This is a genomic window from Pseudomonas petrae (assembly GCF_021728295.1).
Taxonomy (GTDB): domain Bacteria; phylum Pseudomonadota; class Gammaproteobacteria; order Pseudomonadales; family Pseudomonadaceae; genus Aquipseudomonas; species Aquipseudomonas petrae.
In genome coordinates this window covers 1-56,074 of sequence record NZ_JAKJXE010000018.1, presented here as the reverse complement: position 1 = coordinate 56,074, position 56,074 = coordinate 1, and the positions used below count along the sequence as shown (strand labels likewise).

56 protein-coding genes, 1 tRNA gene and 1 pseudogene are annotated in these 56,074 nt (G+C 60.9%); 23 read left to right on the top strand and 35 right to left on the bottom strand.

What is annotated here, in order from left to right:
- Window positions 1-169: 169 nt before the first annotated feature.
- The 3 genes from L4G42_RS23615 to rbsK form a co-directional block, all read right to left on the bottom strand.
- Entirely contained in the window at window positions 170-1,255 is a 1,086-nt protein-coding gene (locus L4G42_RS23615) for an aldose 1-epimerase family protein (protein WP_419789403.1), read from the bottom strand.
- Window positions 1,252-2,583 (bottom strand): L-fucose:H+ symporter permease, encoded by a 1,332-nt coding sequence (gene fucP, locus L4G42_RS23610; RefSeq protein ID WP_237253832.1) that lies wholly within the window; start codon window positions 2,581-2,583, stop codon window positions 1,252-1,254. Before fucP ends, L4G42_RS23615 begins: the two co-directional genes overlap by 4 nt.
- Before the next feature lie 68 nt (window positions 2,584-2,651).
- The gene (gene rbsK / locus L4G42_RS23605) at window positions 2,652-3,572 is read right to left on the bottom strand and encodes a ribokinase (protein ID WP_237253833.1); all 921 of its coding nucleotides are present in this window, start codon (window positions 3,570-3,572) and stop codon (window positions 2,652-2,654) included.
- A 285-nt stretch (window positions 3,573-3,857) separates the two neighbouring features.
- Here rbsK and L4G42_RS23600 point away from each other — a divergent pair, with 285 nt between their 5' ends.
- Window positions 3,858-4,004 (top strand): hypothetical protein, encoded by a 147-nt coding sequence (locus L4G42_RS23600; RefSeq protein ID WP_237259973.1) that lies wholly within the window; start codon window positions 3,858-3,860, stop codon window positions 4,002-4,004.
- Window positions 4,005-4,082: 78 nt separating this feature from the next.
- On the opposite strand, the gene L4G42_RS23595 is transcribed toward L4G42_RS23600, so the two are convergent.
- Complete coding sequence (locus L4G42_RS23595) at window positions 4,083-5,033, bottom strand: DUF979 domain-containing protein (protein ID WP_237253834.1); 951 nt, start codon at window positions 5,031-5,033, stop codon at window positions 4,083-4,085.
- Window positions 5,030-5,758, bottom strand: coding sequence for a DUF969 domain-containing protein (locus L4G42_RS23590; RefSeq protein WP_237253835.1), 729 nt, complete (start codon window positions 5,756-5,758; stop codon window positions 5,030-5,032). Before L4G42_RS23590 ends, L4G42_RS23595 begins: the two co-directional genes overlap by 4 nt.
- Window positions 5,759-6,081: 323 nt before the next feature.
- Between L4G42_RS23590 and L4G42_RS23585 the strand changes: the two genes are divergently transcribed.
- On the top strand, window positions 6,082-7,026 hold the full coding sequence (locus L4G42_RS23585; protein WP_237253836.1) for a LysR family transcriptional regulator: 945 nt from the start codon (window positions 6,082-6,084) through the stop codon (window positions 7,024-7,026).
- 178 nt (window positions 7,027-7,204) lie between these two features.
- Here L4G42_RS23585 and L4G42_RS23580 read toward each other — a convergent pair whose 3' ends face one another.
- Window positions 7,205-8,092, bottom strand: coding sequence for a LysR family transcriptional regulator (locus L4G42_RS23580; RefSeq protein ID WP_237253837.1), 888 nt, complete (start codon window positions 8,090-8,092; stop codon window positions 7,205-7,207).
- A gap of 120 nt (window positions 8,093-8,212) precedes the next feature.
- Here L4G42_RS23580 and L4G42_RS23575 point away from each other — a divergent pair, with 120 nt between their 5' ends.
- A complete protein-coding gene (locus L4G42_RS23575) occupies window positions 8,213-8,701 on the top strand; it encodes a multidrug/biocide efflux PACE transporter (RefSeq protein ID WP_237253838.1) in 489 nt (162 codons plus the stop codon).
- 118 nt (window positions 8,702-8,819) lie between these two features.
- Entirely contained in the window at window positions 8,820-9,257 is a 438-nt protein-coding gene (locus tag L4G42_RS23570; protein ID WP_237253839.1) for a carboxymuconolactone decarboxylase family protein, read from the top strand.
- Window positions 9,258-9,272: 15 nt separating this feature from the next.
- Here the strand turns inward: L4G42_RS23570 and L4G42_RS23565 are convergent, their stop codons facing one another.
- Window positions 9,273-10,424, bottom strand: coding sequence for an MFS transporter (locus L4G42_RS23565; protein ID WP_237253840.1), 1,152 nt, complete (start codon window positions 10,422-10,424; stop codon window positions 9,273-9,275).
- A 673-nt stretch (window positions 10,425-11,097) separates the two neighbouring features.
- Window positions 11,098-11,739, bottom strand: coding sequence for an HD domain-containing protein (locus tag L4G42_RS23560; RefSeq protein WP_237253841.1), 642 nt, complete (start codon window positions 11,737-11,739; stop codon window positions 11,098-11,100).
- Window positions 11,740-12,019: 280 nt separating this feature from the next.
- Here L4G42_RS23560 and rarD point away from each other — a divergent pair, with 280 nt between their 5' ends.
- Window positions 12,020-12,904 carry an EamA family transporter RarD gene (gene rarD / locus L4G42_RS23555; RefSeq protein ID WP_237253842.1) on the top strand — a complete coding sequence of 295 codons (885 nt, stop codon included), beginning with the start codon at window positions 12,020-12,022 and terminating at the stop codon, window positions 12,902-12,904.
- A gap of 23 nt (window positions 12,905-12,927) precedes the next feature.
- Here rarD and zapE read toward each other — a convergent pair whose 3' ends face one another.
- Together zapE and L4G42_RS23545 are read right to left on the bottom strand one after the other, a co-directional pair.
- On the bottom strand, window positions 12,928-14,049 hold the full coding sequence (zapE, locus tag L4G42_RS23550) for a cell division protein ZapE (protein WP_237253843.1): 1,122 nt from the start codon (window positions 14,047-14,049) through the stop codon (window positions 12,928-12,930).
- Between the two features lie 9 nt (window positions 14,050-14,058).
- Complete coding sequence (locus L4G42_RS23545; RefSeq protein ID WP_237253844.1) at window positions 14,059-15,267, bottom strand: MFS transporter; 1,209 nt, start codon at window positions 15,265-15,267, stop codon at window positions 14,059-14,061.
- Between the two features lie 205 nt (window positions 15,268-15,472).
- Here L4G42_RS23545 and L4G42_RS23540 point away from each other — a divergent pair, with 205 nt between their 5' ends.
- Window positions 15,473-16,918: a SulP family inorganic anion transporter gene (locus L4G42_RS23540; RefSeq protein ID WP_237253845.1), complete on the top strand. Its 1,446-nt coding sequence runs from the start codon at window positions 15,473-15,475 to the stop codon at window positions 16,916-16,918.
- Between the two features lie 27 nt (window positions 16,919-16,945).
- Here L4G42_RS23540 and L4G42_RS23535 read toward each other — a convergent pair whose 3' ends face one another.
- Together L4G42_RS23535 and L4G42_RS23530 are read right to left on the bottom strand one after the other, a co-directional pair.
- Window positions 16,946-17,506: a cysteine hydrolase family protein gene (locus L4G42_RS23535; RefSeq protein ID WP_237261249.1), complete on the bottom strand. Its 561-nt coding sequence runs from the start codon at window positions 17,504-17,506 to the stop codon at window positions 16,946-16,948.
- 123 nt (window positions 17,507-17,629) lie between these two features.
- Entirely contained in the window at window positions 17,630-18,553 is a 924-nt protein-coding gene (locus L4G42_RS23530; RefSeq protein WP_237253847.1) for a LysR family transcriptional regulator, read from the bottom strand.
- Window positions 18,554-18,700: 147 nt separating this feature from the next.
- Between L4G42_RS23530 and L4G42_RS23525 the strand changes: the two genes are divergently transcribed.
- Together L4G42_RS23525 and L4G42_RS23520 are read left to right on the top strand one after the other, a co-directional pair.
- Window positions 18,701-19,450: a 3-oxoacyl-ACP reductase family protein gene (locus tag L4G42_RS23525; protein ID WP_237253848.1), complete on the top strand. Its 750-nt coding sequence runs from the start codon at window positions 18,701-18,703 to the stop codon at window positions 19,448-19,450.
- A gap of 164 nt (window positions 19,451-19,614) precedes the next feature.
- A tRNA-Ser gene (locus L4G42_RS23520) sits at window positions 19,615-19,704 on the top strand.
- Window positions 19,705-19,845: 141 nt separating this feature from the next.
- Here the strand turns inward: L4G42_RS23520 and L4G42_RS23515 are convergent.
- Window positions 19,846-20,304 carry a hypothetical protein gene (locus tag L4G42_RS23515; protein WP_237253849.1) on the bottom strand — a complete coding sequence of 153 codons (459 nt, stop codon included), beginning with the start codon at window positions 20,302-20,304 and terminating at the stop codon, window positions 19,846-19,848.
- A 674-nt stretch (window positions 20,305-20,978) separates the two neighbouring features.
- On the opposite strand from L4G42_RS23515, the gene L4G42_RS23510 reads away from it, so the two are divergent.
- The 9 genes and pseudogenes from L4G42_RS23510 to L4G42_RS26475 all read left to right on the top strand — a co-directional run.
- The gene (locus tag L4G42_RS23510; protein WP_237253850.1) at window positions 20,979-21,473 is read left to right on the top strand and encodes a helix-turn-helix domain-containing protein; all 495 of its coding nucleotides are present in this window, start codon (window positions 20,979-20,981) and stop codon (window positions 21,471-21,473) included.
- A gap of 66 nt (window positions 21,474-21,539) precedes the next feature.
- A complete protein-coding gene (locus tag L4G42_RS23505) occupies window positions 21,540-21,974 on the top strand; it encodes a DUF4124 domain-containing protein (RefSeq protein ID WP_237253851.1) in 435 nt (144 codons plus the stop codon).
- A gap of 155 nt (window positions 21,975-22,129) precedes the next feature.
- Window positions 22,130-22,528, top strand: a complete 399-nt coding sequence (locus tag L4G42_RS23500) for a YybH family protein (RefSeq protein WP_237253852.1) — start codon at window positions 22,130-22,132, stop codon at window positions 22,526-22,528.
- A gap of 184 nt (window positions 22,529-22,712) precedes the next feature.
- A complete protein-coding gene (locus L4G42_RS23495; RefSeq protein ID WP_237253853.1) occupies window positions 22,713-24,215 on the top strand; it encodes a purine-cytosine permease family protein in 1,503 nt (500 codons plus the stop codon).
- A 227-nt stretch (window positions 24,216-24,442) separates the two neighbouring features.
- Entirely contained in the window at window positions 24,443-24,736 is a 294-nt protein-coding gene (locus L4G42_RS23490; protein WP_237253854.1) for a DUF6388 family protein, read from the top strand.
- 133 nt (window positions 24,737-24,869) lie between these two features.
- On the top strand, window positions 24,870-25,559 hold the full coding sequence (locus L4G42_RS23485; RefSeq protein WP_237253855.1) for a crotonase/enoyl-CoA hydratase family protein: 690 nt from the start codon (window positions 24,870-24,872) through the stop codon (window positions 25,557-25,559).
- Window positions 25,560-25,710: 151 nt separating this feature from the next.
- On the top strand, window positions 25,711-26,466 hold the full coding sequence (locus L4G42_RS23480) for a lysophospholipid acyltransferase family protein (protein WP_237253856.1): 756 nt from the start codon (window positions 25,711-25,713) through the stop codon (window positions 26,464-26,466).
- 92 nt (window positions 26,467-26,558) lie between these two features.
- Complete coding sequence (locus L4G42_RS23475; RefSeq protein ID WP_237253857.1) at window positions 26,559-27,530, top strand: magnesium and cobalt transport protein CorA; 972 nt, start codon at window positions 26,559-26,561, stop codon at window positions 27,528-27,530.
- Between the two features lie 345 nt (window positions 27,531-27,875).
- A pseudogene (locus L4G42_RS26475) lies at window positions 27,876-28,184 on the top strand ((2Fe-2S)-binding protein); the annotation flags it as partial.
- A gap of 76 nt (window positions 28,185-28,260) precedes the next feature.
- Here L4G42_RS26475 and L4G42_RS23470 read toward each other — a convergent pair.
- From L4G42_RS23470 to L4G42_RS23400, 15 genes are all read right to left on the bottom strand, one after another.
- On the bottom strand, window positions 28,261-28,983 hold the full coding sequence (locus L4G42_RS23470; RefSeq protein ID WP_237253858.1) for an amidotransferase: 723 nt from the start codon (window positions 28,981-28,983) through the stop codon (window positions 28,261-28,263).
- A 162-nt stretch (window positions 28,984-29,145) separates the two neighbouring features.
- A complete protein-coding gene (locus L4G42_RS23465) occupies window positions 29,146-31,290 on the bottom strand; it encodes a 3-hydroxyacyl-CoA dehydrogenase NAD-binding domain-containing protein (RefSeq protein WP_237261246.1) in 2,145 nt (714 codons plus the stop codon).
- Between the two features lie 66 nt (window positions 31,291-31,356).
- Entirely contained in the window at window positions 31,357-32,562 is a 1,206-nt protein-coding gene (locus L4G42_RS23460) for an acetyl-CoA C-acetyltransferase (RefSeq protein WP_237253860.1), read from the bottom strand.
- Window positions 32,563-33,379: 817 nt separating this feature from the next.
- A complete protein-coding gene (locus tag L4G42_RS23455; RefSeq protein WP_237253861.1) occupies window positions 33,380-34,231 on the bottom strand; it encodes a transglutaminase family protein in 852 nt (283 codons plus the stop codon).
- On the bottom strand, window positions 34,228-35,187 hold the full coding sequence (locus L4G42_RS23450) for an alpha-E domain-containing protein (protein WP_065989404.1): 960 nt from the start codon (window positions 35,185-35,187) through the stop codon (window positions 34,228-34,230). The genes L4G42_RS23455 and L4G42_RS23450 overlap by 4 nt, the downstream gene beginning before the upstream one ends.
- Window positions 35,188-35,199: 12 nt before the next feature.
- Window positions 35,200-36,609 carry a circularly permuted type 2 ATP-grasp protein gene (locus tag L4G42_RS23445; protein WP_074891898.1) on the bottom strand — a complete coding sequence of 470 codons (1,410 nt, stop codon included), beginning with the start codon at window positions 36,607-36,609 and terminating at the stop codon, window positions 35,200-35,202.
- A gap of 459 nt (window positions 36,610-37,068) precedes the next feature.
- The gene (locus L4G42_RS23440; protein ID WP_065989401.1) at window positions 37,069-37,407 is read right to left on the bottom strand and encodes a ribonuclease E inhibitor RraB; all 339 of its coding nucleotides are present in this window, start codon (window positions 37,405-37,407) and stop codon (window positions 37,069-37,071) included.
- Window positions 37,408-37,656: 249 nt separating this feature from the next.
- Window positions 37,657-37,893 carry a hypothetical protein gene (locus L4G42_RS23435; RefSeq protein WP_237253862.1) on the bottom strand — a complete coding sequence of 79 codons (237 nt, stop codon included), beginning with the start codon at window positions 37,891-37,893 and terminating at the stop codon, window positions 37,657-37,659.
- 168 nt (window positions 37,894-38,061) lie between these two features.
- Complete coding sequence (locus L4G42_RS23430; RefSeq protein WP_237259978.1) at window positions 38,062-40,134, bottom strand: LTA synthase family protein; 2,073 nt, start codon at window positions 40,132-40,134, stop codon at window positions 38,062-38,064.
- A gap of 286 nt (window positions 40,135-40,420) precedes the next feature.
- Entirely contained in the window at window positions 40,421-41,632 is a 1,212-nt protein-coding gene (locus L4G42_RS23425) for a type II toxin-antitoxin system HipA family toxin (protein WP_237253864.1), read from the bottom strand.
- A complete protein-coding gene (locus L4G42_RS23420; protein WP_237253865.1) occupies window positions 41,629-41,880 on the bottom strand; it encodes a helix-turn-helix domain-containing protein in 252 nt (83 codons plus the stop codon). Before L4G42_RS23420 ends, L4G42_RS23425 begins: the two co-directional genes overlap by 4 nt.
- A gap of 126 nt (window positions 41,881-42,006) precedes the next feature.
- Window positions 42,007-42,867 (bottom strand): polyamine aminopropyltransferase, encoded by an 861-nt coding sequence (speE, locus tag L4G42_RS23415; RefSeq protein ID WP_192134408.1) that lies wholly within the window; start codon window positions 42,865-42,867, stop codon window positions 42,007-42,009.
- A 183-nt stretch (window positions 42,868-43,050) separates the two neighbouring features.
- A complete protein-coding gene (locus L4G42_RS23410) occupies window positions 43,051-43,242 on the bottom strand; it encodes a PLDc N-terminal domain-containing protein (RefSeq protein ID WP_037009073.1) in 192 nt (63 codons plus the stop codon).
- 109 nt (window positions 43,243-43,351) lie between these two features.
- Window positions 43,352-43,876: a hypothetical protein gene (locus L4G42_RS23405; RefSeq protein ID WP_237253866.1), complete on the bottom strand. Its 525-nt coding sequence runs from the start codon at window positions 43,874-43,876 to the stop codon at window positions 43,352-43,354.
- Window positions 43,877-43,943: 67 nt separating this feature from the next.
- A complete protein-coding gene (locus L4G42_RS23400) occupies window positions 43,944-44,480 on the bottom strand; it encodes an ankyrin repeat domain-containing protein (RefSeq protein ID WP_237253867.1) in 537 nt (178 codons plus the stop codon).
- Window positions 44,481-44,992: 512 nt separating this feature from the next.
- Between L4G42_RS23400 and L4G42_RS23395 the strand changes: the two genes are divergently transcribed.
- On the top strand, window positions 44,993-45,271 hold the full coding sequence (locus L4G42_RS23395; protein ID WP_037009057.1) for a DUF3509 domain-containing protein: 279 nt from the start codon (window positions 44,993-44,995) through the stop codon (window positions 45,269-45,271).
- Window positions 45,272-45,440: 169 nt separating this feature from the next.
- Here L4G42_RS23395 and L4G42_RS23390 read toward each other — a convergent pair whose 3' ends face one another.
- From L4G42_RS23390 to aroC, 6 genes are all read right to left on the bottom strand, one after another.
- Entirely contained in the window at window positions 45,441-46,157 is a 717-nt protein-coding gene (locus L4G42_RS23390; RefSeq protein WP_237259980.1) for a helix-turn-helix transcriptional regulator, read from the bottom strand.
- Between the two features lie 322 nt (window positions 46,158-46,479).
- On the bottom strand, window positions 46,480-47,163 hold the full coding sequence (gene mtnC / locus L4G42_RS23385; RefSeq protein ID WP_237261244.1) for an acireductone synthase: 684 nt from the start codon (window positions 47,161-47,163) through the stop codon (window positions 46,480-46,482).
- 6 nt (window positions 47,164-47,169) lie between these two features.
- The gene (locus tag L4G42_RS23380) at window positions 47,170-47,715 is read right to left on the bottom strand and encodes a 1,2-dihydroxy-3-keto-5-methylthiopentene dioxygenase (RefSeq protein WP_074891918.1); all 546 of its coding nucleotides are present in this window, start codon (window positions 47,713-47,715) and stop codon (window positions 47,170-47,172) included.
- Between the two features lie 110 nt (window positions 47,716-47,825).
- A complete protein-coding gene (locus L4G42_RS23375; RefSeq protein WP_237253870.1) occupies window positions 47,826-48,440 on the bottom strand; it encodes a methylthioribulose 1-phosphate dehydratase in 615 nt (204 codons plus the stop codon).
- On the bottom strand, window positions 48,437-49,591 hold the full coding sequence (locus tag L4G42_RS23370) for an MFS transporter (protein WP_237253879.1): 1,155 nt from the start codon (window positions 49,589-49,591) through the stop codon (window positions 48,437-48,439). The genes L4G42_RS23375 and L4G42_RS23370 overlap by 4 nt, the downstream gene beginning before the upstream one ends.
- 31 nt (window positions 49,592-49,622) lie before the next feature.
- Window positions 49,623-50,714 carry a chorismate synthase gene (gene aroC, locus L4G42_RS23365; RefSeq protein ID WP_237253871.1) on the bottom strand — a complete coding sequence of 364 codons (1,092 nt, stop codon included), beginning with the start codon at window positions 50,712-50,714 and terminating at the stop codon, window positions 49,623-49,625.
- A 127-nt stretch (window positions 50,715-50,841) separates the two neighbouring features.
- Here aroC and L4G42_RS23360 point away from each other — a divergent pair, with 127 nt between their 5' ends.
- On the top strand, window positions 50,842-51,837 hold the full coding sequence (locus tag L4G42_RS23360) for an alpha/beta hydrolase (protein WP_237253872.1): 996 nt from the start codon (window positions 50,842-50,844) through the stop codon (window positions 51,835-51,837).
- 134 nt (window positions 51,838-51,971) lie between these two features.
- Window positions 51,972-52,772, top strand: a complete 801-nt coding sequence (locus tag L4G42_RS23355; RefSeq protein ID WP_237253873.1) for a hypothetical protein — start codon at window positions 51,972-51,974, stop codon at window positions 52,770-52,772.
- A gap of 249 nt (window positions 52,773-53,021) precedes the next feature.
- Here L4G42_RS23355 and prmB read toward each other — a convergent pair whose 3' ends face one another.
- Complete coding sequence (gene prmB, locus L4G42_RS23350; RefSeq protein ID WP_237253874.1) at window positions 53,022-53,930, bottom strand: 50S ribosomal protein L3 N(5)-glutamine methyltransferase; 909 nt, start codon at window positions 53,928-53,930, stop codon at window positions 53,022-53,024.
- Window positions 53,931-54,183: 253 nt separating this feature from the next.
- Here prmB and L4G42_RS23345 point away from each other — a divergent pair, with 253 nt between their 5' ends.
- The 3 genes from L4G42_RS23345 (at window position 54,184) to L4G42_RS23335 (ending at window position 56,012) form a co-directional block, all read left to right on the top strand.
- Entirely contained in the window at window positions 54,184-54,807 is a 624-nt protein-coding gene (locus tag L4G42_RS23345; protein ID WP_237253875.1) for a cysteine hydrolase family protein, read from the top strand.
- A gap of 233 nt (window positions 54,808-55,040) precedes the next feature.
- Entirely contained in the window at window positions 55,041-55,361 is a 321-nt protein-coding gene (locus L4G42_RS23340; protein ID WP_133776635.1) for a hypothetical protein, read from the top strand.
- Between the two features lie 90 nt (window positions 55,362-55,451).
- A complete protein-coding gene (locus L4G42_RS23335) occupies window positions 55,452-56,012 on the top strand; it encodes a Smr/MutS family protein (RefSeq protein WP_237253876.1) in 561 nt (186 codons plus the stop codon).
- Window positions 56,013-56,074 lie beyond the last annotated feature (62 nt).

The following is a 56,074-nucleotide window of genomic DNA, read 5'->3' as shown; positions in this document are numbered from 1 at the left end:
ACACGCCTGATCCGTAGGAGCCGCCGGGGTGGCGATCCACCTTGCTGGCGAACGCGATCTGCCTGCAAGCGGGTGCGCAACCGACCCACCGCGTTCGCCACTGTCGTAACCTCCAGCAGCTCCTACAGTGACCGCGCTCCCATTTGACGTTTGGGCGTCAAAAAGGCCTTCAGCGTTTCAAATCCCCTTCCAGCTGCCGTACTTCTTCAGCCCCCAGATACCCCGTCGTCACGCTGAACGATGCGCTCTCCCCCGCGCCCAACTGGCGCACATTCCCTTTGGCCTTTTCCGCCAGATAACCCTCGGGCTCACACGTTGCGGGCAGCACAAACGCGGCGACCTGCTGATCAGCGTTGTGCAGGATCCAGCGCGCCGCATGATCGAACTGCGCCGGCTGATAACGCGTGTAGAACGCCGGGCCTTCAGGGTGCTTGAGCAGAAAATGCGCGTTGCCCTCTGCATCCGCGTGCACGCCGTCGAAGAAGCAGACGATCTCCGGATCGTACAACTCAGGCGTGTTCAGGCTCTCCAGCCGCGAAGGATCTTCCGTCAGTTCGGCCATGTACGCCGACCACGCCGGCGTCGGCTTGACGTGGGCGGGCACACTGCTGCGAACCCGCGTATGCGCCATGCCCATTGGCTCCGCGAAACGTCCGCCGTCGACGTAGGCGTAATTCATGTGCGCCATGTACATCAGCTCCATCGGCTTGCCGGCCAGGTTGCGCACGTCCATGCCGATGTCGAACAGCGCCGAACCCGGGCGCAAGGTCACGCTGGGCCTGGCGCGATAGTGGTCGCCAAAGCCCATCACGTATTCGTACTCGCCGCCGATGCGCAGAAACGCGCCGCCAGCGTCCTCGCCGATTTCCAGCCAGGCGCTGTCCATCGGCGCGCAGGGCATTTCGCCGTGCAGCGGATGGTCATCTTCCGGCGTCGGGCAGCCGTTGCGCAGAAGGCCGCTGTGGAACATGAAGCAGCCGTAGGTGCCGATCACTGTCGAGCTCGGGCGCGGTTGTTCGAACATGTTGCGCATGGTCAGGTCGCAGCCATCGAACGCCGCCGACCAGACCATCTGCCCCTGATAAGGCAGCACCACGACCCGGCCGCGATCGTTCTCCAGCGCCAGGGCTTTCACGCCGCTGGGATAGGTCCAGGCCAGCACCCGAAAGTCCGCGGATGACAGCAAGGTCTTTTCATCGCCACTGAACAGCTCCGGGTGCAACGAGATCGTCGTGCGCTTTTCGGTCGCCATCATGATGCCGTCACCGCACCCACCGGGGCCTGGGCTGGCAGCGGATCACGCATGCATTTGATGGCGTAGGCGACGATCACCACGAAGCACAGCAGCGGCACGGTGTAGGCAATCTGCATGTTGCCGTTGGTGGCGTCGGAAAGCAGGCCCTGGAAGATCGGCATCACGCCGCCGCCCACAATACTCATGACCAGCAGCGAACCGCCGACGCCGGTGTCTTCACCCAGACCGTCGATGGTCAGGCCATAAATGGTCGGCCAGCATGGGCCGAGGAAAATACTCACACCCACCGCCGCATACACCGCGCTGATGTTCGGCACCAGAATCGTGTAGGCCAGCAGCACGATGGTCAGCACGCCGTAAATCGCCAGCACCTTGGCCGGGGACATTTTGCGCATCAGCAGGTTGGCGACCATCTTGCCGACGAAGTACGCGGCGAAGGTGGTCAGCAGGAACCACGAGGCGCTGCGCTCGTTCATCCCGCCCATCTGCATCGCCAGGCGGATGGTGAAACTCCACACGCCGACTTGGGCGCCAACGTACAGAAACTGCGCCAGCACGCCGAAGGTGAAGCGCGGGTTGCGCCACAGCCGCGACAGGCTCTGGCCGATACTGCTCGATTTGACGTTGGCCGTGACCTTGCCCTTGCATGCCGGAAACTTGGTGAACGCGATCAACACAAACATCAGGACCAGCACCGCGATCATCCATTTGTACGGCAGCAGCGTGGACTGGATCATCTGCAATTGCTGGATCGCCGCGTCCGACGCGCTCATCTGCGTCAACTGTTCGCGGGTGGCGTCGGTGTCCTTGAACATCACGAAGCTGCCCACGTACACGCCGGCCATGGCGCCGAACGGGTGGAAGGTCTGGGAAATGTTCAGGCGGCGGGTGCCGGTTTCACGCGGTCCCATCAGCGTCGAGTAGGTGTTGCAGGCGGTTTCCAGGAAGGCCAAGCCGGCCGCAATGACGAACAGCGCCATCAGGAACATGCCGTATTTGGCCATCGACGCGGCGGGGAAGAACAGCGAGCAGCCCGCCATGTACAGCACCAGGCCAATGAGGATGGTGGTCTTGTAGCTGAAACGTCTGACGACCATCGCCGCCGGAATCGCCACGAAGAAGTAACCGAGGTAAAACGCCGACTGCACGAAGGCAGTCTGGAAATCGCTGAGCAGGAAGGCTTTCTTGAAGTGCGCGATCAGCACGTCGTTCATGCTCGCGGCAGCTGCCCACAGCGCGAAGCAGCAGCACAGCAGCAGGAAGGCGAACCACGGCGTGCGGTTCAGGTAGAACCCGTCCGGTGATTGTTGGAGCGCGGGCTTTGTCATTGTTGTTCTCCGGGAAGTACAGGAAATACCCCGCCCCGCCGATCAAGGGATCGGCAGGGCGCGGCGGCTCAAAGGGTGTCGAGAAAGTGGCTGAACGCGGCAGCGTCCGGGTAGGAACTCTGGGTGCCGAGGCCGGTGACCGAGCAGGCGGAATAGGCCACTGCGCGGGTCATGGCGTTGCGCATGTCGCCGTCTTCGCTCCAGTGGCGGGCGAAGCAACCAATGAATGCGTCGCCGGCGCCGGTGGTGTCGCGGGCATCGACCTTGATCCCTTCGACGCGAAATTCGCCTTCTTCGCCGACGTACAGCGCGCCCTTTTCGCCCAGGGTGACGATGACGTGACGAATCCCGTCCTGCACCAGTTGCAGGGCGGCCGCGCGGGCCGACTCCACCGAGTTGATAACACGCCCGGTGACCAGCGCCAGTTCGGTTTCGTTGGGAATGAAAAAGTCCAGCTGCGACAGGTGCTCGCGGCTCAAGCCCTGCACGGCGGGCGCAGGATTGAGCAGCACCGGAATGCCATTGGCCTTGGCGAAATCGATGGCGTGATAAACCGTTTCAAGTTCGATTTCCAGCTGCAGCACGATCAGCGTGCAGTCGCGCAACGCGGCCTGGGCAGCGTCGATGTCCGCAGGTTTGAGGTGCGCATTGGCGCCTTTGACGATCAGGATGCTGTTGTGCGAGTCGCTTTGCACGAAGATCGGCGCCACGCCGCTGGAAACACCGGGAACACGCTGGACGAACTGGGTATCGATGCCATAACGCTTGAAATTGGCCAGGGTGTTGTCGGCGAACATGTCGTCGCCGACCTTGCTCAGCATCAACACGTCAGCGCCCAGCTTGGCCGCCGCAACGGCCTGATTGGCACCCTTGCCGCCGCAGCCCATGGCGAAATTTGGCGCTTCGAGGGTCTCGCCCTGCGCCGGCATCCGGTCGATGTAGGTGATCAAATCCACCATGTTGCTGCCGATGACTGCGATCTTGTTCATGTGTGTGAGTACCTTGTTCACGCGCTGGGCCCGAAGAATGAGCCGCTGTCGCGGTTTTATTTTTGTTATTTAAATAACATTTTGTGTGAGTATTCAACCTATTTCTTCGGGGCTGGACGCGCGGCTTGATGCTTGCGTCCTGGAGCGTTGCCCGAAAGGGAGTTGTAAGCACTGAGGCAGAGGGTTTGCAGCCACTGGTCGTACAGACCACGGATTCGCGCAAACGTTTGCGATGGAGAGATTTATTGCGGGGCGAAGGGGGTGGGTGGGGCGTACGAACAGAGAATGCGCTGTGAACAGGGCGCGTATTTTGCTGCCGCTTCGCGCCAGATCGCGGGCAAGCGCGCTCCTACAGAGGACCGCGATGCCGAAATTTTCATTCTGGCCGAGGGTCGTGAATTGGCCGTGATGAAGCGAGGGGGCGGCTTTTGATTCTGGCCGAAGGCCGTAGGAGCGCGCTTGCCCGCGAACGCGTCAGTCCAGGCGCTGCAGCTACATCAGGCGCCGCAACTACATCAGGAAATACAGGAGGAGAATATTCGCCACCAGCATCGCCAGCGCGGTGGGGATTTGCGCTTTGATCACGGCGTACTTGTCGGGCAATTCCAGCAACGCTGCGGGAATCAGGTTGTAGTTGGCCGCCATGGGCGTCATCAGCGTGCCGCAGTAGCCCGAGAACATGCCGATCGCGGCCATGACCGCCGGGTTGGCGCCGTACATGCCCACCAGCACCGGCACGCCGATCCCGCCGGTCATCACCGGAAACGCCGCGAAACCGTTGCCCATGACGATGGTGAACAGCGCCATGCCGAGCACGTAAACCATCACCGCGACGAGGCGGAAATCCAGATTGATGTACGCCGTCGCCAGGTGCGCCACCGCCTTGCCGACGCCCGCGTCGTTGAACACCAGGCCGAGCATCGCCAGCATCTGCGGCAGCACCAGGGCCCAACCCAGCGCTTCGGTCAAGCGCCGCGATTCACGCATGGCCTGCACGGGCGTGTCGCGGGTCAGCCAGCAGGCCAGGGCCAGCGCCACCAGACTGCCAATGCCCAGCGACACGAACGTGCTGTTGGCCGGGTCCAGCAAAAAGACGTCGTCAAATTTGATGTTCTTCAGCAGCACCGCGCCAATCACGGTGACCAGTGGAATCGCCAGCGCCGGAATAAACAGTTTGTTCTTCAAGCGCCCTGCACTCTCCCGCCGCGCCCGGTCATTGAGGTTTTCATGCTGGCCAAAACCCACGCCACCGAACCCGGCGATCACCGCCATGACGATCACCCCGACGCCCACCCACACCGGTGGCAGCTTCTCGCCGACCAGAAACGCGATGGCGAACAGGCCCCAGAACAGCCCCGTGGTCCAGCGCTTGGGATTGCTGCGATCCGTCGCGGTCATGAACGCTGTGATCGCCAGGATCACGCCCGCCAGCCAGTAAAGGTATTGAATGGAAATGATCATCGCGCCAGCTCCTTGTCGACAGCGGAGGCCGCCGGCAGAACCGTTAGCTCACGGTTCAGGCGCTGATCGAAACGGTGCAGACGGATGGCGTGGATGACGAACGCGCAGATCGCTGTCGGTATCCCCCAGAAGGCGATGTGCATCGGGTCGACATCAATGCCGGAGCCGAGCAGGAAGGTGTGCATCAGCGCAATCGCACCGAACGCGACGAAGATGTCTTCACCGAAAAACAGCCCGACGTTGTCGGTCGCCGCGCACAACGCCAGCAGCTTGATGCGCAACGCCTCGGGCAGCTTGCCGAAACGCGATTCAGCGGCGCCTTCGGCCATGGGCGCGAGCAACGGCCGCACCATCTGCGGATGGCCGCCGAGGCTGGTCAGCCCAAGAGCTGCAGTGGTTTCACGCACGAAGAGATACGCGATCAACAGGCGTCCGGCCGTGGCACCGGTGAACCGGGCGATCCAGTTCTGCGCGTGCAAACGCAAGCCGTGGCGTTCGAGTAAACCGATCACCGCCAGGGGCAAGAGGATGATCAACGGCAGCGTGCGCGTTTTGATGAAGCCCGTGCCGATGGTCGCCAGAATGGTTTCCAGCGGCATGCTCGCGGCAAGGCCGGTGGCCAGGGCGGCGAGCGCCACGACCAGCATCGGGTTGAAACGCAGGACGAAGCCCAGAACGATGACCAGCACGCCAAGCAGCGGCCAGAGGTTGATAGCGGTTTGCATGATGGGGTTCTCGTTGGCAGTTGCGGTACCTTGCTGGGCACGAATGAGGAACATGTTCGAGAAACGAGCGGATGGCAGCACTTATGCTCAGGGCTCAGCCCAGGCTCAACGAAGTCACAGCGCCGCTGCCCCATGGCACCGCAGTCACGCCGGGGCGTCCAACGGGAAAAACCCGCTATGGCCCATAAGATTTTCTGTTGCCGGGGTGGCATGCAACCTGCTGTTCCAGTGCTCAGTTTGCACAGGTCGTGCTGGCCACGGTGTGTCGGTCGCAGGTCATGCTGGATGTAAGCCGGCGCCCAATTGCTCAAGGAAATCCCTCGGTGAATCTCAAGTTTCTGGAAACCTTCGTCTGGGTCGCGCGGCTGAAAAGCTTTCGTCTGACGGCGGAAAAACTGTTCAGCACCCAGGCCTCTATCTCCAGCCGCATCGCCGCGCTGGAGGACGAAATGGGCGTGCGGCTGTTCGTCCGGGATTCCAGGGGCGTGTCGCTGACGCAAGAGGGTGTGCGCGTGCTCGAATACGCCGAGCACATCATGGACACGATGCAAAGCATGAAAGCGGCGATCAAGGACCCCAGCCAGGTGCGCGGCCGAATCCGCATCGGCGCCATGGATACGGTGATACACACCTGGCTCAGCCCCTTGGTAACACGCCTGATGAAGTGTTACCCGAATCTGGAAATCGAGCTCACCGCCGAGACCGCCAGCAACCTCTGCTCGCAGCTGGAAAAGGGTTATCAGGACATCATTTTCCAGACCGACGTGCTGCGTTTCGACAGCGTGCGCAACGCGGTACTGGCGCGCTACCCCCTGCGCTGGGTGGTGCCGACGGGCTCGGCGTTCGACCGCCCGGACGTGACCCTGGAAGAGATCGCCGAGGCGCGCATCGTCACGTTTTCGCGCAACTCGCGGCCGCACCAGGACATCCTCAACATGCTGCACACCGCCAACATCGTCACGCCACGGATCAACTGCGTGAACTCGGCGTCAGCCATTACCCGGCTGGTGCGCGACGGCTTTGGCATCGGCGCGCTGCCGGTGACGCTGGTGCATGGCGAACTGGCCCAGGGCGCGTTGACACTGATCGAGAACGTCCCGCTGCCGCCGCTGATGGACATCGTCGCCAGTTGGCGCACCGGCGCGGGAATGGAGTTGGTGGAAGACATCGTCGGCCTGACCCGCGAGGTGGTGAACGTGTTCGCTCAGGAGATGCCGGAGGGGCTTGTCTTGGAGGGCGGATCAGATTCGCCAGTTTCCTCGCACTGATGGCAAACACAAATCCTGTGGGAGCGCGCTTGCCCGCGAAAGGGATTGGCCTGTCACATCTGTGCCGTCTGATCTGACACATCGCGGGCAAGCGCGCTCCTACAAGGGACTGCAGGGGCCCATCAGCGCGCGCTCTGCCAGGCCGACGGGCAAAAACAGTGCATTTAGACCGCCAGGCTTAATAGCCACCCCGCCCCTCCAGCAACGTATCCAGCAACCACGTCCCCGCCGGGCCCAGGCTTTTTTGCCGGGACCAGATCACGTCGACTGCCGAGCTGCGCGGCCAGCCCGGCACCTTGAGTTCCTTCAACCGGCCCTGACCGCAGGTGCTGACCAGCCAGCGAGGCAGCGCGGACCAGCCGAATCCGAAGATCGCCATGTCCATCAACAGCAGGTAATTGGGCGCTGACCAGCTACGTCGCGCGCCGCTGGGCAGGTCGTCGGTGGGCACGCTCTCGTCGACGATGGTGTTCAGGCGCAACGCCCGATGCTGCGCCAGATGGCGGTAATCGACGGCCTCTTCCGCGGCGAGCGGGTGGTTGTGGGAAACGAAAATGCCAAAGTCGGCGCGCTCGACGATGGTCGCGTAGCCCACTTCCGGCGGGTACGAGGCCTGGGCCGACAGCAGACCCAGGGACGCCCGGCCCGTCTGGATCAGGTTGATCGCGTCGCCGTGTTCGGCAAACACGCACTCCAGTTCCAGCTCCGGAAAGCGCTGATCGAGCTCGGTCATGCGCGCCTGAAATTCAGCGAACTGGTTGGCGTCGGACAGCACCAGCGTCAGGCGCGGCTCCATGCCCTCCGCCAAACGTCCCGCCGCGCGGCGCAACGTGTCGGAGGCGGCGAGCACGTCCTCGATGCGCCCTTCCAGCGCCCTGCCCGCTTCGGTCAACGCCGGATGGCGGGTCGAGCGGTCGAACAGTTCCAGGCCCAGGTCGATCTCCAGCCGCGAAATCGCCTCGCTGATGGTCGACTGGCTTTTGCCCAGGCGCCGTGCGGCGGCGCTGAACGAACCCAGCGCGATGGTCTGGGCAAACGCTTCGAGTGCTTCGGGGGAATAGCTCACAGGTGGACACCTCAGAGGAGCATGTGGCGTCGCCATCGGTTTTTCCGATGGGACCGATTTTCACTCTAGCCCATCGCGCCCCGACAATGCACACCTGCCCGCGACAAAGTGATCACCGACATGCCTCTGCACATTCTCACGCCCCACAAGACCGCGAAGCCGGTCGTTGCGACCAAGTCCCTCAGGGAGCGCGCCTTCCATGCGCTATTGTTCGAGCTCATCGGCGTGCTGATGTTTGCGCCCGGGCTGGCCTGGGTGCTCGGCCAGTCCATCGGCAAGATGGGCGCGATGACTGTAATGATTTCCACGGTCGCCATGCTCTGGAACATGGTCTTCAACGCCGGGTTCGACCGTCTGCGCGCCCGGTTGGGTTTCGCCCTGAATCTCAAGGCGCGGGCGCTGCATGCCATCAGCTTTGAAGTAGGGCTGGTGTTCATGGTGGTGCCGATGGTGGCGTGGTGGCTGTCGATCAGCCTGCTGGAAGCCTTTGTGCTGGACATCGGCCTGTTGCTGCTGTTTCTGCCGTACACGATGCTGTTCAACCTGGCTTATGACCGGATTCGCGAGCGTCTGCTCGCCCGTCCCCAGCCATGCACCGCTGATCGATAGCGGCGCAATTGGTCTCCCCTAAACCTCCTTCATTGGCTATTCGACGGGTCGCAGCGCGGGCGTACCATTTCGCCACGTCCAGCGGCTTCCGCCGGCCACTTTGAAGAGAGCACCCACCATGAACAACCGAATCAACTGGGCCCAGAAATCGCCGGAAGCCTACAAAGCCATGGTCGGCCTGGAGACCGCACTGAGCAAATCCGGCCTGGATCATTCACTGCTGGAGCTGATCCGTCTGCGGGCCTCGCAGCTCAACGGCTGTGCGTATTGCGTCAACATGCACGCCAATGACGCACGCAAGGCCGGCGAAACCGAGGCCCGTCTGCAGACCCTCAGCGTGTGGGAAGAAACCGAATTCTTCACCGAGAAGGAAAAAGTCGTACTCGCCTGGGTTGAAAGCCTGACCCTGCTGCCCGTGCACCGCGCGCCGCAGCATCAGTACGAAGCGCTGCTCACGCATTACAGCGAAGCCGAAGTGGTCAACATCACCCTGGCCGTCGCCACCATCAACGCCTGGAACCGTTTTGGTGTGGGCTTTGCGATGATGCCGAGCTGATTCCCATTATTGGCCTCACACCCGCAAGAACCGCCCGCTGACCGCCACACCCAGCAGCATCACGGCGATGATCATGAACGCCGCGCCGAGGCTGCTGAGGTGGGCGACAAAACCGATGCCGGCCGGTCCCATCAGAATGCCGATGTAGCCCAGTGTGGTAATCGCTGGCACTGCCACGTTCTCCGGCATGGTTTTCTGCCGACCGACCGCGCTGTAAAACACCGGCACGATGTTGGAACAACCGATTCCCACCAGCGCGTACCCGCACAGCGCCGCTTGCCAGACCGGGATCAGCGTCGCGACGATCATCCCGGCGGCCGCGCACAGCCCGCCAAACAGGATGATTTTGTGCACACCGAGGCGCCGGACAATCGGATCGCCGCACAGACGCCCGATTGCCATGAACAGCGCGAACACCGCATAACCGAACCCTGCGTAAGACGGCTCGACACCGCGCTGAGCGCTGAGGAACACCGCACTCCAGTCGAGCATCGCGCCTTCGGTGAGGAACACCGTGAAGCACATCAAACCGATGAACAGCACCACGCCTCGGGGAATCGCAAATGCCGGGCCTCCCGGTTCGCTGCCGTACGGCAACAAGTGGGGCGCGGCTTTGTACAGCGCGAGGGCGATGAACAGCGCAACGACGGCCATCGCCAACCACGGCCAGACGCCGACGCTCAACAACGCCGACACCCCCGCCGCGCCCAGAATCCCGCCGCAACTGAACAGCCCGTGAAACCCGGACATCATGGTCTTGCCGCTCGCCCGCTCGACGATGATCGCCTGAATGTTGGTCACGCACCCCAGCGCGCCCATGCTCGCGCCATAGACAAAAAGCGTGGCGACCATCAGCGGAACCGAGCTGAGGGTGGCCAATAAAGGCAGGCACACACAGGCGATGACGCCCGTCATCACGATCAAACGCCGACAGCCATAACGCACCGTCATTGCTCCGGCCAGCGGCATGGAAACGATCGAGCCAATGCCCAGACACAACAGCAACAACCCGAGGCCGGCGTCGTCCAGACCCAGACGGCTTTTCGCATAAGGCACCAGCGGCGCCCAGGCCGACATGCTGAACCCGGTGACAAAAAAAGCGATCCGCGTCGAAAACTGCTCCAGCCGCCCCGGTACCACGGGCGCTGCGGTGCTGATGGAAGTCATTGCCGCTCCCTGAAAACAGCGGCCCGTCATGGCCCGCTTCGGGACCAGCCTAACAAAGCTTGAAACAATGCCGAAGAAGGTATGTTGAAGGGAGTGGCCTCAGGAACGCCTCAATCGATCTTCAAAAAGACACGGACGCGGAGCGTCAAAGGATGCATTCCCACGTGGAGCGTGGGAACGATCAACATGTTTCAGTGGGACCGGCTTCAGCCGGGAAGAGGCCTGTGTGGTCGACATCCATTCTGCGGCGTGACGCTCGACGCCTTCCCGGCTAAAGCCGGTCCTACCTGAAAACCGGGTGCAGTCAGTAGAACCTGCGGCGCCCCCGTAGGACCGGCTTCAGCCGGGAAGCCTTTGATCTGCTCTTGATCCGCTTTTGATCCTGATCTTCAAACACAAAAAGCCCAGACGACACCAATCGCGACTTGGGTGCAGGCTGAACGCAGGTCTCGCGCAGTGGGCCGAGCGGCATGGATGCCGCGAGAGCCGCCCCCCGCCATGGATGGCGGATGGCGGCGGGCCCACGGAGCGAGACCGGAGTGAAGGTACTCCGACGAAGGAGGAGCCCAACCAGGAGCAAGCACCCTTGGTTACTTGGGGTGCTTTTTCCAAGTAACTCGCCGAAGGCGAAACCCGAGGCCGTTAGGCCGACGCCCTTGATCTTGATGAAGGATCACGCCTTCCAAGGCGACTTCCGAATGATCTGCACGAAATTCAGCGGCTTGAACGTCGGGTCTTCATCCACCAACACATCCGCATTCACCGTACCAAACGTCGTGTCAGGCTTATGCCGAAAACCATTGGCAAACGCGCACAGAATGCATTCCTTGAAGTCTTCACCGCGTGGGTGAGCATGGGTCACGACCTCACGCTGCTCATCACTGAACTGCCCGTAATTGATGCCCAGCACGTCCATCTCGACGCCCGCCGTGACCAGCGCCACGTTCGGCCGCAAATGCTCAGGCACGCCCGGCGTAGTGTGCAGCGCGATGGACAACCAGACCTGCTCGATATCGCCCTCGGACAACCCAAACGGCTGCATGAACGCCCGCGCCGCATTGGCCGAATCCACCTCGAAACGCAGGTCGGCACTGCGGTGCTGCTCCACCAGACCCAAGTCATGAAACATCGCCCCGACGTAAAGCTGCTCGGCGTCGTAAGTCAGCCCCTTGCGCTCGCCCGTCAGCGCGCCCCACAAAAATACCCGGCGCGAGTGATTGAACAGCAGGTCGTCTTCCTGATCGCGGATGTACTCGGTGGTGGCGCGGGCCAGCGCGCTGTCGGGGATCTTGATACCGGCGATTGATTGAGTCATGGGAAATCTCTCCAGCGGCCGCGCCGGTGTGGCGCGTTGAAGAGAAGTCTGGGCGACTGGACCCAACGGCTCAATCGGCACGCGGTCTCGTTCCCTGCCAAACGTGCATCGTTTACTGCCAGCCCACCTGCGGTTTACCAGATTGCTGCGGACCGCCCGCACGACCTCGGATAAACTCTGCGCCGTTGTTATGCCCTGTTCCTCGAAGCGTGCCGTCAGAGCCCGCCGATGGAAGCATTCCTGCACCCCACACCTGATGAATCGAAACCAAGGAGCCCCTGTGTACAAGGGCGTTGCGTTATCGGTCATGGCCTCCTGCCTGTTCGCGGTCATGTACTACTACACCTCATTGCTCACGCCATTGAGCGGTGAAGAAATCTTCGGTTGGCGCATGCTGCTGACCCTGCCCTGCGTGACGCTGTTCATGCTCTCCAGCGGAGACTGGAAACTCGCCCGCACCCTCGCCGTCCGGGTGCGCCAGACGCCTGCCCTGTTGGCCGGGATGGCGCTGTCGGCAACGTTGATGGGCGCGCAGCTGTGGCTGTTCATGTGGGCGCCGCTGCACGGCCGCAGCCTGGAAGTGTCGCTGGGGTATTTTCTGTTGCCGCTGACCATGATCCTCACCGGGCGTGTGGTCTACGGCGAACACCTGTCGCACCTGCAAAAAATCGCCGCGTGCTGCGCGCTGGTCGGGGTCGGCAATGAGCTGCTGCGTCTCGGCAGTTTTTCCTGGGAAACCCTGCTTGTCTGCCTGGGTTATCCGCTGTACTTCGTGCTGCGGCGCAAGCTCAAGACCGACAACCTCGGCGGTCTGTGGTGGGACATGCTGCTGATCCTGCCCGTCGCGGTGCTGTTCATCTGCCAGGGCAACCCGTCAGTGGTGGAACAATTCCCACGCTTTTATGTGCTGATTCCGGTGTTGGGGGCGATCAGTGCGTCGGCGCTGGTCAGCTACATTCGCGCCAGCCGCCTGCTGGCGTTCAGCGTGTTCGGCTTGCTGAGCTACGTCGAGCCGGTGCTGCTGGTCGGTGTCGCCCTGCTGCTGGGCGAATCCATCGGCCGCGATGAATGGATGACCTACCTGCCCATCTGGCTGGCGGTCATGGTCCTGGTGGGAGAAGGCGCCAAGCATGTGTTGGCCCAGCGACGACGCAACAGCGTGTGAATTGAAGTTTGCGGGTTTCAGCGTTACTGACCGAAGCGCGCGAGCTGCATCTCCTGCAAGCGGCTCAGCGTGCGTCGGAACGCGAACGCCAGATAGCCTTCGGTGTACAGCCCGGCCATCGGCATCGCGGCTTCGATGTACAGCGGCACCTTGCGGTCGTAGCACTCGTCGACCAGGGCGATGAAGCGCCGCACGCCGTCGTCGTAAGGCGACAGCTGCGGCAGCTCGCGGTCCCCCGCCGTGACCTGTTCAACGCCATCCTCGGTGCCACGGGCGATGCGCCCCTCGCGCTGGGGTGCGCTCAGCGCCGGCACCTCACTCAACAAGACCGCTTTGTAGCGATCGCACAGCTCGATGAAATCCATCGCCGCCAGCGGCTGCTCGCACAGGTTGGCATAGCGGCACCAGATCACCGTTCGACTGCTGCGCACCACCGGCACATGTCGCCTCCCCAGTGGCACTGGCTGAGTCGACACCGACTCCCCGCTGCTCAACGTCTCGAACACCTCGACCAGCGCGCTCGGCCCCTTCTCCGCCTTCACCCAGTAACGCTGCTGCGCCTGACCGGGATGCAGCCGGTGGTCCTCGCCACCGTCGACCGAGACCACCTCCATGAAGTGGTTGATCGCCGTGATCGCGGGCACGAAACGCTCGCGGTTATGACCCGCGGCGTACAGCTGTTCGGGCAATTGATTGGACGTGCACACCAGCACCACGCCCTCGTCGAACATCGCGCGCAACAGGCCGCCGAGAATCACCGCGTCGCCGATGTCGTTGACGAACAACTCGTCGAAGCACAGCACGCGCACGTCCTGGGCCAGCTCCCGGGCCAGCACCTGCAGGGGTTTGGCCACGCCGGTGAGCTGGAACAGGCGCTGATGCACCCATCGCATGAAGTGATGAAAATGCTGGCGCCGGGCCGGGACCTGCAGGCTGTCGTAAAAACGGTCCATGAGCCAGGTCTTGCCGCGCCCCACCGGGCCCCACAGATAAACGCCCTTGACCGCGCCGCCGCGCTTGCCGTCGTTCAGCGCCTGCCAGCACGCCTGCAGGTGCAGCGCGGCATTGCGCTGGGCATCGTCCGGCTGAAAACCCTGGGTATCAACGGCCTGCTGCCAGGCCTCAAGTGGAGAAAGAACGGTCATCGAAACGCTTCACTGCGCAGTGGAGTTTTGGTCGTGGCGTCTGGAATACGAGGCGCCCAGTAGGTAGAAACAGCCGCCAGCAATGATGAAGGCCGCCAGCATGTAAAACATGAAATGCGCCGACTGGGTCGACAGTGCGAAGCCACACAACACCGGCCCCAGAGCGCCGCCGAGGTTGGAGAGGTTCTGCGCGCCGTAATACATGCCGCGCAAATGGGTGGGTGCGATGCGGTCGATGAACATGTACTCGGCGGGAAACACGATGATCTCGCCGAGGGTGAACACCGCCACAGCCAGCGACCAGTGCAGCACCGTGGTCGACAGGGCAAACCCGACCACGCCCATCAGGAACAGGCTGAAACCTGCGGTCAGCCACTGATTCAAGTACTGATGACTGATGCGTTTGCCGACCAGGTACTGCAAGCAGATCACCACCGCCGCGTTCACCGCCACCACCGAACTGACGACCCGATAAGTGAATTCCGGCGTGGTCGTGGTGACCAGGTATTGCGACAAGTAAGCGGTGAATTGCCCGAACACCACGGCGCTGAGCACGCCGCCGACGGTGAAGCACACCAGCCGGTAGTCCTTGAGCAGGATGCGTCCCACGGCGATGAAGGAAATTAGCGCATTGGCCGGGTCCGCCGAACTCAGCTTGCGGTCCCCGTACATCGCGTAGACCAGCAAGAAGCCCAGGCCCAACGCCGCCGACATCACAAACGGCAGCTTCATGTTCCAGTGCGCCAGCCCTGCGCCAATGAACGGCCCGACCGCATAGCCGATGTTGATCAGCGTGTAGCGCACCGAGAACACTTTGCTCTGATCGGCCACCGGCAACAGCTTGCCGAACGCCGCCTTGACCACGATATCGATGACCGAATACGCGAAATTGAACGACACCAGAAACAGGAAGAACAGCCACAGCTTGCTGGTCACGCACATGCCGATGAAGCCGGTGACGAAGAACCCGGTGAAGCACAGAATCAGCCGATAGCTGGACAGTTTGTCGGTAAGGTAGCCGCCATACAGGCTCAGCAACGAGCCGACAATCAGCGCACCGCCGACGACCATGCCGATGTCGCTCATGCTCAAGACGAAATTCGAAGAAAGGTAAATCACCAGGTACGGCAGGGTGATAGCCCTGCCCAGCGTCAGAAAAAGCGACGACGAAAGCAGGAGATTGACTGAAGCCGGGTAGTGTCTGAGCGCAGCGAGCATCCGTGTTCTGTCCTTCATAACGTGCCGAGCCTTGATGACAGGAATCGGCGAGCTGTTTGAGTCAAACATCGTTACACAATCGGCAGTGACAGGACACATGAAGAATGAGTGAAACCCGGCAGGGTGCGGCATTTCCCCAACTGGCCGTCTGCGTTCACATTCCGTAACATCCCCTCCTTTTTGCACGCCGCCCTCCAGGAACGCCATGAAACCCGCCCGTCTTCGCGCCGATGTCCTCGCCGGACTCACCACCTCTTTCGCCCTGGTGCCCGAGTGCATCGCCTTCGCGCTGGTCGCGCACCTCAACCCGCTGATGGGCTTGTACGGCGCATTCATCATCTGCACGCTGACCGCGCTGTTCGGCGGGCGTCCCGGCATGGTCTCGGGTGCGGCGGGTTCGATGGCCGTGGTCATCGTGGCGCTGGTGGTGCAGCACGGCGTGCAGTACCTGCTGGCGACGGTGTTGCTGGGCGGGTTGGTGATGATCGCGTTCGGACTGCTGCGCCTGGGCAAACTGGTGCGGATGGTGCCGTATCCAGTCATGCTCGGGTTCGTCAACGGCCTTGCGATCGTCATCGCCATGGCGCAGCTGGAGCATTTCAAAAGCGGCGAAACCTGGCTCAGTGACACGCCGCTGTACTTGATGATCGGCCTGGTGGCGATGACCATGGCGGTGGTGTATCTGCTGCCGCGCCTGACCCGCTCGGTGCCGCCGGCGCTGGTGGCCATCCTCGGCGTCGGCCTGCTGGTGTACCTGTTCGACCTGCCGACGCGCACCCTCGGCGACATGGCGCACATCGCCGGCGGTCTGCCGGGCCTGTCGCTGCCGGACGTGCCGTGGAATCTGGAGACCCTGCGGATCATCGCGCCCTACGCGATCCTGATGGCGCTGGTCGGTCTGCTGGAAACCTTGCTGACCCTGAACCTCACCGATGAAATCACCGAGAGCCGCGGCTACCCCGATCGCGAATGCGTCGCCCTCGGCGTCGCCAACCTGGCTTCCGGTCTGTGCGGCGGCATGGGCGGCTGCGCAATGATCGGCCAGACCGTGATCAACCTGAGTTCCGGCGGCCGCGGTCGTCTGTCCGGCATCGTCGCCGGGGTGATGATTCTGATGTTCGTGCTGTTCCTGTCGCCCCTCATCGAGCGCATTCCGCTGGCGGCGCTGGTCGGCGTGATGTTCGTGGTCGCCCAGCAGACCTTCGCCTGGGCCTCCCTGCGCGTGCTGCGCAAAGTGCCGTTGAACGACGTCTTCGCGATCATCGCCGTGACCCTCGTCACCGTCCTCACCGACCTGGCCACCGCCGTGCTGTTCGGCATCCTCATCGCGGCGCTGAACTTCGCCTGGCAACAGGCTCGCGAGCTGTACGCCGACAGCCATATCGCGCCGGACGGCAGCAAGATGTATCACCTCCACGGCACTCTGTTTTTCGCCTCCACCACGCCGTTCCTGGATCAGTTCGATCACGTCAACGATCCGCAACACGTCACGCTGGATTGTCGTCATCTGATCTTCGTGGACTATTCCGCGGTTGCGGCGCTGAAAACCCTGCGCGGGCGCTACCACAAGGCGGGGAAACACCTGCGCGTGGTGCATCTGTCGGAACGCTGCAAGAAGCTGCTCAAGCGCGCGGGCGTGCAGCACGCATAAGGCGCGCGTTGAGCCTCGAGATGCGGATTAACTGATCGCCCGCAAAATAGCCTCGGTCGCCACCACCTGCGCGTACTCACCGTGCAGATTGGCCAGCGACATGGCGTGGATGTCTTCGGCAGTGCGTGGCTGTCCGAAGAAGTCCGCGCCGTCGAAGGTGAAGCAGGCGTCGTGGGGCACGATAACCTCGAAGCCGAGGTTGCCGCCGGTACGCGCGGTCGACTCCACGGAGTTGTTGGTCACCACGCCGACGTTCACCACCTGATTGATTCCGTCCGCACGCAACCAACCCTCCAGCGCCGAATGACAAAAGGCGTCGGGCACCTGTTTGTGCAGCTCGCCTTCGTCGTCCCAAGGGACAAATGCCGGCTGAAACTCGACGCCGGACTGCTGCGGCCAGAACACCGAGTCCGGTGAGCGGGAGAAATGCCGCACGTGAATCACCGTGCGCCCGCTGTCGCGCCAGGCGCTCAGCAGTTCCAGCATCCGCTGCTCGGCGTCAGGGTTGTTGCGCCGCCCCAGCTTCGAGTGGTTGATGCCCTGCTGCATGTCGATGAGGACCAGCGCGGCTTTCGGTTGAATGTGCATGGTGCTTCCTATCAAGACCTTAATGCGGTGAGCCTGCTTGCGATGACGTTCTGTCAAACCCATCAACGTCTGCTGAGGCGGCCTCTTCGCGGGCAAGCGCGCTCCTACAGGGGGTTGCGCCGCTCAAACGGCACTGAAATGCCTTGCCCATTGCTGTTCGGCGAACTGCTCGATGATGAAGTCGACGAACGCGCGGGTCTTGCCCGGCAGTAACTTGTGCCCACTGTAATAGATGGAAATGTTGCCGTCCTCGACATACCACTCCGGCAGCACCCGTTGCAGCGCACCGCTGCGCAGGTACGGCAGGGCGAACGGCATGCTCACCAGCGCGACGCCCAGACTCTGACTCGCCGCGCGGCAGGCAGCCTCGGAATCACTCAGGGTCATGCGCACCTTCATGCGCAGCGGGCTTTGCTCATGACTGCGATGGCTCAACGGCCAGGACCGGATCCGCCCGGTTTGCGGCGAACGGATCAGAATGCCGTCACAGTCGTGCAAATCGTCCGGATGCGTGATGCCTTCGTGGGCTTGCACCCATTGCGCAGACGCCACCAGCACGCGGTGGGCGGGCGCCAGTTTGCGCGCGACGACGCCTTGGGGCAGATCGAAGCCACCGCCGATGGCAGCGTCGAAGCCCTGCCCTATCAGGTCCACCTGCCGGTTATCGAAATGCCAGTCGGGCGTGATGGCCGGATAGCGCTGCAGAAAATCGGCCAGCAGCGGCACCACATACAGGCATCCGAACATAGTGCCGACGCTGACTTTCAAAGTGCCGGCGGGACTGCCTTCGGCGCTGGCCAGGTTGGCGACAGCGTTCTGAATGGTGTTGAGGCTCGCGCTGACCTCGCCGAGAAAACGCTGGCCGGCTTCTGTCAGCGTCAACTTGCGCGTGCTGCGCTGAAACAGCCTCACGCCGAGCTTCGCCTCAAGTTTGGCGACGCTCTTGCCGACGGCAGCGGGCGTCAGGCTCAGGCGGCGCGCAGCCTCGGCAAAGCTGCCGACCTCGGCACTGCGCACGAAGCACTCGATGCTGCTGAAGTTTTCCATCGCACTCACTCACAACTTTCGGTTTACACAGACTATCTCTATTACCGGCTACCGCGCGGGTAATCGTCGGCAGATACTCGTGTCCATCAACTCACTACTCACTACCTATCACTCACTGCCCATCACTCAGGGCTACAGGAGATCGACATGACTCATCCCACCAATCTGATCGGCAAAACAGCACTGGTACAAGGCGGCTCGCGCGGCATCGGCGCAGCGATCGTCAAACGGCTGGTCGAACAAGGCGCAGCAGTGGCCTTCACTTTCGTCAGCTCGGAAGCCAAAGCGCAAGAACTGCAAGACAGCATCACCGCAGCCGGCGGCAAGGCCCTGGCCATCAAGGCCGACAGCGCCAACGCCGAAGACATTCGCGACGCCGTCGCCAAGACGGTGAAGGCGTTCGGCGGCCTCGATATTCTCGTCAACAACGCCGGCGTGCTGGCCATCGCGCCACTCGACGAATTCACCCTTGAAGACTTCGACCGAACCCTGGCCATCAACGTACGCAGTGTGTTCATCGCCAGTCAGGAAGCGGCGCGGCATATGAAAGAAGGCGGTCGCATCATCAACATCGGCAGCACCAACGCCGACCGCATGCCCTTCGCCGGTGGCGGCGTCTACGCCATGAGCAAGTCGGCGCTGGTCGGCCTGACCAAAGGCCTGGCCCGCGACCTCGGCCCGCGCGGCATCACCATCAACAACGTCCAGCCCGGCCCGGTCGACACCGACATGAACCCGGCCGACAGCGACTTTGCCGGATCACTGATGAACCTGATGGCCATCCCGCGCTACGGCAAATCCGAAGAAATCGCCGCCATGGTCGCCTACCTCGCCGGCCCCGAAGCGGGCTACGTCACCGGCGCCAGCCTGACCATCGACGGCGGCTTCGGCGCCTGATCCCCTCGCTCTCGCCTTCAACGCAAAGCCCCGGACCTTTATGAGCACCCGGGGCTTCGCGCTTTTTGCTTAAGCGCATGAAAATTCTGAAAAAAAGTTTTGCCTTCGCCAAAGCTTTCGACTACATTAGCGCGCCTCGACAGACTGAACGTCTGAAGAGATACGGTGAAGTGTCCGAGTGGCTTAAGGAGCACGCCTGGAAAGTGTGTATACAAGAAATTGTATCGAGAGTTCGAATCTCTCCTTCACCGCCACATTAAAAAGATCCCCGCAACGCTTATGGCGTGCGGGGATTTTTGTTTCCGGGGAGTTCTGATTAGTCGAATTGCCGAGGCGGCGCGAGCCAGCAGGCTTGACTGCGTTTCTCACCCATTGACCTGCCCGCCCCCAATCACTTAGCCACGCTCATCCTGCTGGTACAAGCTCACCCGATAAGACTGCAACCCGTCACTCTGGGTATATTGCTTACTGAAGTAGCGATAGACCGCGCCCTTCACAGTAATGCCGACACCGTCCTCCGTCTCGCGGATCATCACGTCTTCGAGGGCACTGTCGGTGATCACAAACGAGTTACGCTCATTCAGGTTTTTGAGGATTTCCTCATCAGCGCCGGGGATCGGATCACTCAAGTAAAACCTCAAGGTGTCGAGATCGGTCGCAGGTGCGCCGTAATGAGTAACGTAAACCCATGCGCCCCGCTTTAGCTGATGTTTGAGCACCAGCTCGTCTGCATCAGCAATCCCGCCTGGAACATGTTCGAGCAGGTAATAAATAAGTAGCACGCTCAGTAATACCCAGAAGAGAAACTTATATATAGCCCGGGGGGTTGTATCCGCTGGATCGTGGCTGTTCATTCCATGATGTGTCCTTGCTGTTCAGCGGCAGCTCAAACATCTCTGCTCAATCCGATTGAATGGGCAACCTCCGAACGGGCAAGACCCGCCCTGAGCTCAGACAGCTTCTGCCATGAACGGGTTGTCGCCGAGAAAGCGTTTCGAGTCGCAATACGAGGGGTAGAGCGTTGCGGGCGCACCTTTGCAGGCCAGTTTCCAAGGCGTGACAAATTGTGTGTCAGCTTGCCTCGCCTTGAAAGGCCCAATCCTGACAGACCAGCAGACGCTGCCTGTAGGATATAGCCCGGCGTCCTGACGCCCCGATATCACCGATTAAACGCTGCACATGTAGAGGGCGGCAGGGATGGGGCAGTCGGCGTATGCTCCGCAGCCTTTCCTCCCCTGCATTTTTAATCCCCGCAGGGCCTAACCCGCGCCATCCCACCCTGCAAACGACCGCGTGACCTAATCCAGTGGAATAACTAGAATCGTCCAGCGTTGATTTTTCCACGCAAAGCGTCGGAAAAATCGCCATTTGAGTGCTGAACAGCTAATGTCTACCCGTTGTACTGTGTGAATGACTCCAATTCCCATACGTGGCTAGCTCTACACCAAAAGAAAACAGTCCGTATTCCGGCCCCCATTGCGCACCCGCGAGAGACACAAGCAGGGTGCGAATTCGCAGGAGAAGGTTGATGAATGGCATCGGTAAACGTTTGAGGCAGGAAAGGAAACGTCTGAAATTGACGCAAAGCGCACTGGGCGCCATCGGTGGGGTGGAAGCCAACGCCCAGGGGCATTATGAAAGCGGGCAGCGATTGCCCAGGGCGGATTATCTGTTCAAGATCGCCGCCGCCGGTGTGGACATCACCCGCGTCGTGACTGGAGTAGATGCCTCGGCCCGCGCTGAGCTGCCCTCATTTCCGACGATGCAGACGACCCGGGAGATGGAGAGTGAAGCCGATCTCGACAACTCGGAAAGCATGGTGAAAATCATCAGCCAGTTGCGCCAGAGCCTGTGGATCACGGCGAATGCGTTGCGCGAAGTGACCCGACTGGTTGATTCAGAAGAGCCGCGCTCAAGCGTCGATCATGTCGAAGATCACCTGAAGGTGTTGCAAGGCGACGCCGACATGTTCGCAGCACTCGCGTTGGCGAAAGTCCAGAAAGCCGCCCACGAAACCCATTGACCCGATCAGCGTCACTGACAGCCGAACCTCTCAGATGGTAGCCTTGCGCCATCCAGGGAGGTTTCGATGAGCAGATTTCCAGTACTGTCCGCAGCGGTCATGACGTTGCTCTTGTGCGGCGTAGCAAATGCCGACGTCTTCAAGTGCGTCGCCGCCAATGGCGCAATCAGCTTCGCCTACAGCCCTTGCCCGACTTACGTCGGCGAATCCACCGTACAGCGTCCGCCACCGGCACGGATGTCCAGTGAATGGGAAGAAACCGATTTCCCCTATCGCCTGAACAAAAACGCCACCGAGATTTTGCAGGTTAGTCGACGCAGAAAGCTGATCATCACCAACGAGCGTGAGATTGCCGACCGGCTGCAGAGCATTCGCCCGCCGCCCCCTGGCCTCCCCTCGACGTGCGTTGCCCCTCGTTATGACAGCGCCTGCTTCGACCCCTCCGGCGGCCGGGTTCGTCAACCCGTTAAAAGCGGCCTGATGAAATCCTCAGGAAACTGACGACGCACCGCTGCTTGCAGCTTGCAGCTCGAGGCTGACCGCCAGCCATTACTTCTCAATATTCTGAACTAAGTTTTTACCGGCGCCGATGTGATGCCCCGTGAGAGCTGCTTACAGTCGGGCCCCATCGCCAGAATCACAAAAACGAGCCGGCCATGACCTCCACCGAGATCCACCACGACGCCATTCAACACGCCGCACAAACGCTCATCGACGCATTCGCCAGCAACGACACGGATGCCTACTTCGCCGCATTCGCTGAAGACGCCACGTTCCTCTTTCACACCTTGCCTGCGCCCCTGCTGTCACGCGCCGCTTACCGCGATGTGTGGGCTGGCTGGCAGGCAGACGGCTTTACCGTTCTGGGTTGCCAATCGCGCAACGCCCACATCAGCCTGCAGGGTGATATCGCGATTTTCATGCACGACGTCGACACCCACGTTCGCTTCGGCGATGAAGAAAGCCATTTCAGCGAGCGCGAAAGCATTGTCTTTCGGCAATACGGCGGGCGCTGGCTGGCGTGCCACGAACACCTGTCCGTGAAAACGGGCTAGCGGGGACGCGCAATCGATGGCGAGTGGTCCTCAGAGGCTGCCGCACGCACAACGCACTGCCTTACCTGATTCAGGGTCGCAATGCCGACCACTGCCAATGCCACGATCGGGTTCACCGGTCGAGATAACGGGCCAGCGCCTAGCGCCGGCCTTATAACAACACGACAGCGCGCAGGAACATCCCATGGCTCACCCCACCACTACGATCGAAACCTTCGGGGTCGAACAGATCCCCGATCATCAGCGCGACGCTGCGCCCCTCGACCTGTTTCGTCTGACCTTCGGCGGCGCCAACACCTTCGCCACCGCCGTGCTCGGCAGTTTTCCGGTGCTGTTCGGCCTGTCGTTCCAGGCCGGCGTCTGGGCAATCCTGTTGGGCATCGTGCTCGGGTCGATCATCCTTGCGCCGATGGGTCTGTTCGGCGCCCTCAACGGCACCAACAACGCGGTTTCATCCGGCGCGCACTTTGGGGTTCACGGGCGCATCGTCGGCTCGTTTCTGTCGTTGCTCACGGCGGTGGCGTTCTTCTCGCTGTCGGTCTGGAGTTCGGGGGATGCGTTGATCGGCGGCGCCAAACGCATGGTCGGCCTGCCGGAAAACGACTTCACGCTGGCGGTGGCCTACGGCGTTTTCGCCGTGCTGGTGTTGGTGGTGTGCATCTACGGTTTTCGCTTCATGCTGTGGGTCAACAAGATCGCGGTGTTCGCTTCAAGCCTGTTGTTCCTGCTCGGCATCTTTGCTTTCAGCGGCAGCTTCGATGCGGGCTTCACCGGTACGGTCAACCGTGGCAGTGAGGGGTTCTGGGCAGCGTTCATTGGTGCCGCACTTTTGGCGATGAGCAATCCGGTGTCGTTCGGTGCGTTTCTCGGTGACTGGTCGCGCTACATCCCACGCCAGACATCGAAAAAACGCATCATGGCGTCGGTGTTTCTGGCACAGATCTGCACGCTGATCCCGTTTCTGTTCGGGCTGTGCACGGCGACCATCGTGGCCACCCAGGCGCCGCAATACATCACGGACAACAATTACGTCGGCGGCCTGCTGGCGGTCTCGCCCAATTGGTTCTTTCTGCCGGTGTGCCTGATCGCAATCATCGGCGGGATGTCGACCGGTACGACGTCGCTCTACGGCACCGGGCTGGACATGTCGAGCATGTTTCCGCGCCTGCTCAATCGTGCCCAGGCGACGATTCTGATCGGCATCGCTGCGATTGCCTTCATCTTCATCGGCCGCTTCGCCTTCAATCTGGTGCAAAGCGTGTCGACCTTCGCCGTGCTGATAGTTACCTGTACTTCTCCGTGGATCGTGATCATGGTGCTGGGCCTGATCGTTCGCCGCGGCTTCTATCACCCGGCGGACCTGCAAGTGTTCACCCGTGGCCAGAGCGGTGGTCACTATTGGTTCGAGCACGGCTGGAACTGTCGCGGTCTGGGCGCCTGGCTTCCGAGCGCAGCGGTGGGCCTGTGCTTCGTCAACTTGCCGGGGCAGTTCGTCGGTCCACTGGGCAATCTGGCGGGCGGTATCGACATCAGCCTGCCGATCACCCTTGGCCTGGCGGCGCTGTTGTACATCACCCTGCTGCGCACCTTTCCGGAACCGGTTGGCGTGTATGGCGCCCACGGTCCGCACCCATTGCTGGGCGATAACGCGCACCGCAATGTGAAGAAGCCGATGGCGATCGGTTGATATTCCGACGCCGTTGACCGAGGGCTCGCTGCAAAGCGGGCCCCTTTTATTTGTCCGCAGCGGCGCTATTCATTCAGCGGCCTGAGCCCAAGCCTACCCCGACCGACGGGTCGCCTGTGACTGGCGCCAGTGATTCACATCACGCACAATCGCCGCTTGCCTCATGACCCCGGCAGCATCCCACCCACAGCAACACGTCAGCTCGACCCACAGGAGATCACCCCCGCATGAACGCAAACGACTGGACCGAAGCTGCCTTGGCGAAGTACATCGTGACCAATCCGATGTTGCAGGCTGAAATCCAGGATTTGAGCCCGAAAGAACAGCAACAGCTGACCCTCTGGGCCTTCGAAGACGAAGCCGAAGCCCAGGGCATCCCGACCTGGGAGCTGGCGCTGACCTTTATTGCCGAAACCCCCGAGCAACTGAAGGCGCTGCGTCTTGCTACGCACAAGGAAGCGGCCGAGGCACTGGACATGGACTGGGAAGAATACTGCGAACTGAACGAAGTCGAGGTGTAACCGCCCCGCTCCCTCTCAGGGTCGCCAGCGTCGGCGACCCGATCCCCTGACTTGCCAGTCATCCTTTACGCTTTACCTTGCCCTGCCGGGTGAGTAACGTCTGCGCCACTTCAAAACAAAAAGGACTAGCTCCATGAGTGATTTGGTCGCCTATCAACTGGATGACGGCGTTGCGACGCTGACCCTGACCAACGGCAAGGTCAACGCCATCAGCAACGACGTGGTCGCCGCGTTCAATGCCGCTCTGGACCGCGCCGAGCAGGACCGCGCCGTGGTGATCATCACCGGTCAGCCGGGCATTCTCTCGGGCGGGTATGACCTGAAAATCATAACCGCGTCGCCGGAAGCCGCCATGGCCCTGGTCGCAGAAGGCTCAACGCTCGCGCGGCGGATGCTGTCGTTTCCGTTCCCGATCGTGGTCGCGTGCGGTGGTCATGCCGTGGCCAAAGGCGCCTTCCTGCTGCTGTCGGCGGATTACCGCATCGGCGTCGAAGGCCCGTTCAGCATCGGTCTGAACGAGGTGCAAATCGGTATGACCATGCACCACGCCGGCATCGAACTGGCCCGTGACCGCCTGCGCAAAAGTGCCTTCGGTCGCTCGGTGATCTGCGGCGAGATGTTCGATCCCAAGGGCGCGCTGCAAGCCGGGTTCTTCGACAAAGTGGTCGCCCCGGAAGAACTCACCGAGGCTGCGCGCACCGTGGCGCTGCAGATGAAGAAAATCAACATGCGCGCCCACAAGCAGACCAAGTTGAAAGTACGCAAGGAATTCCTCGAGACCCTCGACCGGGCGATCGAGCTGGATCGTCAGATCCCGCTCTGAGGGATCACCGACAACGCGCTGCATTCCTTGCGGCGCGTTTCCCCTGAAACATCCCGTTAAATTCCTGATCCTCCGCCCGGCCCGTGGGCGATTGCCGATTCCAGTGCACATCCGTACACTGCGCGGCCTTTCGCCTACCGGGTGGTTTTGCATGCTGTTCGTTCTGCGTATGTTGTTGATGGGCCTGCACTTTCTCGTCGCCGGCGCACTGGGGCTTTTGCTTGGCCTGTGCCGCCCGTTCAACCCGGACAACAGCCGCCTGTGTGCTCGCCTCTACGCCCTCCCCGCCATGCGGATTCTCGGGCTGCGCCTGAATGCGCAGCTCAGCCTGCAGTTCGAGCAGGCCAGGCCCTGCGTGATCATCTGTAACCATCAATCCAACCACGACCTGTTTGTCCTCGGCAACATCGTGCCGCCGCGCACGGTCTGCATCGGTAAAAAAAGTCTCAAATGGGTGCCCTTCTTCGGCCAGCTGTTCTGGCTGGCGGGCAACGTGTTGATTGATCGTGGCAACCCGCAACGGGCACGCCGCGCCATTCTCCAGACCACCGAAACCCTGCAGCACAAGGACACCTCGATCTGGGTATTCCCCGAAGGCACACGCAACAAAGGCGAGGAATTGCTGCCGTTCAAACGCGGCGCGTTCCAGATGGCGATCGAGGCCGGTGTGCCCATCGTGCCCGTCTGCGTGAGCACCTACGTGCGCAGCATGGATTTGAATCGATGGGACAGCGGCGAGGTGATTATCCGCACGCTGCCCGCGATCCCGACTTCGGGCCTGACCAGCGAAGATATCCCGCAGCTCATCGCGCTCTGCCATGGCCAGATGCAGGCCTGCATCGCCAGCATGGACGCGCAAGTCCGCGGGTCAACGGCCGGCATCCAAACAGACGCTGAACAACACTGAAATAACCTGCGAACTCGTTTAAATCCGCCGACTCTGATCAGGGAGCGCGCTAAGCTGCGCATCAGGTTTCCCTAAAAGAAGAAGCAGACATTATGGGTCGAGTGGTTGCCGCTGCCGTTTACAGTGCCGGAAAGAAAGTCACCAATATTTCCCTCGACGAAGGCGCGGCCTGGGCGGCGAAACCCAGGCATTTCGTCTGGATTGGCCTGGAGCAGCCGGGCCTTGAAGAACTGACCACGCTGCAGAAACAATTCAATCTGCACGAGCTGGCCATCGAAGACGCGCTGGAAGTCCACAGCCGGCCGAAGCTGGAGACCTTCGGCGACGCGTTGTTCATCGTGACTTACGCGCCGATCCGCGAAAACGGCAAGCTGATCTTCATCGAAACCCACATCTTTGCCGGCAAGGGTTACGTGATCACCTCGCGCAACGGTGACTCTAAGTCCTATGGCCTGGTGCGTCAGCGCTGCGAAGCCCGGCCGTTGCTGCTGGAGCATGGAGAAGACTTCGTCCTGTATGCGCTGCTGGATTTCGTCACCGAGAACTATCAGCCGGTCACCGAATCGATTCACTGCGAGCTTGAAGAGCTTGAGCACAACGTGCTGCGCAAGGACCTCAATGAATCCGACATCCACCGCATCCACGCGCTGCGTCGTGACCTGCTGCGCCTGCGCCGCTACGTGGCGCCCATGGTCGAGATTGGCGAGGAGCTGCAGAAGCTGAGCTTCCCCTTCATCGACAAGAACATGCGCCCGTACTTCCGCGACGTGGAGATCCACGTTAAACGGCAGATGGAAGACCTTTCCAACCTGCGCGACATCGCCAGCCAGACCATCGAAATCAGCCTGCTGCTGGAGTCTTCACGGCAGAGCCTGACCCAGCGCAAATTTGCCGCCTGGGCCGCGATTCTGGCCTTCCCCACCGCCATCGCCGGGATCTACGGGATGAATTTCCAGAACATGCCCGAGCTGACCTGGCATTACGGGTATTACATGGTGTTGGGTGTGATCGTCGGCGGGTGCGGGGTCTTGTTTGCGAGCTTCAAGCGGTCGGGTTGGCTTTGAGGCTTTTGAATATACATACGACTGTAGGACCGGCTTTAGCCGGGAAGAGGCAGGTGTGAGCACCATCAATCTTGCGGTATGGCGACTGACGCCTTCCCGGCTGATGCCGGTCCTACAGGAGAAATACGTGCTGTCAGTGGGACCGGCTTCAGCCGGGAAGAGGCCGGTCTGAGCACCATCAGTTTTCCAGTGTGGCGACTGACGCCTTCCCGGCTGAAGCCGGTCCTACAGGAAGAATACGTGCTGTCAGTGGGACCGGCTTTAGCCGGGAAGAGGCAGGTCTGAGCACCATCAGTTTTCCAGTGTGGCGACTGACGCCTTCCCGGCTGAAGCCGGTCCTACAGGAGAAATACGTGCTGTCAGTGGGACCGGCTTCAGCCGGGAAGAGGCAGGTGTGAGCACCATCAATCTTGCGGTATGGCGACTGACGCCTTCCCGGCTAAAGCCAGTCCTACGGTAGAAATACGTGCTGTCAGTAGGACCGGCTTTAGCCGGGAAGAGGCCGGTGTGAGCACCATCAATCTTGCGGTATGGCGACTGACGCCTTCCCGGCTGAAGCCGGTCCTACAGGAGAAATACGTGCTGTCAGTGGGACCGGCTTCAGCCGGGAAGGGGCCTGTCCGAACGCCGTCAATTTTCCAGTGTGGCGACTGACGCCTTCCCGGCTGAAGCCGGTCCTACAGACTGAAGCCGGTCCTACAATGATCATCACACCCGGCCAACCGCGCTCTCAGCTCACCGGACGCTTGTTCGCCACAAACCGCATCATCCATTCGGCAACCGCCGTGCCGTGGTGGTCTTCTTCGAGGCTGGCGATGCCCTCGCCGTAGACCTGCTCGCCCAGCGCGTCCTGACGGATGTCGAGCAAGGTGCGCGAGTAGTCGTGGATGAATTCCGGATGACCCTGGAAGCACAGCACTTGATCGTTGATGTGATAAGCAGCGAACGGGCAGAACTCGCTGGTAGCAATGACCGTCGCGCCTTCAGGCAGCGCAGTGACCTGATCCTGATGGCTGATCAGCAGCGTGAGCTTGTCCAGCGCCGGCGTCATCCATGGCTGGGTCGGTGCGAGGTTGTAATGATGAATGCCGACACCCCAGCCTTGTGAGGCGCGCTCGGTCTTGCCACCCAGCAGCAGTGCCAGCAACTGATGGCCGAAGCACACGCCGAGCAGCTTGTCGCCGCGCTTGTAGCGTTCGAGCAGGTAAGTTTTGAGGGTTTCGATCCACGGATCAGTGCCGAAGGAATCGGCCTTGGAGCCGGTGATCAGATACGCGTCGAACGGCTCGTCATCCGGCGGGTAAACGCCCTGCATGACGTTGTAGACGACGAATTCCGCAGGCACCGGCTGGCGGGCGAAGAGCTTCTCGAACATCCGTCCGTAACCCTGGTATTGATCGACCAGTTCCGGGCGAAGTACGTCGGTTTCCAGAATGCAGATGCGTAACGACATAAAAATTCCTGAAGCGACAAAAGCGAAAATGCGTGGGCACAAGCCTGCCTTGAAGGCCGGGGCAAGGCAAGGCCCAGTTACCGCGTTGCGCCGTCGTCAGCTGAACCCAGGCTGTACTTCTCGTTGATGAATCGGCCCTTCAAACGGCACAACGAGGTGCCGTTACTGGAACAGCGAGCCCTCCTCGGCTTTCTCCAGCAGCAGCGGAGGCGGTTGAAAGCGTTCGCCGTAGCGCTCGGCCAGGGTGCGGGCGCGGTTAATGAACGGCTTGAGCCCGTATTGATTGATGAACTGCAACGCCCCGCCGGTCCAGGCCGGAAAGCCGATGCCCAGCATCGAACCGACGTTGGCGTCCGCGGTGGAGCGCAGCACACCTTCTTCCATGCAGCGCACGGTTTCGAGGGCCTGAATGAACAGCAAGCGGTCGCGAATATCCTGGCCGCTGATCTGTGCGTCGGGCTTCTCGAACCGGATTTTCAACTCTGGCCACAAGTGCTTGGGCGCGGCGTCGGGGTAGTCGTAAAAACCGCCGCCGGAGGTTTTCCCTGCGCGATCAAACTCATTTAAAAGCTGCTCGATCACCGCGTCGGCCGGATGCCCGGCAAGCTCAACGCCCTGCTCTGCCAGGTCCTCGCGCGTCTGCTGGCGAATCTGGCTCATCAGCCTCAACGAGACTTCATCGGACACCGCCAACGGCCCCACAGGCATCCCGGCCTTGCGCGCCTCGGTTTCGATCATCGGCGCACTGACGCCATCGCCGAGCATGGCAATGCCTTCGTCAGCGTAGGTGGCGAACACCCGCGAGGTGAAGAAGCCACGCGTGTCATTCACCAGAATCGCGGTCTTGCCGATCTGCTGAACGAAGTCGAAGGCCCGCGCCAGCGTCATGTCGTTGGTGCGGGCGCCCTTGATGATTTCCACCAGGCGCATCTTTTCCACCGGGCTGAAAAAATGCAGGCCGATGAAGCGTTCCTGCCGACTGATGGCGCTGGCCAGTCCGGTGATCGGCAGCGTCGAAGTGTTGGACGCAATCACCGCGTTCGGCACCACCACTTGCTCGGCGGCGACGCTGACCTGCGCTTTCAGCTCGCGATTCTCGAACACCGCTTCGATGATCAGGTCGCAGCCTTCGAGATCGCTGTCGCGGCCCGTCGGCTTGATACGCGCCAGCACGGCGTCGCGCTGAGCCTCGGTGAGGCGGCCGCTGGCAACCTGCTTGTTCAGCAGTCTCGCCGAGTAATCCTTGCCCTTCTGCGCCGCCGCCAGGTTGACGTCCTTGAGGATCACGCTGACGCCTGCCACTGCCGTCACATAGGCAATCCCGCTACCCACCAAACCGGCCCCAAGAATGCCGACCTTGCGCATGTTGAACACCGGCGGCGCCTTGGGCCGCGCCTCTGCGGCCTTGACCTGATTAAGCTGAAACCAGCTGCCGATCATGTTCTTGGCGATGGGGCCGGTGGCGAGTTCGGTGAAGTAACGCGCCTCGATTTTTTCTGCCGTGTGGAAATCCACCTGCGCGCCTTCCACAGCTGCGGCCAGGATCTTCTCCGGCGCCGGGTAGCAACCCTGGGTTTTACTGCGCAAAATCGACGGGGCGATGGCCAGCATCTGCGCCACTTTCGGGTGCGCAGGCGTGCCGCCGGGTAACTGAAACCCCGGTTGATCCCACGCTTTGATCGGCGCCGGATTGGCGAGAATCCATTCACGCCCCTTGGCCATCAGGTCATCGGCGTCGCTGGCCAACTGATCGATCACACCCGTTTTCAAGGCGTGATCAACGTCCATCGTCCGGCCCTCCATCAGCAACGGCAGGGCTTTTTCCAGACCCAACATGCGCACCAGCCGCACGGTGCCGCCGCCGCCCGGGAGCAAACCGAGGGTGACTTCCGGCAAGCTCAATCTCACGTGGCCGCCGCTGATTGCAATGCGATGGTGGCAGGCCAGGCACAGCTCCAGGCCACCGCCCAATGCCGACCCCTCGATGGCGGCCACCACCGGCTTGCCGAATGTTTCCAGGGCCCGAAGCTGAGCCTTGAGGTCCATGGTCATCTGGTAGAAGGCGGCGGCGCGGGTGGCGTCGACCTGACTCAGCTCGTTAAGGTCGCCGCCGGCAACGAACGTCTTCTTCGCCGAACGGATGATCACACCGGCAATGGCCTCTTTGTCCGCCTGCAGACGCTCGAGCGTCTCGGCCATGGCCTGGCGATACGCCGCGTTCATGGTATTGGCCTGCTGGGCAGGCATGTCGAGGGTCAGCGTGACGATCTGATGTGGGCCGGTTTCGTAGCGAATGGCATCGGTCATGCGGTCGTTCTTCCTGAAACTGTTATCGGATAAAGGCGGTCGGCGAAGCGCTATCGTGCTCCACGCTCATACCCGCTCGATGATCGTCGCAATGCCCATTCCGCCGCCGACGCACAGGGTCGCTAGGCCGTAACGCAACTGCCGGGCTTCCAGCTCGTCGAGCAGCGTGCCGAGAATGATGCAGCCTGTCGCACCCAGTGGATGGCCGAGGGCAATCGAGCCGCCGTTGACGTTGACCTTGTCGGGGTCGACACCCAGGTCCTTGATGAACTTGAGCACCACCGAGGCGAAGGCTTCGTTGACCTCGAACAGGTCGATGTCATCGATGGTCAGCCCCGCTCGCGCCAGGGCTTTACGCGTGGCGGGCGCAGGGCCTGTGAGCATGATGGTCGGATCGGTGCTGGTCACGGCCGTCATCACAATGCGCGCCCGAGGCCGCAGCCCCAGCGCCTGACCTTTTTGCGCGGTGCCGAGCAGCATCAAAGCGGCGCCATCGACGATGCCGGAGCTGTTGCCCGGCGTGTGCACGTGCTCGATCCGTTCGACGTGGCTGTAGACGCGCAGCGCCGTAGCGTCATAGCCCATTTTGCCGATCGCCTCGAAACTCGGGCGCAGTTTGCCAAGCGCCTCCGGGGTCGTGTCGGGGCGGATGAACTCGTCATGGTCGAGCAAGAGCATGCCGTTCTGGTCCTTGACCGGCACCAGCGAACGGCGAAACGCACCCCGCTCCCGCGCCAGCGCGGCCTTGTGCTGGGACTGCACGGCGAACAGGTCCACGTCGGCGCGACTGAAGCCCTCAAGGGTTGCGATCAGATCGGCGCCGATCCCCTGGGGCGTGAAGTGGGTGTGCAAATTGGTTTGCGGGTCCAGCACCCAGGCGCCGCCGTCACTGCCCATCGGCACTCGCGACATCGACTCCACGCCGCCGACCACCACCAGATCCTCGAACCCGGAGCGGATCTTCATCGCCCCCAGATTCACCGCCTCAAGCCCCGATGCGCAGAACCGGTTGACCTGAACCCCGGCCACGCTCACAGCCCAATTGGCGACCAGCGCTGCGGTTTTGGCAATATCGGCGCCTTGATCGCCGATGGGCGTGACGCAGCCCAGCACAATGTCATCGACGTGGTGGGTATCGAGGTGATTGCGCACTTGCAGTTCTTTCAGCAGCCCTGCCACCAGATCCACCGGCTTGACGCTGTACAACGCGCCGTCCGGCTTGCCCCTGCCCCGCGGCGTGCGCAAGGCATCGTAAATAAACGCTTCGGTCATCCTGTCCTCGCTAACCCGATGAAATGCCTTTTTATATGTCAGACCGACAGTCGGACTGTCATGGGAGGAGTATCTATCACAGAGCGATATCACAGAGCCCGCTGTTTCGCCGGATCAATTGAAAAGGTAGCGGGTTGTGGGAAGTTTCGGACTCGGACGAACGGTAGTGAGCTATTGAACATGGGCAGTTATGCACGCAGGCGTCTAGCAAGCGAATATCTGAGTGATAGCTATTCGCCAACCGTGCTGAAGTTATAAAGCCGCGATTGGATAATCCTCAACGATCTAAGCCCCACAGCACGCGGGCTCTAAGGTTAAGTCAGTAGCAGTGGCGCCATAACAAAATCGTTTCACCCAGCGCCTGCCGCCCGCGATCTCCTGATCGGGGCACCTGCTCTTTTGCCTCACCTTTGCCAACCCTCGCCTTGGTCACGCCGAAAGCCTATGGGTTTCTGTCGCTCAGGAATAACAAGAAAAGGCATCTATCATGTTCAAGTTCAAGCGCTCGAAAATACGTCAGGCCGGATTAATTGTCTTCGCGACTACGCTGCTGCTGATCTTGCCGAACATGACGCGGCTGTTTGGCTGAGCACCCCGCACTTTGCAAGCGCAGACTCCCATGACGGACTCGCAGCTTTCCTGTGTGATACGGGCAAACCTCGGCCGCGCGGGTACCGCGTCGGTTCATCTCGAATATGGGGCGGATGGTGCGGGATCGGCGAATTGGATGGGATCAGAGCAAGGCTGCCCGGCGCGCTGAATAGCGCGCAGACCGGGCGGAGGCGGCCAAGCTGAACGCTCGACCGCCACGGGTTGATCAGCCCTGGCGTTGCACTTGAATCATCGGCCCCGGTACAGGCTTTTTCGCAGCCGTCGGAACAGCAATCGGCGCTGAGGGCGACACGACCACCTTAGCGTGCATTTGCTCGCAACCACCGCCACGGCGCATGCCGCGTACCGGGCAGGCATCCAGGTAATCCAGGCCGACCGCCAGCTTCAGATGCCGCTCCGGGATCGCCAACTGATTGGTCACATCGAAGCTGTACCAGGCGTCGTCAATCCACGCCTCTGCCCACGCATGGCTGGACAGATGCTCGCTGCTGTCACTGTAGAGATAACCCGACACATAGCGCGCCGGCACCCCAAGACTGCGGGCGCAGGCCAGAAACGCGTGGGTGTGGTCCTGACAAACACCCGCACGGTTGGCGAACGCCTGGGCGGCGCTGGTATCGACCGCTGTAGCGCCCGGCGTATAGGAGATGTGCTCGTTGAGCGCGTGCATCATATCGATCAGTGCGGTGCGGTCGGTGCGCTTGTGGGTCTGCGCAGCGGCGAAGGCGCGAATCGCCTCGTCAGCCTCGGTCAGGCGCGTGAAGCGCAGGAACGGCAGCGAAGACTGGGTCTCATGTTCTGCCTCGCGCTTCTCGTCGATCTCGACCTGCCCGCGCGCCCCGATCACGATCGCTTCATGGGGTTCGTCCAGGGTCAGGACATGGAGAATATTGCCGAAGGGATCGATCTGCGCACGCACCGGGCGCGGCAACGCCAACTGCCAACTCAACACCTGCTGGCGCTCGCTGTCGTGGGGGGTCAGACGCAAATACTGGATGCTGGCGCGGACCTGATCGTCGTAGTGATAAGTGGTCTCGTGGCTAATTGAGAGTCTCATGCAGCCTCCAGGTAAGAAGTGTGAATGACGCTACCCAGTTGGGCCAGAAGTGGAATGAATTCGTTCAACCACTCATGCAGGCCTTCATCGAGGATTTCGTCGATGCCGGTGTAGCGCAGGCGAGCGTCCAGCTCGGCGGCCAGACGCTGGGCGGGACGGCCATTGGCCCCGGGCAGACTGGCGAGAATGATGTCCAGCTCCTCCAGGCACGCACGCAATGAGCGCGGAATGTCCGCACGCAACAGCAGCAATTCAGCGACCTGACGGGCACCCGGTGCATCGCGATAGACTTCCGTGTAGGCCTCGAATGACGACAATGCGCGCAACAGCGCACTCCATTGGTAATAGCCGGCGGCGGAACTGTCTGCCGCCGCGTTGGCGGACGGGCCGCGCAATTCGAGCATTTCATAGCGCGCATCGAGCATGCGCAGGGTGTTGTCGGCGCGCTCGATGAACGTCCCCAGACGAATGAAACGGAACGCGTCGTTGCGCATGATGGTGCCGTAGGTTGCGCCGCGGAACAGGTGCGAACGCTCCTTGACCCACTCACAGAAACGGCTCATGCCGTAGCGACTCAAACCCTGTTCGGCGATGCCGCGAATTTCCAGGTAAGTGGCGTTGATGTTTTCCCACATGTCTGCGGTAATCCGCCCACGCACCGCATGGGCACTGGCCCGCGCCGCACCCAGACAACTGAAGATGCTTGCCGGGTTCTCGGCATCCAGCGCGAAAAAGTGCAGCAAGCGCTCGGCGTGCAGGTCGCCGTGGCGCTCCAGGTAATCGTCCAGGGTTCCGGTGATCAGCAGTGGCATGGCGATTTCATTGAGGCCATCCCCGCGTCCGTCCTGGGGCATCAGCGACAGCGAGTAACTGACGTCGAGCATCCGCGCGAGGTTCTCGGCGCGCTCCAGGTACCGCGACATCCAATATAAATCCGAGGCAGTTCTACTTAGCATTGGCAGGCATCCTTAATCCTCGACCACCCAGGTGTCCTTGGTTCCGCCACCCTGCGACGAGTTCACCACCAGCGAGCCTTCGCGCAGGGCAACACGCGTGAGACCACCGGGCACTACACGGGTTTCGCGGCCAGCCAGGACGAACGGGCGAAGGTCGATGTGGCGCGGGGCGATGCCGTTCTCGACGAAGGTTGGACAGGTCGACAGGCACAAGGTCGGTTGCGCGATATACGCGTGGGGCTTGGCTTTCAGCCGCGCCCGGAACGACTCGATTTCGGCGGCGGTGGCTGCGGGGCCCACGAGCATGCCGTATCCACCGGAGCCCTGGGTTTCCTTGACCACCAGATCGCCCAGGTTGGCGAGCACGTGGGACAACTCCTCGGGCTTGCGGCACTGCCAGGTCGGCACGTTCTTGAGGATCGGTTCTTCGTCGAGGTAGAAACGGATCATGTCGGTCACGAAAGGGTAGACCGACTTGTCGTCCGCAACGCCAGTGCCGATGGCATTGGCCAGCACCACATTGCCCGAGCGGTAGGCGGCCAGCAGGCCTGGCACGCCGAGCATCGAATCCGGATTGAACGCCAGCGGATCGAGGAACGCGTCATCGAGCCTGCGGTAAATCACGTCCACCGCTTTCGGGCCGTCCGTGGTGCGCATGAACACGCGGTCATCGCGCACGAAAAGGTCAGCGCCTTCTACCAGTTCGACGCCCATCTCCCGGGCCAGAAACGCATGCTCGAAAAACGCGCTGTTGAAGCGCCCGGGGGTCAGCACGACGACGCTCGGGTTATCCAGCGGGCTTGAGCTTTTCAGGGTGTCCAGCAGCAGATTCGGGTAGTGATCGATCGGCGCGATGCGTTGGGCGGCGAAGAGCTCGGGGAACAGCCGCATCATCATCTTGCGGTCTTCCAGCATGTAGCTCACGCCGCTGGGTGTACGCAGGTTGTCTTCAAGCACGTAATACGTGCCGTCGCCGTCACGCACCAGATCGACGCCGGAGATGTGCGAATACAGGTCGCGATGAAGATTCAGGCCCTGCATTGCCAACTGGTATTGCTCGTTGGCGAGGACCTGTTCGGCAGGGATGATCCCGGCCTTGATGATGCGCTGATCGTGATAGAGGTCAGCGAGAAACATGTTCAGCGCCTTGACGCGCTGAATGCAACCGCGCTCAACCACCCGCCACTCGCTGGCCGGGATGCTGCGCGGAATCGTATCGAAGGGGATAAGCCGCTCGGTGCCCTGCTCGTCGCCGTACAGCGTGAACGTGATCCCGGCGCGATGAAACAAAAGATCGGCCTCACGCCGACGCTGAGCGAGCAACTCAGGCGGCGCTTCGCCCAACCAGCGGGCGAATTCCCGATAATGCGGACGAACTATGCCGCCCGCATCGTACATCTCGTCATAAAAGGTGCGGATCATGCCGTACTCCTTGTCACCATGGACACCAGAGCCTTCGCAAGGCCCGTGCCATCGGCATAAACGCTTTAGTATCAATGGGTTGAATTAAACAGCCGGAGCGTCCGCACCATTCCTGTGCACGATGCGCCCTGACCCGTTGCCCGACGCTTCATGGCGAAGCGTCATGCGCTTTGAAAATCTATCGCAGGCATAGTCACAGTTCATTTCCGCGCGCTACAGCACCTGATCATAATCGCCCCATACCGCAGACCAACCCGCCGGATCTCACAAGGCGATTGGCTCAAAACCTTATTGGCAACACCACCCGATATTCCCTTTGCGCCGCTCCCAAGAGAGCGGCTTTTTTTTGCCTGTGATTCAGCTCGGTGCATCTCCCGCTCCACGCTTGGTCGTGGAGCCGGGAGACAGCGTTCGGCTATCTGCGCCTTGTTTTCGCGTCTGACTTTCAACGAAGCCAGGTCAATGAAGGCGCTTGAGCTCCTGTTTCACGCCCCATCCTTCAACCTCCCCGTCCAGACCGAAAATCGCGGTCTGGAAATCCTGCTCGAAGTCGCCTATCCCGTCGTAGGTCGCATACATCAACTTGCTCAGTTCCAGGTGCCATGCACCGTCTTCCAGAGCATTGAGCTGGACATTGACTGACTCGCCACGAAATTTTTCCGCAGCCTGACGCGCCCGGTCCTCATCCGGAAAGGTGGCATAGAACTCGATGGGGTGAATGCGTGCGAAGTCGAAACCGCCTTCTTTCATGCAGCGCAGAACATGGCTGCTGACGTCTTCTTGATAGGCTGTGCTCATGAAACGTCCTCCTATGCAACGATAGATAGAGTTTCAACTATCCCGAAACACCCCTCGATGGCGAGGCGTGTAGCGGCAGGTCATCTGCCGCCCGGGACTCAAGCATGTCGCTGACAAGGCCGGTGCGTTTTACAAAACGGGCATACGTACGCAAGCAAACTCGGGTAGATGCTTCACCGACCTCGCTGGCAGAGTACGCCCATTGACAGTGCGTTGCCAATTGGCAGGATGGCGGGAAATGCAGCCCTCTTACGAAGCCTCGACGATGGAGATGATCTGTACCGCGTTCTGCTCTTTGAGTGTCTTCACGGTGGGCTCGGCAGTGCGACCGTCGAGGTCGTTCAGATCAAGATCACTGGCGACCGGAAACAGGATCGGACGAAGTCGCTGCGCAGCCTCTTCTTCACTGGGACGGTGATCGGATTCAAGATCGAGGGCTTGCTGTACGCCGTCTTTGTCCAGAAACGAAATAGTCCACACTTTCATCAATGCCTCCTCAGTAAAGGCCGGACAACGGCCTAGTGATCTTGACCCTTGCAGCGCAATGACGTTCAACCCGAATCGTCAGCACACGCCTGACGCTAACAGCCTGACCCCATAGATCCGCAGGCAAAAAAAACGCCCCGGTCTCGGGGCGTTTTCATCAGGCTGCGGTCATTGTGGCTTGGCGTCCTTGACCCCTGCCGTGTTGTCCAGCAGGCTCTTGGTCGCGGTCTGCAGGAAGCTGTCGAGCTTCTTGCGCAACTCGGCGACGTCCGGCGCGTTCGGCATCAGCTCGGCGTGGGGCTTGGTGCCCAACTCGTAGCTGTACACCTTCGGCTCCATTTCCTTGGGTTCGATCAGGATCCGGTTGCCGGTGACCAGCGCCACGGTCTGCTCGCTGCCCGACGGCTTGATCACACCGAAGCCCTCGTCTCCCGCCGGCAGATTGAGCAGGTCGCGGCCCCAGCACTGGTGCACGGTATCGCCACCCAGGCGGCCCATGATGGTCGGCACGATGTCGATCTGCGTGCCGACGATGCTGCTTCGCTTGCCGAACTTGTCTTGCAGGCCCGGGGCGATCATCAGCATCGGGACGTTGAAGCGGCCCAGGTCCATTTCGGTGATCTGCTCGTTGTTGCCGAAGCCGTGGTCACCGACGACCACAAACAGCGTGTCCTTGTAGTAAGGCTCTTTCTTGGCCTTCTCGAAGAACTGACCCAGCGCCCAATCTGAATAACGCATGGCGGTGAGGTGTTCATCCAGCGTTCCATGCCCGGTGACGCGCTCGACCGGCAGATTCGCCGGCAGTGCGTACGGCGTGTGGTTGGACAGGGTTTGCAGCAAGGCATAGAACGGCTTGCCCTTGGCTTCGCGGGCTTTCAGTTCCTCGGCGCCACGGTCGAACATGTCCTGATCGGACACGCCCCAGGTCGGGTCCGAGAACACCGGGTTGACGAAGTCATTGCGGCCAATGAAGTTGGTCATGCCCTGGTTGCTGAAGAAGCCCGACTGGTTGTCCCAGGCAAAGTCACCGTTGTAGACGTACACGTCGTCATACTTGCGCGCGCTGAGCAGCTGCGGCAAACCGGACAGCTTGTGGCTGCCTTCCGGCGTCTGCATCAGGTACTCGAAGCCGGGCAGGTTCGGGAAGCAGGCCATGGTCGCGAACATGCCCTGATGGGTGTGCGTACCGTTGGAGAAGAAACGATCGAACAGCAGACCTTCCTGGGACAGTTTGTCGAAGTAAGGCGTGATGTTCGATTCGTCACCCAGCGCACCCACCGAATGGCCGGCGAAGCTTTCCATCAGGATCACGACGACGTTCTTGATCGGCAGCGTGTTGGCCGGCGGCGGCGTGAAGTCACGACGCACAGCGGCTTTGTCTGGATCGATCAGCTTTTCGTTGGCGGTCAGCAGCATGTCGCGGACGATCTGTTGGGCTTCGGCCTGAGGCAGCGTCGCCTTCCAGATATTGTCGCGGTCTTCGGACATTCGGCTCTTCGCCGCCGCGATCAGCGTCAGCGTGCCGTTCAGGCCCAGGGTGTTGGCGAAGTTGGAGTCAGTGGTGTACGCATCGCCCCAACGCAGCGGAGGGCCCTGACGCAGGGTGCCGCGTGCGGCGATCACCGCGACCACCAGGCACAGCAGGAAGACAACGGCGCGTTTGTACAACGGCGCGACCACACGGTTGTCGGCGCTGGCAACGTTGAACCCGCCACGCGGCCGGGTTACGCGATCAACGCCTTTGAAGATCAGGCTCAGCAGCCAGGTCAGCAGTGCCCACGCCAACAGATAGCGAACCACCGGATAGCCGTACCAGATCATGCTCAGAACGGTTTTCGGGTCTTCTTTGACGTACTGGAAAACCAGGCCATTCAGGCGCTGGTGGAATTCACGGTAGAAATCCATCTCCATCAGGCCGAAGAACGCGGTCAGGCTGGCGACCAGCGTCAGCCAGAAGCGAAAGACCCCACGGGCCGCCATCATGCGCGCGCTGAACAGGGACAGCAGAAGGGGAATCAGGATGTACACGACCAGACGCAAATCGAATCGCAGGCCATTGCCGAACGCCTCGACGAACGTCGAAACCGGCGTCTCACCGATGCCTTCGCGGTTATAGACCAGCAGCGCAACGCGCAACAGGGTGTACAGGACCATCAGCACCAGGCCGCTCAGGAGCGTATAGGCCAGGTGCGATTTGACGGTAGGTTGCGGCGCGCGCGCCGGGGCGTCCGTTTTGGCCATGTGTTGTGGGATCCGTTGGATTCAGGTTTAGGTTCAAAAAGCTGTGCGCTCGACCACATCGAAATGCCGGTCCGGGCTGCGGGGGCCAAATATTACGTGAACCCTCGCGGTTTACCACCGATCCCGCGCATTCTTCATGACGGATCGGCTTAAACGTTTATCTCAATCAGTTGGCAGGCTCGGCAGTTGGCGGGCTTGGCACGGCGCGAATCTTCCCGAAGAAACGGTGAAAATTCCGTTGATTAATGTCCCCTCTCATATTTTCTTACAAAGCCTTGAATCGCGATTAAACCTTGAACGTCTGGGCATACCGCTCGACGGCGTGTTCGATGGCTTCGAAGACATGGGGTGCGTGGGGGGTGAGCGAGGCGTTTTCCTGCAGCGACGTCTGCACTGCCGCGATCAGCCGCGCGATGCGCACGTTCGGTTTGCGTATGTCACAGGTCGACGCCAGGCTCAGAATGCCGAGCCGCGATCCGAACAGGCTTTTCGAGCCATCCAGGCGCAGGGCGAGCGCGTCGTCTTTTATATACGCGGTGGTGTTGACGATGTCGTAGGCCGGTGCCAGCTGAGCGTCCGCTCCCAGCGGGTCGCGATACAGCACCCCGAAGTTCTTCAGATGGGCATCGCCGTTGCCGACCATGCAACTGAGCGCGACGATGTCGAAGAACTGATCCAGCGAATCACGCACGTGCTCAGGCGCGCAGAACAGGCGAATGGCCTTGGCGATGTTTTCGTAGCTGGAGTCGTATTTCTGTTCCGTGCCCAGGCCCATCAGCACGGCCATGTCCTCGAAGCCGATGGCGCGTTGCTCAGCGTCCCGATCAAAGCGGCGCATGACGAACAGCTGGCGGTTATCCGACAGATAAAATTCCGGTACCGGCATGCCGGCTCTGCGCGCAGCGTCCATGCACACGTATTCGTTGACAGCCAGCCCGGGGAAGTCCGCCCTCCCCGACTTGACGATCAATTCAGGCATCAACAGCGTGGCTTTCGGGTCCGTAACGAAATCCGAGTCGGGCACGATGACTTTGGGCTGAACGCCTGAAATCCCTGTGCGCAAAATATACTGATCGACCAGTTCGGCAAACAGATCCTGCGTCCCGTCCCAACTGAGTATCTGCCCCAGACTTTTGCCTGCGACGGGGCCCGCGCCACCCAGCAGGTCGTCAATCATGGGCGATGCCACGGCCACGCGGCCGACCGGCGAACCGCTGCCGGTCAATGCCATGAGCAGCATGGGGTTGATGGGCGTGGTTTTAGCGAGGCGATTGCGCAACTGTTCCAGCACGAAGCCTTCGGGCAGGTTCATCTGGAAGACGGGATGCAGGCTGCGCGATACGTAAGCCGCATCGCGAACGCCCATGGTCAGGCTGATCTGCGACTCCGGGCTGGCGTCCAGGCCGTAGCGAAACAGGTAGTCGCCGGGCTCCGACGCCGACAGCTCACCGCTCTCACCCTCCGGGGTAAAAATGCGTACACGATCCAGCGGTTTCACTGGAACACCTCGCGCAGCTCTTCAAACGTCGGGCGTCGGGCGGAAACGACTTTTATCTCGGCATTCAACGCGGCCAGAACCTTGGCGTAGAAATTCACCGCCACGGTCGGGCTGCCTTTTTCGACTTCGGCGAGCTTTTGCCGCGTCATGCCCGACTGGTAGGCCAGCTGAACTTGAGTAAGGCCGCGGGATTTACGCATGTCTTCGATCTGACTGCCCAACCGTTCCAGCAATAACGTCGCGTCCATTTGTCACGCCTGCATAACATTCAACAATGAATGGAATGTATACGTGACATGAGTGACGATCAAGGAGAAGTTACGTTTACCTGACATCGGCCCATGGATGTCAGGTTTACGTAACATAATCCGCCGTCACGCGTTGCTTGGCTTGCTGATCGCCTGCAGGACGTATTGCGGCAATGCGAAGGCGCCGATGTGGACCTCAGGATTGTAGTAACGGGTGACGATGCCGCTGCCGGCGAATCGCTGATGCAACGTATCCAGCGAAATCTTGCGGTGTTGGGAATCCGTCGACCCCCAGGCAAAGGTCATCGCGCCGCCAATATAAGTGGGCACTGCTGCCTGATAGAAATGCCAGTCGGCGAACAGACCGTTCATGCGCCCTGCCGTGGTCTGCACTTCGCTCAGCTGCATGAACGGCGTACCGTTCTGCGTGACCAGAATGCCACCTTCGTTGAGGCAGCGATGGCAGGCCTGATAGAAATTCTCCGAGAACAGCACTTCGCCGGGCCCGATCGGGTCGGTCGAATCGGAAATGATGACGTCGAATTTTTCCTGGGTATTGGCAACGAAGCGCATGCCATCGTCGATGACCAGGTTCAGACGCGAATCATCGAAAGCGCCTTTGGAGTGATTCGGCAGGTACTCCTTGCACATCTCGACCACGGTGCCGTCGATCTCGACCATGGTGATGTGCTCGACCGTCGCGTGCTTGGCGACTTCGCGCAGCATGCCGCCATCGCCACCGCCGATGATGAGGACGCGTTTGGCGCGGCCATGGGCCAGAATCGGCACGTGGGTGAGCATCTCGTGGTAGATGAATTCGTCGGCTTCGGTGGTTTGAATTACGCCGTCCAGCGCCATGACGCGGCCCATGCGCGGGTTCTGGAAGATCACCAGATGCTGATGCTCGGTGCGCACTTCATGCAGCATTTTTTCCATGCGAAAGCGCTGGCCATAGCCTTCGTACAACGTTTCTTGATAATCGCTCATGGATGGAGTCCCCGATAACTACTGATGACAGGACGGCGGGCCGCCCACAAGAAGGCGCGCATTCTACGTTGCGAAGCATGACAGGTCGAATGTCGTGGTGGCGCGAGGGTGATTCGCCCAAACACAAACGCCCGACTGGCCAGGCCAGTCGGGCGTCATGTGTTCTGAAGCCTTGCTGCAATACTAGATACGCACGTTGCCACGCGGGCCAGCGATTGCCCAGATGATCAGGCCCAGCACCGGCAGGATGACGATCAGCAAAATCCAGAGAATTTTCTTCCCGGTTTCCGCGCCGCTTTTCAGCACGTTGATGATGGCCCAGATATCCAGCGCCAGAATGATCAGGCCAATCAGACCGTTGAAGGTAGAACCCATGGTGTTGCTCCTTATTGAAGGCTTGCCCACTTGAGAGTGGCGGGCTGCGATGAGGGTTCCGTTGGTCGGCAGGGATATTTCGCCGCGCAGCAACACGCGTCGACGGAGATCAAACCTGCGCCTTAAGCGCCTCCAGCGCGGGCTCTATCAATATGCCGAGTTCAACGCCGAGGGCCATGACCCGCTCGACGTCAGCGCCGTAGACCAGCACCGTTTGCAACACGTGGTCCAGCGGCTCGCTGACGTCCATCAGCACATACCCGCCCATGTCCTTGTTCATGCTGGAAAGCTGCACCTGAATCCGGTTAAGCGCCACCAGTGGCTCGGCTTTGACCAGTTGCTTGGGCTTGATGTTGAACGGCACGTTCGGACCGAACGAGGCCATGATCTCGGTGAGCAGGTCAGGATAGGTATCGGCCTGAAGCAACACGGTGTCGGGAAGGCTGCCGATGACCACCCACTCCCCCAGCGGAATTGGGAAAGTGTCGTCGAAATTGACGTCCGGGTTGGCGGTGAGGAACGCTTCGGGGTCGGCGTAAGCCTGGGCGGCCTCGTCGGCGATTTTTCCGATTTCTTCATCGCTCATGCAGCCGGAGCTGATCTTGCTGATGAATTCGATGAGTGAAGCTTTCATGGCAGATCGTCCGGGGGCTGGAAAACAGGCGCGCAGGATAGCTGGAAATGCTGCGCGCCTCTATCGCTTACGCCCCCAGACGGGTGAGCTGCTCGGCGGTCTCGGTCGCGCCCATGGTCTGCGCAGCCATTAGTGGGGTGACGCCCTTGGCGTCCTGGATATGGGGGTTGGCACCCTTGGAGATCAGGTAGTCGACGATCGCCGTACGGTTGAACATCGCCGCCATCATCAATGCCGTACGGCCGTCGGCTGATGCGCCTTCGACGTCTGCGCCGCCTTCCACAAGGATCTTCACGGTGTCCAGATCGCCTTTGAAAGCAGCGCCAGCGATCGGACTCTGGCCGTTGTCGTTGCGCAGCTCCGGATCAGCCTTGTGCTTGAGCAGCACGCGCACTGCGTCTTGATGACCGTGATAGCTGGCCAGCATCAACAACGTGTCGCCTTTGTGGTTGCGAAGGTTGGGGGTCAAGCCGTTTTCCAGCAGCCGGTCGAGCATCGGGGCGTCGCCAGCACGGGCCCGGTCGAATACCTGCTCGGCAAATTCGAGTGCCTCTTCGTCTGTCATGCGCGTGGCAGAACCGGGCGTGGTGGGGGCTTCAGACATTTCGTAACTCCAGTAGCGCAACGCAGTGCGCGGGATAAATCTAAGGATGCAGCGATCTATGGGCCAGGCAACTTATGAGCCCTGTATAAAGCGGGTAGTTCCACTGATGGCGCCATCACTCATGGCGCACCGCAGATGGCGCCACTGCAGATGACGCCAACCATGCCAGCTTCAGCGACCGGCGCCAATTCCTCGATTTCAATGAGCTCGATAGGGTCGACTCGCGGCTGGGGTAGAAAATTTCGCAACAAGGGGAAATAAATCCGGGATACCGCTGTCTCAGTTGTGTGCGCACTGCGCGACTCCCTCCCCCTCCGCACCCATTACTTACTCCCCACTCCGGTAAATTGCAGGATGCACGAGCGGCATTCATGCAAATTGCACGAAGCAGTATTTTTTTAAAATCTATAACTAACTGATTTAATTGGTATTTATTTAACGCCAAAAGCTGGCACAGTCACTGCACTAGTCATTCCAAGCTTGTTATCCCATGAGCAATGGAGCCTCTAGACATGACTTTCATCCAAGAAAAATTCGCATCCGTATTTTCCGATTTCGAAGTCACCACCCAACCGCGTCCGGACGGTGGCGTTCTGTTGACTCTGCGCAACGATGAAGGCACCAACATCCGCCGCTGTGTGTCTTACGCTCAGTTGCACACCCCAGTACAACTGGAATGGGTGATCAGTGCGATTCGTCGTGACCTGGCCGCACAAGCCAGCGAGCTGCCCGCGATCTCGATGTTGCAGAGCCAGCACCGTTTTGATTTGCCTACTTATCACACCCGATAAGTACCAGCCCGGAACCTGGCGTTCCGGCTGCAGCACGTTTCACTCTCATCGAAGCATCCCTTGTAAATTCCCGCGATAGTTGATGCTATCGCGGTTTTTTTTGGGCGTTTTCCCGAAGCGCTCACGTCAGGCGCTGGCGACCATCGCGGCTCTGTCTGTCAGGGCTCGTCTACTGAATGATCCCTCTACACAACGCCTCGCCCACCGCCTGCGCGCGATTGGTCACCCCGAGCTTGGCGTAGATGCTCTTGAAGTGATGCTTGACGGTCGCCTCCGACACTTCCTTAATCAGCCCGATCTCCCACGCCGTCTTGCCTTCCCGCGCCCATTTGAGAATCTCCAGTTCTTTTGGAGAGAGCGCCCGCGTCTGCAGTTGTCGGCCCTTCCCCGCCACGTGAAGCATCGGCACCAGACTTGTCAGCAGGTAACGATCATTGTGGGTCAGCGGGCGCTCCATCCCATTGAGCGTGCAGATGGTGATGACACCCTGATTGGCCCGCGTCTGGCTGCTGTACCCATAGGACCACGCCGGAAGCAGGTCGCAATCCTCAACCGCAGCCATGTAGGCGGGTGATGGCGGGTAGGTTTTGAAGGCCTCTTCCCAATTCAGAAAGCCCATGGTGTGGCGGTAACACCGGATGACCGGGTCCTCGATCATCAGGCGTCCCTGGCAATAAAGGTCCTTCCAGTAGCTGTCGACGTTCGACGTGATGCAACTGAGCAGTACGCCATTTCGGTACTGATACAGCATGGCCCGTTCGCTGCGGCATTCGGCCCTCAGCCAGTCGAGTGCGTTGGCGATGGCCGCATCGCCATCCTGTTCAGTGATGCTGCTGACCATCTGTTGTATCAACGGACTCAGCGTCCCTGTCTGTGCGTTTTTCATGTCCCCTCCCGTTTAAAACCATCAAATGCGCGGCCCTGATGCCCCTTGGATTTTTTATGCATGGCAGCTGAAAAACGGCGCCAGGTGCTGTCGTCAACACGACCGCACGAGGCGTATTCAAAAGCTGTCAGGGCCCGACAGGCGAAGGGTTACACAGTCGAGGAGGGTTAAACACAGCGTCGAAAACAAACAGGCATGCCTGACCGTGAAACAAGCAACTTCCCACAAACGAACAAAAACCAACTTACATTTTTCCTCATTTGGATACAAAAACGGCCAATGTCAGAGACATCGGCCGTCGATTTTCAGCGAGCGTGAATCGTCAGAAAGCGCTGGGCTCTATCGCCGTAAAACGGCTGACGTTGATGTGCCCGTCCAGTGCTCCACCATCGCGCACCAGTGCGCAGGTGGCCATGCCGGCCTGTTGCGCCGCATCGAGCTCTTCGACGATGTCGGACAGAAACAGAAACGATTGCGCCGGCTGCCCGATGCTCGACGCAATCGATCGATAGGACGCCTCCTCCCGCTTGGGCCCGGAGGTGGTGTCGAAGTAGCCGCTGAACAGTCCGGACAGATCACCCGCCTCGGAGCAGCCGAAGATCAGCTTCTGTGCCTGGATCGAACCCGAGGAGTAGACGTAGAGCGCATACCCCGCCTGATGCCAGCGTTTCAGCGCCTCAACGGCATCCGGGTAGACGTGCCCCTTGAGCTGCCCGGCCTGATAACCCTGCTGCCAGACCATCCCTTGCAATGCCTTGAGCGGCGTGGCCTTGCGATCTTCGGCGATCCATTGCAGCAGGATCTCGATCACCCGATCGACGCTTGCATCGGGCTCGGCATTGTCGATGCGCACGGCCTGCAATTGCGCAGCCACGTCAGGTTCGCCGGCATGCTCGCGGATGAACGCGGGCAGATGCTGTCTGGCGTACGGAAAAAGCACGTCGAAGACGAAGCTCACGGCGCTGGTGGTGCCTTCGATGTCGGTCAGGATCACTTTGATGGTCATGATGAATCAGTCTTCCAGACGCGGGAACTGGCTGGCGATGCTCTCGCCGGTGAACTTCGCCACCCAGCCTTCCGGGTTATTGAACAGGCGAATGGCGACGAAATGCGGGTGCTCGCCCATGTCGAACCAGTGTCGGGTGCCGGCCGGAACCGAGATCAGGTCGTTTTTCTCACAGAGCACGGCATAGACGAAATCGTCGATGTGCAGGGTAAACAGCCCACGGCCGGCGACGAAGAAACGCACTTCATCCTCGCCATGCTGATGCTCCTCAAGGAACTTGGCGCGCAGCTCGGCCTTCTGCGGGTGGTCGCTGTTGAGGCTGATCACATCGACGGTCACGTAACCGCGCTCGGTCATCAGCCTGTCGATCTGGGTGCGGTAGGCCGCGATGACCTCCTCCTGACTGGCACCGGGAGTGATCGGCGTCGCCGCCTGCCAGCGGTCGAACGCCACGCCGTGCTCGGCCAGGGTCGAGGCAATGTCTTCCAGGTGCGTCAGCACCTTGTTGGGCAGCTCGGGGGATGACACGTGGTAAACGGACAGACTGCTCATTGCGGGGCTTCCTCGGTTCGTTCCGCGTCTGTCGGCTCTGGGGCCGATCCGACGCGTTGATTCAGGCAGTGGGAACGCTGGGGTGCATTGATCGTTGCGGAGATCAGGGATCAGCGGTTGAGCACGGACAGCGTCTTGAGCTCGCATTCGAACAAGAATTCGAAGGCTTCGATCTGGCGCAAGGCATCGCTCATCTTCGCGCCCCAGGTATACAAACCATGACCGCGGATCAGGTAACCGGCGCAGTCAGGGTGTTGATCCAGCCAGGGCTGAACCTTGTCTGCGAGCCGGGCGATGTCCTGATCATTGTCGAAAATCGGCACCACCACTTTCGACTCATGGGTAGAAACGCCGCTGAAGGCCTTTTGCAGCTCGTAGTCCTCGAACACCAGATGATCACCGGCAGTGAGCCGGGACAGCACGGTGGCGTTGACCGAATGGGTGTGGAGCACGGCGCCCACCGCCGGCTTGCAGCTATAAAGCTGCGTGTGCAGCAGGGTTTCAGCCGACGGCTTTTTGCCGGGCTCCAGGCTGTTGCCGGCAAGGTCGGTGGCCAGTACGTCGTCCACGCCCAACTGGCCCTTGTGCTTGCCGGAGACGGTCAGCAGTGCTTCGGTCGGCGACAGGCGCACGGAATAATTGCTGCTGGTGGCAGGCGACCAGCCCCGGCCGTACAGAAACTGCCCCGCTTCGATGATTTCCCGAGCCAGTGCTTCGCGACTCATACGCGCTCCTCTTTCATACATGTGGCGGTCAGAACAGCAGCGGCCACGGCCGCCAGACTCGCAATGGCAAAGGTCCAACTGGCGCCCAGCGCGTTCCAGCTGTACCCGGAATACAAAGCGCCCATCGCCCCGCCAGTGCCGGAAAGGGCGGCATACAATGCCTGACCCTGACCTTGCTGGCGCGGGCCAAAGCTGCGTTGCACGTAATGCACGGCCGAGGCATGAAAGCTGCCGAAGGTAGCCGCGTGCATCAGTTGGGCGACGATCAGAATTGCCAGATGATCGGCCAGATTACCCAGCAAAAGCCAGCGCAATGCAGCGATCACGAAGCTGGTGATCAGCACCTGACGAACGCTGAACCGCTGCAGCACACGGCTCATGACCATGAACATCAACACTTCGGCGATCACCCCCAGCGCCCAAAGCAGGCCAATGATGCCGCGGTTGTAACCGAGGTGTTCCAGGTGCAGCGTGAGAAAGGTGTTATACGGCCCGTGGCTCAGTTGTATCAGGGCGACGCTGATGTAAAACGCCAGCACGCCCGGCCTGATCAATTGCCTGAGAAACCCCTCGCCCGCGACCCGCACACCCGAGACCACCGGCTGCGCGTTCGGCACCCACCAACTGCTGGCAACAATGCCGAGTAGGATCAACAGCAGCAGTTGCGGGTAGTCATCCAGGCTGAACCACTCCAGCATCCGGCCCAACACCACCACCGAGAGGATGAAGCCGATCGATCCCCACAGCCGGATCTGGCTGTAGCGGGAAGTCTGGCCTTGCAAATGCGTCAGCGTGATGACTTCAAACTGCGGCAGAACCGCATGCCAGAAAAACGCATAGAGGGCCATGACCATCGCCAGCCAGGCGTAGGACGTGTCGACGAGAATCAGGCTAAAGCACGCCAATCCGCAAATGGCGCCGAAGCGCACGATGGTCAGACGTCGGCCGGTGTAATCGCCGAGCCAGCCCCAGACATTGGGCGCAACGCAGCGCATCAGCATCGGGATCGCCACCAGTTCGCCGATGCGCGCGGCGGAAAATCCCAAGTGGCTGAAGTACAGCGCCATGTAGGGCGCCGTGGCCCCGAGCAAGGCGAAATAGAACAGGTAGAAGCTGGCGAGCCGCCAGTAAGGAAGCGCTGCCACGCTCAGATGACCGTGGCGGCGACGCGCGGCTCAGGCATTACAGCTGACCCAGAATCGGCGTCGTCACGCGCACATCGCTGTTTTGCCCGCGATGGCGCAGCAAGTGGTCGACCAGCACGATGGCCATCATCGCTTCGGCAATGGGCGTGGCGCGGATGCCGACGCACGGGTCGTGGCGGCCCTTGGTGATGACCTCGACGGAGTTGCCATCAACGTCGATCGAGTGCCCCGGCGTGGTGATGCTGGAGGTCGCTTTCAGGGCCAGGTGCGCCACGATCGGCTGCCCGGATGAAATCCCGCCCAGAATGCCGCCGGCGTTGTTCGACAGAAAACCCTCGGGGCTCATTTCATCGCGGTGCTCGGTGCCGCGCTGGGCAACGCTGGCAAAGCCGGCGCCGATCTCGACGCCCTTGACCGCGTTGATGCTCATCAGCGCGTGGGCGAGTTCGGCGTCGAGACGGTCGAAAATCGGCTCGCCCAGCCCCGGCATCACCCCTTCGGCGACGACGGTGATCTTCGCGCCCACTGAATCCTGATCGCGACGCAGTTGATCCATGTAGGCTTCCAGCTCCGGCACCTTGCTCGGGTCGGGGCTGAAGAAGGCGTTGTCTTCCACCGAATCCCAAGTCTTGAACGGGATTTCGATCGGGCCGAGCTGGCTCATGTAACCGCGAACGGTAATGCCCTGAGTGGCGAGAAACTTCTTGGCGATGGCACCGGCTGCGACGCGCATGGCGGTCTCCCGCGCGGAGCTACGACCGCCGCCACGGTAGTCGCGGATGCCGTATTTATGGTGGTAGGTGTAATCGGCGTGGGCGGGCCGGAACAGGTCCTTGATCGCGGAGTAGTCCTTGGACTTCTGATCGGTGTTGCGAATCAGCAGGCCGATGGACGCGCCGGTGGTCTTGCCTTCGAAGACGCCAGAGAGGATTTCGACCTCGTCGGGCTCCTGACGCTGGGTGGTGTGGCGGCTGGTCCCCGGCTTGCGGCGGTCGAGGTCACGCTGCAGGTCTTCCAGCGACAGCTCGATGCCCGGCGGGCAGCCGTCAACGATGGCAACCAGTGCAGGACCGTGGCTTTCGCCGGCAGTGGTGACAGTGAACAGCTTGCCGTAGGTATTGCCGGACATGCGGGAGGCTCCGAAGACGTTCAAAAACTCAAGCGCGCCAGTATACGCAGGCTTATGGCGCAGTTCATCCTCGAACCTTATTCATTTGCCCGCGTCCAATTGACACTTTATTGATGACGGTCCTGCAATGCTAAGCGCCTTACCCCTGATTCGCGGCTTCTGGCCGCTGCGAGCGATCATCTTGAGCCTGACCCTGCTGTCATCCATCGCCCACGCCGGAACGCCCGTCGTGCTGCAGCGCCCCATCAGCCTGGACACCGGCACCGGCGAGCTATTCGGCACGCTGCTGCTGCCCAAGTCACCGAATCCGGTGCCGGTGGTGTTGATCATCGCAGGTTCAGGGCCGACCGACCGTGACGGCAACAACTCCGACGGCGGACGCAACGACAGCATGAAGCGTCTCGCCCTGATCCTCGCCAAGCACAACATCGCCAGCGTGCGATATGACAAGCGCGGTGTCGCGGCCAGTCGCCCCGCCACCCCGGACGAGCGCGATCTGAGCATCGAGAAGTACGTCGACGACGCCGTCGCCTGGAGCGCCAAACTCAAAACCGACCCGCGCCTGGGGCCTTTGATCCTGATGGGCCACAGCGAGGGCGCGCTCGTCGCTACCCTCGCGGCGGAACGCGCGGGCGCCGTGGCGTTGATCTCCGTGGCGGGCACCGGTCGCCCGGTGGATCAAGTGGTCCGCGAGCAACTGCAGGATCGCCTCCCTCCTGCGCTGCTGGCGCGCAGCGAGCAACTGATCGAGGAGATCAAAGCCGGCAAGACTGACAGCGACGTGCCCGAGCCCCTTCAGGTGGTTTTCCGCCCGAGCGTGCAGCCGTATCTGATTTCACTGTTCCGGCAGAACCCGACGGCGGCGTTCGGGCAGTTGAAAATCCCGACGCTGATCATTCAGGGGCGCAACGACATGCAGGTGGGCGTGGGCGACGCCGAGCTGCTGCACAAGGCCAAACCCGACTCGCAACTGGCGATCATCGACGGCATGAACCACGTGCTGCGTATCGTGCCCATGGACATCAAGCGGCAGTTGGCTTCCTACAAGGATCCGCAGTTGCCGTTGGCCAGCGAAGTGACCGATCGCATCCTGAAATTTCTCGACTCGGTACCGGCCGCCTGAGGCCGGTGCTCTTCAACTCAACGCGCGAGTTGACGCACGATCCCTTCAGCTTCGTCAGAAACGGCCGATAACTGTCTGCTGGCACCGTGTGCCGGTGCCATGTGCCGGGCAATGTCGATAACAGGATCGCCGTGATGACAGAAGCAACCATGCAAACCGACGCGGTCGAGCCGACCGATGCCAAAGAAGGCGAGGTCGCCGCGCCTGTCTTGTGGGAAGAAGTGCACGCCGAGCACTTCTCGATGCTGCGTCTGGCGCCCCTGCCTACCGACCGCGCAACCGGCGCCCGCCCGCTGCGCTTCGTCGAGTTCGGCAAGGCCGAGCGCCACAACAAGGAATTCAGCCTGCTGCGCATGAGCTATCAGCTGCCGGGGCAAAAGACCCGCAAGGAGCAGAATCATCTGGATATCTGGGTGGATCACGCCAATCGAAGCGTTCGCGTGGGCCCTGCATCAGGCTTGCAGATCGATCCGTGGAACCGCGGCATGGGGCGTTTCATGCTGGCTCAGGGCATCAGCTGGGCGCAGAAACGTTGCGCCGAGTACAAGATCGAAGGCATTGCGCTGGCCAACAAGGATGCGCTCAACGAGGACACACGCCTGCGTCGTGATCACTTCCTCAAGACCCAGGGTTTCGAAGTTGTCTACGCCGATGCGCAGCACCTGAAAGGCACCATCAAGGACGCCAAGGTCGGCAACCTCAATAACACCTGGAACGCCGACAAAATCCAGGTCGTGCAGATCCTCGACGCCGCGCAGATGTTGCAACAGGCCGAACAGAGAATTCAGGAACAGGACGTCACGATCAAGAAATCGGAAGACAAGGTCAGCAAATACCGCCGGGACGACAGCGGCTTGCGCTTCACCATCGCCTGCCTGGTCACCTTTGCCGTGTTTCAGGCCGGCCTGCTGATCTGGATTGCGACGCATCGGTGACCCGGCGTTAAGGCGGTAAGAGGCCGGTGTGCTTGCCATCAGATATGTGGTGTGAATGCCGGCGCCTTCCCGGCTGAAGCCGGTCCTACGGGTTGCATGCGAGTAGGACCGGCTTTGGCCGGGAAGAGGCCGGTGTGCTTGCCATTAGATTTGTGGTGTGAATGCCGACGCCTTCCCGGCTGAAGCCGGTCCTACGTTGCATGCGGGTAGGACCGGCTTTAGCCGGGAAGAGGCCAGCCGATTGCTTGCCTACACCCGCGCCGCGAACAGGTCTTGATGATTGCGGCACTGCTCGGCCGTCAGCATGAACACGCCGTGGCCGCCACGCTCGAATTCCAGCCAGGCGAAATCCACTTCCGGGTACAGCGCTTCGACGTGAACCTGGCTGTTGCCGACTTCCACGATCAACAAGCCCTTCTCGTTCAGATGATCCGCAGCCTGGGCCAGCATGCGACGCACCAGATTCAAGCCGTCGTCACCGCAGGCCAGCGCCAGCTCGGGTTCGTGCTGGTATTCATCGGGCATGTCGGCGAAATCTTCGGCATCGACGTACGGCGGGTTGGACACGATCAGGTCAAAACGCTGACCCGGCAGACCGTCAAAACCATCGCCCTGCACGGTGTACACGTGCTGATCCACACCATGGCGCTCGATGTTCTGATTTGCCACTTCCAGCGCCTCGAACGACAGATCGGCCAACACCACTTCAGCGTTGGGGAACACGTCGGCGCAGGCGATGCCAATGCAGCCGGAGCCGGTGCAGAGGTCAAGAATTCGCGCCGGATCGTTGGCCAGCCAGGGTGCGAACCGCTGTTCGATCAATTCACCGATGGGCGAGCGCGGAATCAGCACGCGCTCGTCGACGATGAATGACATCCCGCAGAACCACGCCTCACCCAGCAGATACGCCGTGGGCACGCGCTCCTCAATGCGTCGCTTGATCAGGTGTTGAACCTCAACCAGCTCTTCGTCTTCAAGGTTGCAGTCCAGGTAACTGTCGGCAATTTCCCACGGCAAATGCAGGGCGCCGAGCACCAGTTGGCGAGCTTCGTCCCACGCGTTGTCGGTGCCATGACCGAAAAACAGGTCTTCCCCATGGAAACGGCTGACAGCCCAACGGATATGATCGCGCAGGGTGCGCAGGCGGGAAGTGATCACGGCAGACTCCTTGAAAAAACGACGGGCGATTCTATCAGCCATCCACGCAACAAACGATCCCGCACCGGGCGCGGCGGCCACGCGCGAAACTTTCCGCAGTCTTTGCCTCGTTTTGCAGGCACTATGACAGCAACCGCGACCTGCCCGACGGCTTGAAGCCCGGCAAAAAAGCGAGGCCTGTGAGCATGGCGGTTCACAGAATCGCTCTGCCAGTGGACAATGTGGCAAAAGCCCCACTCGAAGGAGCCCCCCGATGTCTGTTTCAAACACTGGTCCGAAGACCATGTTTCAACTCAGTGGCCGTGAATACGCAGCGGCCACCTTGAGTAATGCCACCCTGATCATCATCGATGCGCAAAAGGAATACCTCAGCGGCCCCCTCGCCCTGACCGGCGTTCAGGACGCCATCAATAACATCGTCAAACTGGTCGAAGCAGCGCGTGCAGCGAAGTCGCCAATCATTCACGTGCGCCATCTGGGCACCGTGGGCGGGATGTTTGATCCCCAAGGCGAGCGCGGTCAATTTGTCCCCGAATTGCAGCCTCAGGGTGATGAAATCATCATCGAAAAACGCCTGCCCAATGCGCTGAATGGCACCGTCTCCACCGACGACCGCACTACCCTGCACAGCCTGCTGGAAAGCCGTGGCCGGCTTGACCTCGTGGTCTGCGGGTTCATGAGCCACTCCAGCGTCAGCACCACCGTGCGCGCGGCCAAGGATTACGGGTTTCGCTGCACGCTGGTTGAAGACGCCTGCGCCACCCGCGACCTGCCGACCCCGAGCGGCGTCATCAAGGCCGAGCTGGTGCAGCAGGCGGAGATGGCAATCATGAACGACAACTTCGCCAAACTGGCGCTGACCAAAGACCTGATCTGAACCCGCGCTCGACAGGAGCTGTTGTAACCGAGCTGACTGCGCATGCCCCTCGCGCAGATCATTTTCCGGCAGTTCCTGTAGAAAAGGCGTACAAATGCAGTCGTCAGGCAGGGTGATCCTGTTCACCTGACCGCCTATCCGTTATCGACCCGTGATGCCCCTGAAACCTGGCCAGGCGGGAACCACACCACCCTGTACTGGTCAGAGCGCCGATACCCATAGAGGAAATCGGAATGAAAATATCCGATGGTTTTGATGCCCGTCGCCTGCGCCCCAAGGGCCAAGGCAGCTGGCGGATGCGCATAATTGCTGCGATTTCGGCCGTTCTGGCTACCGCTGGCGTGCTGCTGGCCATGGCCGGCGTGGCCAGTTTGATCGGCAACCCTGTCGCGCTGGGCGAACTCAACGCGAGTCCGGCTGGCGCCGTGGTGACGGTGATTGTCGGTTTGCTGATGCTGTATGTCGGCATCTGGTTCTGGCGCCGCAGTCGTCGCCGTCGTCGTCGTGCCGGCGAACTCAACATGTCCCCCCATCTGATGAAGAAACACGACTGACCTTCGCGTCATCCGCTGCTGGTTAATCATCGATAGTCGCGCCGATTCTGGCGTGACGTGGTTAAACTGGCCCCCTTCGCGGAGACCACCATGCAAGACGACGACTTTTCCCTGTTCAGAAGTGAGATTCGCGGCGTAAAGCCGATCAAGACTGAACATGCGGACGTAGGGAAACCCAAAACAGACCGTAAGAACCTGGCCAAATTGCGTCAGGCCGCCACCGTGCGCTCCGATGCGACGATCACCGTTGACGGTTTGTCAGACCAGTTTGTGATCGACGTCGGCCCTGAAGACACGCTGTACTGGGCACGTGACGGGGTGCAGGAAGGCCAGATGCGCAAGCTCAAGCTTGGGCAGATCAGCTTCGAAGGCAGCCTGGACCTGCATGGCATGAGCGTCGAAATGGCGCGCGAGACGATGTGGGAATTCCTGGCCGAGGCGGCAAAACTCGAAGTGCGCTGCGTGCGCATCACCCACGGCAAGGCGGTGCGGCTGGATGGCAAGCGGCCGATGATCAAGAGCCACGTCAACACATGGTTGCGCCAGCACCAGCAGGTATTGGGATTTGCTTCGTGCATCGCCAAGCATGGCGGCGCAGGTGCGGTGTACGCAATCCTCAAGCGGACCATGATGGAAGGGCGTGACGAGTAAGCCAGGATGCGGAATGGTCATCCACCGCGTATTAGCGTCAGGAACGCAGATTAACGGACGGC

What these genes read in the sequence shown, in the direction of transcription:
- L4G42_RS23615 (WP_419789403.1), bottom strand. Translation starts at nt 1,255, where the DNA reads ATGATGGCGACCGAAAAGCGCACGACGATCTCGTTGCACCCGGAGCTG.
- fucP (WP_237253832.1), bottom strand. Translation starts at nt 2,583, where the DNA reads ATGACAAAGCCCGCGCTCCAACAATCACCGGACGGGTTCTACCTGAAC.
- rbsK (WP_237253833.1), bottom strand. Translation starts at nt 3,572, where the DNA reads ATGAACAAGATCGCAGTCATCGGCAGCAACATGGTGGATTTGATCACC.
- L4G42_RS23600 (WP_237259973.1), top strand. Translation starts at nt 3,858, where the DNA reads ATGCGCTGTGAACAGGGCGCGTATTTTGCTGCCGCTTCGCGCCAGATC.
- L4G42_RS23595 (WP_237253834.1), bottom strand. Translation starts at nt 5,033, where the DNA reads ATGATCATTTCCATTCAATACCTTTACTGGCTGGCGGGCGTGATCCTG.
- L4G42_RS23590 (WP_237253835.1), bottom strand. Translation starts at nt 5,758, where the DNA reads ATGCAAACCGCTATCAACCTCTGGCCGCTGCTTGGCGTGCTGGTCATC.
- L4G42_RS23575 (WP_237253838.1), top strand. Translation starts at nt 8,213, where the DNA reads ATGCCTCTGCACATTCTCACGCCCCACAAGACCGCGAAGCCGGTCGTT.
- L4G42_RS23570 (WP_237253839.1), top strand. Translation starts at nt 8,820, where the DNA reads ATGAACAACCGAATCAACTGGGCCCAGAAATCGCCGGAAGCCTACAAA.
- L4G42_RS23565 (WP_237253840.1), bottom strand. Translation starts at nt 10,424, where the DNA reads ATGACTTCCATCAGCACCGCAGCGCCCGTGGTACCGGGGCGGCTGGAG.
- L4G42_RS23560 (WP_237253841.1), bottom strand. Translation starts at nt 11,739, where the DNA reads ATGACTCAATCAATCGCCGGTATCAAGATCCCCGACAGCGCGCTGGCC.
- zapE (WP_237253843.1), bottom strand. Translation starts at nt 14,049, where the DNA reads ATGACCGTTCTTTCTCCACTTGAGGCCTGGCAGCAGGCCGTTGATACC.
- L4G42_RS23545 (WP_237253844.1), bottom strand. Translation starts at nt 15,267, where the DNA reads ATGCTCGCTGCGCTCAGACACTACCCGGCTTCAGTCAATCTCCTGCTT.
- L4G42_RS23540 (WP_237253845.1), top strand. Translation starts at nt 15,473, where the DNA reads ATGAAACCCGCCCGTCTTCGCGCCGATGTCCTCGCCGGACTCACCACC.
- L4G42_RS23535 (WP_237261249.1), bottom strand. Translation starts at nt 17,506, where the DNA reads ATGCACATTCAACCGAAAGCCGCGCTGGTCCTCATCGACATGCAGCAG.
- L4G42_RS23530 (WP_237253847.1), bottom strand. Translation starts at nt 18,553, where the DNA reads ATGGAAAACTTCAGCAGCATCGAGTGCTTCGTGCGCAGTGCCGAGGTC.
- L4G42_RS23525 (WP_237253848.1), top strand. Translation starts at nt 18,701, where the DNA reads ATGACTCATCCCACCAATCTGATCGGCAAAACAGCACTGGTACAAGGC.
- L4G42_RS23515 (WP_237253849.1), bottom strand. Translation starts at nt 20,304, where the DNA reads ATGAACAGCCACGATCCAGCGGATACAACCCCCCGGGCTATATATAAG.
- L4G42_RS23510 (WP_237253850.1), top strand. Translation starts at nt 20,979, where the DNA reads ATGAATGGCATCGGTAAACGTTTGAGGCAGGAAAGGAAACGTCTGAAA.
- L4G42_RS23505 (WP_237253851.1), top strand. Translation starts at nt 21,540, where the DNA reads ATGAGCAGATTTCCAGTACTGTCCGCAGCGGTCATGACGTTGCTCTTG.
- L4G42_RS23500 (WP_237253852.1), top strand. Translation starts at nt 22,130, where the DNA reads ATGACCTCCACCGAGATCCACCACGACGCCATTCAACACGCCGCACAA.
- L4G42_RS23495 (WP_237253853.1), top strand. Translation starts at nt 22,713, where the DNA reads ATGGCTCACCCCACCACTACGATCGAAACCTTCGGGGTCGAACAGATC.
- L4G42_RS23490 (WP_237253854.1), top strand. Translation starts at nt 24,443, where the DNA reads ATGAACGCAAACGACTGGACCGAAGCTGCCTTGGCGAAGTACATCGTG.
- L4G42_RS23485 (WP_237253855.1), top strand. Translation starts at nt 24,870, where the DNA reads ATGAGTGATTTGGTCGCCTATCAACTGGATGACGGCGTTGCGACGCTG.
- L4G42_RS23480 (WP_237253856.1), top strand. Translation starts at nt 25,711, where the DNA reads ATGCTGTTCGTTCTGCGTATGTTGTTGATGGGCCTGCACTTTCTCGTC.
- L4G42_RS23475 (WP_237253857.1), top strand. Translation starts at nt 26,559, where the DNA reads ATGGGTCGAGTGGTTGCCGCTGCCGTTTACAGTGCCGGAAAGAAAGTC.
- L4G42_RS23470 (WP_237253858.1), bottom strand. Translation starts at nt 28,983, where the DNA reads ATGTCGTTACGCATCTGCATTCTGGAAACCGACGTACTTCGCCCGGAA.
- L4G42_RS23465 (WP_237261246.1), bottom strand. Translation starts at nt 31,290, where the DNA reads ATGACCGATGCCATTCGCTACGAAACCGGCCCACATCAGATCGTCACG.
- L4G42_RS23460 (WP_237253860.1), bottom strand. Translation starts at nt 32,562, where the DNA reads ATGACCGAAGCGTTTATTTACGATGCCTTGCGCACGCCGCGGGGCAGG.
- L4G42_RS23455 (WP_237253861.1), bottom strand. Translation starts at nt 34,231, where the DNA reads ATGAGACTCTCAATTAGCCACGAGACCACTTATCACTACGACGATCAG.
- L4G42_RS23450 (WP_065989404.1), bottom strand. Translation starts at nt 35,187, where the DNA reads ATGCTAAGTAGAACTGCCTCGGATTTATATTGGATGTCGCGGTACCTG.
- L4G42_RS23445 (WP_074891898.1), bottom strand. Translation starts at nt 36,609, where the DNA reads ATGATCCGCACCTTTTATGACGAGATGTACGATGCGGGCGGCATAGTT.
- L4G42_RS23440 (WP_065989401.1), bottom strand. Translation starts at nt 37,407, where the DNA reads ATGAGCACAGCCTATCAAGAAGACGTCAGCAGCCATGTTCTGCGCTGC.
- L4G42_RS23435 (WP_237253862.1), bottom strand. Translation starts at nt 37,893, where the DNA reads ATGAAAGTGTGGACTATTTCGTTTCTGGACAAAGACGGCGTACAGCAA.
- L4G42_RS23430 (WP_237259978.1), bottom strand. Translation starts at nt 40,134, where the DNA reads ATGGCCAAAACGGACGCCCCGGCGCGCGCGCCGCAACCTACCGTCAAA.
- L4G42_RS23420 (WP_237253865.1), bottom strand. Translation starts at nt 41,880, where the DNA reads ATGGACGCGACGTTATTGCTGGAACGGTTGGGCAGTCAGATCGAAGAC.
- speE (WP_192134408.1), bottom strand. Translation starts at nt 42,867, where the DNA reads ATGAGCGATTATCAAGAAACGTTGTACGAAGGCTATGGCCAGCGCTTT.
- L4G42_RS23410 (WP_037009073.1), bottom strand. Translation starts at nt 43,242, where the DNA reads ATGGGTTCTACCTTCAACGGTCTGATTGGCCTGATCATTCTGGCGCTG.
- L4G42_RS23405 (WP_237253866.1), bottom strand. Translation starts at nt 43,876, where the DNA reads ATGAAAGCTTCACTCATCGAATTCATCAGCAAGATCAGCTCCGGCTGC.
- L4G42_RS23400 (WP_237253867.1), bottom strand. Translation starts at nt 44,480, where the DNA reads ATGTCTGAAGCCCCCACCACGCCCGGTTCTGCCACGCGCATGACAGAC.
- L4G42_RS23395 (WP_037009057.1), top strand. Translation starts at nt 44,993, where the DNA reads ATGACTTTCATCCAAGAAAAATTCGCATCCGTATTTTCCGATTTCGAA.
- L4G42_RS23390 (WP_237259980.1), bottom strand. Translation starts at nt 46,157, where the DNA reads ATGAAAAACGCACAGACAGGGACGCTGAGTCCGTTGATACAACAGATG.
- mtnC (WP_237261244.1), bottom strand. Translation starts at nt 47,163, where the DNA reads ATGACCATCAAAGTGATCCTGACCGACATCGAAGGCACCACCAGCGCC.
- L4G42_RS23380 (WP_074891918.1), bottom strand. Translation starts at nt 47,715, where the DNA reads ATGAGCAGTCTGTCCGTTTACCACGTGTCATCCCCCGAGCTGCCCAAC.
- L4G42_RS23375 (WP_237253870.1), bottom strand. Translation starts at nt 48,440, where the DNA reads ATGAGTCGCGAAGCACTGGCTCGGGAAATCATCGAAGCGGGGCAGTTT.
- aroC (WP_237253871.1), bottom strand. Translation starts at nt 50,714, where the DNA reads ATGTCCGGCAATACCTACGGCAAGCTGTTCACTGTCACCACTGCCGGC.
- L4G42_RS23360 (WP_237253872.1), top strand. Translation starts at nt 50,842, where the DNA reads ATGCTAAGCGCCTTACCCCTGATTCGCGGCTTCTGGCCGCTGCGAGCG.
- L4G42_RS23355 (WP_237253873.1), top strand. Translation starts at nt 51,972, where the DNA reads ATGACAGAAGCAACCATGCAAACCGACGCGGTCGAGCCGACCGATGCC.
- L4G42_RS23345 (WP_237253875.1), top strand. Translation starts at nt 54,184, where the DNA reads ATGTCTGTTTCAAACACTGGTCCGAAGACCATGTTTCAACTCAGTGGC.
- L4G42_RS23340 (WP_133776635.1), top strand. Translation starts at nt 55,041, where the DNA reads ATGAAAATATCCGATGGTTTTGATGCCCGTCGCCTGCGCCCCAAGGGC.
- L4G42_RS23335 (WP_237253876.1), top strand. Translation starts at nt 55,452, where the DNA reads ATGCAAGACGACGACTTTTCCCTGTTCAGAAGTGAGATTCGCGGCGTA.